Raw genomic sequence first — 56,704 nt, 5'->3', positions numbered from 1 at the left:
CCTTTTCATTCAGGCGTGCGAAACATAAGGACGCGCATAACATCGATTGCCCGTTCTGGTAGGTTCCGGCCCCCGTCCATTGTGCTGTAGGGGGCACCGAGGCGGCGTCAGCCGCCTCGGTCGACGCGGGCTTCGAGCACATCCCAACAATGCTGCCCCCGCAGTCTGCGTCGACCACCACAATGCAAGCGTCGTGCCAGCAAAATCCGACCTATTACGAGGCACACCCGGCCTCGGGCGCTTCATACGGGTGCGTTTCGTTTTGGCCGTTGTCCCACTGTGGGAAAGTGCCCGCGCGTCCTGCGCCAACCCTTCGAGGCGATGCATCATCATCCCCGCAACCGAATGCCAGGGCGGATCCTGGTTCAGGCCGCAAATGCGCTCGATGCAGTTCTAGAGGCGCGACCAGGCGCCAACCTCGTACCTGCCGACTACAACGCTTTGATTTGCAACGACTTCGGCTCGGATCCGCTCCTGCAGGCTGTCGGGGCCAAGCTCCGCAACACTGATAACGCCCGTCTGCTCCATAACAGGAGCCATAGTCACAGCGAGATCGGACACGAGGTCAATGCCGCTCAAGGTATCGGCCCCGCCTCCAGCCAAGGCACTCACCGCCATTGTTGGGGCTGGCAGTCCGGCCTTGATGAAGGCCGAATGTAGCCCCAGTCCCATATTGGGGTTTGTTCCCACTTTGTGAAAAGTCTCGGCGATGCACCTAAAGCAATTGTCGTAGGTCGGCGAGGAAGGCGACGACGCTGCACCGGTCCAATCGACTTCATGAAAGACGATAATGCCTCCAGGCCGCAGATGCCTCGCAATTCCTCTCAGCATGGCGACGGGATCTGGTGAGAACATCAGCACATAACGGCCCACGATCGCATCGAACGGACTGTCGAACGCAAATGTCGCCGGATCGCACTCATAAAAGGTAACATTGTCCAGGGCGCGCGCCTTGGCCCTTTCCCGAGCTGCTTCGACCGCTGTCGATGATCTGTCGGACCCGACTACCGTGCCGGTTGGCCCGACAATTTTCGCCGCCAGAAAGGCAACATCGCCAGCGCCGCTGCCGACATCGAGCACCCGCATTCCGGGTTGAATGCCTGCTCTGCTGAAGTACTGATGGGTCATCGGATCAACCAATGCCGCCTGCGTCGCCAAGCGTCTCAGCTCTCGATACGAATGGCCCAGTTCGTATTCGTAACGCCGTTTCCCCTGCCTCTCTTCCATTGACATAGCCGTCCCTCCCGCTGTCGGAGATGAACAATATGCTCATTGACCAGGGCCAGCCATCAATCGGCGGTTGCCGCTGCCGGGCCAACGTCGGCAACGCTACGCAAAGCGTCCGGCGGCCAACCTCTGTTCGTAGGCTTTGATATGGGTGTATGCGAGCAAGAGTGTCTGCACGTCGACACCTGTTCCCCGAGCTCTATGCAGCATGAAGCCGATGATATGGTCAACTTCGGTTCGGCCTCGCCGTTCGACATCGCGCAGCATGGAGGTCGTGTACAGCGAGTCACGCTGGGAGAACGTCCTTCGATATGTTTCCAGGAACTCACTGCTTGGGCGATAGCCATTGGCCGCAGCGATATCGCTGACAGCGTCCAGCAGCCCGAGAAATATCGTCTCGCCGTCAGGGGTTCGCACGATTTCGCCGACATTGGCTCGCATCAGGCAGGTCATGGCGGCTGCTGTCGTTAGGTGGACCAGCTTTTCCCACATCCGCTGTATGATGTCGGCGACCGCATATGCCTCGACGCCTCGCGTGCCCTCAAACAGCGCCTTCAAAGTCTCGACGCGTTTAGAGACCTCTCCCGATTGCTCGCCGAACGTGATCGCACGCCAGTCGTTGAGTTGCCGGACGACACCGTCTTCGGTCAGGGTAACCTGAATCCTGGCTGATCCGCCAAGCACGTGGTTTCGACCAAATGCCTCATTCAAAATGTCGATATGAGCGACGCCGTTGAGCAGCGGCAAAATGAAGCCCGATGGCGCAAGTGCCGGCGCGATTGCCTTGATGGCATCGTCGAGATCGTAGGCCTTGCACGTCAGGATCACCGCATCGTAGTCAGGCCCGACGTCTGATCCCAGGACGGTCCTGACATTCAACTCGACATTGCCAAATTGGCTTTCAATCCGCAGGCCGCGCTCGTCAAGGAGCTTCCGACGCCCCTCCCGCACAAGAAAGGTGACATCCGCGCCAGCCTCAGCCAGGCGACCGCCGAAATAGCCCCCAATGCCACCAGCACCAAGAACCAGGATCCTTGGACTACGCATTGCCTTTCCTATACCGCATTCGGAGTGACGAAAAGGTACCTGCGCGCCTCTTCCCACCGACTGGGAGAAGCGCCCGGAAACGACTTGCAATCGTTAGTTCAGAGAGCCCTCGAACACGAAAATTGGCTCGGCATCAGACAAAAATCACCCCAGCCGCCCCAGCACCGGGAAATTCTCCAGCAGCCAATAGGACACCGTCTGCACGCCGCCGGTGAGGAAGAACACCCCGGCGACGACCAGCAGCGCGCCGATGGCCTTTTCGACGCGGCCGAGATGGACGCGGAACTTGCCGAGGAAGCGCATGAAGGCGCCGGAGAACAGGGCGGCAATCAGGAACGGGATGCCGAGGCCGAGCGAATAGGCGGCGAGCAGCAGCGCCCCTTCACCCACCGTTTCGCGGCCGCCGGCCAGCGTCAGGATCGGCCCCAGCACCGGACCGATGCAGGGCGTCCAGCCGAAAGCGAAGGCCAGCCCCATGACATAGGCGGCAACCATGCTGGCGGGTTTGCCCTGCGACTGGAAACGCGCCTCGCGCGACAGAAGCGGAATGCGCAAGACACCGAGGAAGTTCAGCCCCATCAGGATGATGAGCACGCCGGCCGCCATCGCCAGTGGCTCCTGCCAGACGCGCAGCCAATGGCCGATGGTCGAGGCGCCAGCGCCGAGCGCGACGAACACGGTGGAGAAGCCGAGCACGAAGGCGATTGAGGAATAGATGAGCGCGCCGCGCGCGCCGGCCTTGGCCGTAACACCGGTTTCACCACCGCGAAAATCATCGACGGACACACCGGCCATGTAGCAGAGATAAGGCGGCACCAGCGGCAGCACGCAAGGCGACAGGAACGAGATTGCGCCCGCCCCGACTGCGCTGACATAGCCAATGTCCAATGCCATTCCCAACTCCAGATCTGTCGCGCCGATATAGCGACGCAAAACCATGTTCGCCAATCACCATCGTGTGGCATTTGGCTACAGGTACGATCCGGCCGGAGGAATTGTTACCGGCCAATCCCAAGTTGACCTGGCCGGGGAAGAATCGTCCCTGTCCAAGCGTTCACAGAGCGAAGCCGCGATTTCTGCGCGCTTCTTCGGATCACCCAGGGAGATTTCCATGAAAACGATCACTGTTGGCCTGGCCGCGCTTTTGCTCAGCACCGCCGCATCCTTCGCCGCCGAAGCCTGGAAGGAAGCCGAAGTCGGCGGCACCAAGATCTACACCGATGCCAACGGCATGACGCTCTATACCTATGACAAGGACGAGAAGGGCAAGACCAACTGCTACGACAAATGCGCCACCAACTGGCCGCCGCTGAAGGCCGAGGCCGGCGCCAAGGCGGATGACGAATGGAGCATCGTCGACCGCACAGACGGCACCAAGATGTGGGCCTATGACGGCAAGCCGGTCTACACCTTCATCAAGGACAAGAAGGCTGGTGACGTCACCGGAGACGGCGTCGGCGAAGTCTGGCACATCGTCAAGGCTGACTGATCTTTCGAACCTCTACCCCGCCTGATCGGCGGAACCAGCTGGCTGCCGGCTCCAAGCGACCCGGCGGCCAGTTTCGTTTTACGGCACCTCGCAAGGACGGAGCAGCGCGCAACCTCTGAGTCGTTTGCGCGAGACTTGGCACACAAACCGCGTGTCCTCGAATTCTGTGATTTTCTCCATACACTCTTAGAGTGTATTGCTGCGGACACCCCGGCAATTTGGCCGCCTCCCCTTGACCGGATGCAAAAGCGCGGCCATGTGAGCGACAAATAGAACGAGATTTCGTCGCGCGCAGCGGAATCCTTCTGCCGCACCACAGCTGATATGAGAACTCATGGACGTCGTCGTCGTCGAATCGCCGGCCAAGGCAAAGACAATCAACAAATACCTCGGCAAGAACTATAAGGTTCTGGCCTCGTTCGGCCATGTCCGCGATCTGCCGGCCAAGGATGGCTCGGTGCGTCCGGACGAGGATTTCGCCATGTCCTGGGCGGTCGACACCGCGTCGGGCAAGCGGCTCGCCGACATCGCCAAGGCGGTCAAGGACGCCGACGGCCTGATCCTCGCCACCGACCCGGACCGCGAGGGCGAGGCCATTTCCTGGCATGTGCTGGAAGTGTTGAAGCAGAAGCGCGCGCTGAAGGACAAGCCGGTCAGCCGCGTCGTCTTCAACGCCATCACCAAATCGTCGGTGCTGGAGGCGATGGCCAATCCGCGCCAGATCGACGGGCCACTGGTCGATGCCTATCTCGCCCGCCGCGCACTCGACTATCTCGTCGGCTTCACGCTGTCGCCGGTGCTGTGGCGCAAATTGCCGGGCGCCCGTTCGGCCGGCCGCGTCCAGTCGGTGGCGCTGCGTCTGGTCTGCGACCGCGAATCCGAAATCGAACGCTTCATCCGCGAGGAATACTGGCAGATCGCCGCCCTCCTCGGCACACCGCGCAACGACAGCTTCGAGGCTCGGCTGACCGCCTTCGAGCGCAAGAAGCTACAGAAGCTCGACATCGCCAACAAGGCGCAGGCCGACGACATCAAGGCGATGCTCGAAGGCGCGACCTTCAAGGCTCTGTCGGTGGAAGCCAAGCCGACCCGGCGCAATCCCGGCCCGCCCTTCACCACCTCGACGCTGCAGCAGGCGGCATCATCGGGCCTCGGCTTTTCAGCCACGCGCACCATGCAGGTGGCGCAGCGCCTCTATGAAGGCATGGAGATCGGCGGCGAGACCACCGGCCTGATCACCTATATGCGAACCGACGGCGTGCAGATGGCGCCGGAGGCGATCGACGCCGCTCGTGACGCCATCGGCAAGGAATTCGGCGCAAGATACCTGCCGGAAAAGCCGCGTCAGTACACGACCAAGGCCAAGAACGCCCAGGAAGCGCACGAAGCGATCCGCCCGACCGATTTCATGCGTACGCCGGCCTCGGTCAGGCAGTATCTCGATTCAGACCAGTTGCGGCTTTACGAGCTGATCTGGAAGCGCGCCATCGCCAGCCAGATGCAGTCGGCCGAGATCGAGCGGACCACGGTCGAGATCGAAGCGGTCAACGGCGCCCGCACGGCGGAGCTGCGCGCCGTCGGCTCGGTCATCCGCTTCGACGGCTTCATCGCCGCCTACACCGACCAGAAGGACGATGACGCGGAAGACGAGGAAAACCGCCGTCTGCCGGAAATCCGCGCCGGCGAGCAGCTCGCCCGCCAAGCCATCAACGCCACCCAGCACACCACCGAGCCGCCGCCGCGCTACTCCGAGGCGACGCTGATCAAGAAGCTGGAAGAGCTCGGCATCGGCCGCCCCTCGACCTACACCGCGATCCTGAAGACGCTGGAAGACCGCGACTACGTCACCATCGACAAGCGCCGGCTGGTGCCGCAGGCCAAGGGCCGGCTTCTGTCGGCCTTCCTCGAAAGCTTCTTCGAGCGCTATGTCGAATATGACTTCACGGCATCGCTTGAAGAAAAGCTCGACGAGATTTCCGACGGCAAGCTCGCCTGGAAGGACGTGCTGCGCGATTTCTGGAAAGACTTTTCCGGCGCCGTCGCCGACATCAAGGAATTGCGCGTCACCGACGTGCTCGATGCGCTGAACGAGGAACTCGCGCCGCTGGTGTTCCCTGCGCGGGAGGATGGCTCGAACCCCCGCATCTGCCCGAAATGCGGCACCGGCAATCTGTCGCTGAAGCTCGGCAAGTTCGGCGCCTTCGTCGGCTGCTCGAACTATCCGGAATGCTCGTTCACCCGCCAGCTCGGCGACGCCGCCAATCCGAACGGCGAGAATGGCGGCGGCGAGGACGGCACCAAGGTGCTGGGCAAGGACCCCTATACCGCAGAAGAAATCACGCTGCGCTCAGGCCGCTTCGGCCCTTACATCCAGCGCGGCGACGGCAAGGAAGCCAAGCGTTCCAGCCTACCCAAGGGCTGGACGCCTGATACAATCGACCATGAGAAGGCGCTCGCTCTTCTCTCTTTGCCGCGCGATGTCGGTAAGCATCCCGAGAGCGGCAAGATGATCTCGGCCGGGCTCGGCCGCTACGGCCCGTTCGTGCTGCATGACGGCACCTATGCCAATGTCGAGAGCATCGAGGACGTGTTCTCGATCGGCCTCAACCGCGCCGTCTCGGTGATCGCCGAGAAGCAGCTGAAGGGCAAGGGCGGCCGCAATGGCGGCACTGCCGCAGCACTCAAGGAACTCGGCGACCATCCCGATGACGGCGGCAAGATCGTCGTGCGCGATGGCAAATACGGGCCTTACGTCAACTACGGCAAGGTCAACGCGACCCTGCCCAAGGGCAAGGATCCGCAGTCGGTGACCGTCGAGGACGCGCTGGCGCTGATTGCCGAGAAGGAAGCCAAGGGCGGCAAGAAGCCGTTCCGCAAGGCGGCGGCAGCTAAGGCCCCGGCGGCCAAGAAAACCACAACCAAGAAGTCGGCGACCAAGAAGCCGGCGGCAAAGAAAAAGGGATAAAAGCGTGGCGCGCAGGATCACCGGTAGAAGCCACGGCGATCCGCGCACCGCCGACACCAGGGCCAAGGTCAAGGATGACTACCGGCCCTCGCGTGACGAAATCCTGCGCTACATCGCCGAAAATCCCGACCGCGCCGGTAAGCGCGACATCGCCAAGGCGTTTGCCTTGCGCGGCGACGACCGCATCTGGCTGAAGGACATCCTGCGCGACCTGCAGGACGAAGGTATCCTGACCAAGGAGCGCAAGCGGCTCGCCCGCGTCGGCGCCTTGCCGCATGTCGCGGTGCTGGACATTTTCGGCCGCGACGGCGATGGCATCCTGCTGGCGCATCCGGCAGAGGCCGTCGGCACCGGCGAGCCCCCCGTGGTCTCGATCCGCGTGTCGCGCGGCGGCAGTGGCCCACAGCCGGGCATTGGCGACCGTGTGCTGGCCAAGACCTTCCCGACCGATGAGCCGACCGGGCCTGCCTACACGGGCCGCGTGATGAAGATCTTCGAGAAGCGCACCGATGCCGTGCTCGGCGTCTTCCGCATCCTCAAGGACGGTAGCTTCCGCATCGAGCCGGTTGAGCGGCGCCAGCCCGAACTGATCGTCGACAAGGAATTCCAGAACGGCGCCAAAAACGGCGACCTCGTCGAAGTCGAGCCGGCGCGGGCATCCCGTTACGGCCTGCCGCGCGCGAAAGTGCTGGCAGTGCTGGGCTCGCTGACCAGTGAAAAGGCGGTCTCGATGATCGCCATCCACGCCCACGACATTCCGCACATTTTTCCGGCCGACGTCATCGCCGAGTCCGAAGCGGTCAAGCCGGCGACGATGGATCACCGCGAGGACTGGCGCGACCTGCCGCTGGTCACCATCGACCCGGCCGACGCCAAGGACCATGACGACGCTGTGTTCGCCACACCCGACCTCGACGAAAAGAACCCCGGCGGCGTCATCGCCACGGTGGCGATTGCCGATGTCGCGGCCTATGTCCGCTATGGCACCGCGCTCGACCGCGAGGCGCTGAAGCGTGGCAATTCGGTCTATTTCCCCGACCGCGTTGTGCCGATGCTGCCCGAGCGCATCTCCAACGACCTCTGTTCGCTGCGCGAGGGCCAGGACCGGCCGGCGCTTGCCGTGCGCATGACCTTCTCGGCCGATGGCCGCAAGCTGCGCCACACCTTCCACCGCGTCATGATGAAGTCGGCGGCCAAGCTCGCCTACCCGCAGGCGCAGGCGGCGATAGACGGCGTGACCGACGACAAGACCGGCCCGATCCTCGATACGGTGCTGAAGCCGCTGTGGGAGGCCTACGCCATCCTCAAGCGCGGCCGTGACGGCCGCCAGCCGCTGGAGCTCGATTTGCCGGAGCGCAAGATCATGCTCAAGCCGGATGGCACCGTCGACCGCGTCATCGTGCCGGAGCGGCTCGACGCCCATAAGCTCATCGAAGAATTCATGATCCAGGCCAATGTCGCCGCCGCGGAAACGCTTGAGGCGAAGAAGCAGGCGCTGGTCTACCGTGTCCACGATGCGCCGTCGCTGGCCAAGCAGGAATCGCTGCGCGAATTCCTGCAAACGCTCGGCCTGTCGCTGGCGCGCGGCGCGCAGATGCGACCCGCCCAGTTCAACGGCATTCTCGATCGCGTGCGCGGCGCCGACAATGAAGGGCTGGTCAACGAAGTGGTGCTGCGTTCGCAGAGCCAGGCCGAATACTCGCCCAAGAACATCGGCCATTTTGGCCTCAACCTGAAGCGCTACGCGCATTTCACCTCCCCGATCCGCCGCTACGCCGATCTGATCGTGCATCGCGGACTGATTGCCGCACTCGGGCTTGGTCCGGGCGGGCTGACGCAGGACGAGGAGGCGCGGCTTGAAGACGTCGGGGTGCTGATCTCTGGCACCGAGCGGCGTGCCATGGCCGCCGAGCGCGACACGGTCGACCGGCTGATCGCCGCCTATCTCGCCGAGCGCATCGACGACCGGTTTGACGCCCGCATTTCGGGCGTCACCAAGTCGGGACTATTTGTCCAATTGCCGCAGTTTGGCGCAGATGGTTTCATCCCGGTGTCAAGTCTGGATGGCGATTACTATATATACGACGAAACCGCGCGATCGCTGTTCGGAGAACGCACCGGCAAGGGTTATCAGCTTGCCGACCGCGTCGAGGTTCGCCTGATCGAGGTGGCGCCGATGGCTGGCGCGATGCGTTTCGAGATGCTGACCGACCCGAAGCCCCTGCCCGGCTCCAAGCGGTCGTTTCACAAGGCAAAAGGCCGCGCCCGCGCGTCGCAATCGCGCCCGGGGTCGCGCGGCGGGAGACGTTAAATGCCAAAAAATTTGGGGGTGGCAAACGAACTGGGGATCCAGGAACAGGTTTTCGGCGGTGAACATCATTCGGGCCGGGTCGCCCGTCCGCTATGGACGGCGATGAAGCGAGGCGCGCTTGGCCGCTGCCCGCATTGCGGTGAAGGCAAATTGTTTGCCGGCTTCACCAAGAGCGTCGACAAATGCAGCGTCTGTGACGAGGAGCTTTATCACCACCGCGCCGACGACCTGCCCGCCTATCTCGTCATCGTCATTGTCGGCCACATCGTGCTCGGCGCCTTCATGGCTGTCGAGGCGACCTCGACGCTCTCCATGTGGCAGCACATCGCCATCTGGGTGCCGCTGACCATCATTCTGTCTCTCGTCCTGCTGCAACCGGTCAAGGGCGCCGTCATCGGACTGCAATGGGCGTTCTATATGCACGGCTTCGGTGGCGAAAAGGATGGGGCTGAGCCACGTCCCGGAACCTGAAATGCACCAGGCAATGTTGCCTGGCGCAACATGCCGATCGTGAAAGGCCACTTTCGTTTGCCAGAAGTTTCCGCTAGGTCCTGCGCATGGAAGGTATGACCAAGGCGGAAGTCGACAGGGTGGAGCGGGGCACAATCGCCCATAGCCGCCAGCCCATGCGTCCGCGTGACGCCGCCACCCTGATCCTGCTGGAACGCAAGGGCGACGAGGTGCTAGTGCTGATGGGCCGGCGTCATGCCGGCCACGCCTTCATGCCCGGCAAATTCGTCTTTCCCGGCGGCCGCACCGATCCGGCCGATAGCCGCATTGCCGTTGCCACCCCACTTCATTCCGACGAAGAAGCCAAGCTGACCGCCGGCGTAGGCCGCATCAGCCCGTCGCGGGCCCGCGCTATCGCGCTCTCGGCCATCCGCGAGACCTATGAGGAAGCCGGCCTGCTCATCGGCCGCAAAGGCGCCTTCGCAACGGACAAACGCGACTGGCAGGGCTTTGTCGAACACGGCGTGCAGCCTTCGCTGGCGCCGCTTCGCTTCATCGCCCGCGCCATTACGCCGCCCAATCGCGTGCGCCGGTTCGACACCCGCTTCTTCAGCGCCTGGCGCGGGGACGTCGCTGTCGAGCTGCCGGGTGGTGGTCCGACCAACGAGCTGGAAGAACTGGTCTGGCTGCCGCTCGCCAAGGCCAGAGAGGCGGATATCCCCGACATCACCCGAACGATCTTGCAGGGGCTGGAAAGGCGGCTTGCCGACGATCCGCGCCTGCGACCCGGTGCGGCCGTGCCGTTCTACCGGCTTGTCCGCAACCGCTTCGTTCGCGAAATTCTTTAGCCCCCGAATTTTCCAACATCGAGTATTCAGGCATCACATGACGGTCGATACCCAGCAAGAGGGCGACGAGCGCGTACATTGGCTACCGATGATCGCCGCGATCTCGTCGATCAGCGTCGTCGGCATCGCCATCGGCCTCGGCATGCCGCTGCTTAGTGTTATTCTCGAGAGCCGCGGCCACTCGGCATCGATGATCGGCCTCAACACAGCGGTCGCCGGCCTCGCCTCGATCGCAGGTGCCCCGCTGGCGACGCCGCTGGCGATGCGCTTCGGCGTCGCCCGGACCATGGTTGCCATGATCGCCGCCGGCGCGCTCGCCTTTGTCGGCTTCCATTTTGCTCCGGATTTCTGGATGTGGTTCCCGCTGCGCATCGTGCTGCACATTGCGCTCACCGTGCTGTTCATCCTGTCGGAATTCTGGATCAGCACCTCGGCACCGCCGCGCCGGCGCGGCCTCGTGCTCGGCATCTACGCCACCGTGCTGTCGCTCGGCTTTGCCGCCGGGCCGTGGATCTTCGCTCATATCGGCAGCACCGGCTTCAGGCCATTCGGCGTCATCATCGTGCTGGTGGCGCTGGCCGCAATCCCGGTGCTGGCCGCGCGCAACGAAAGCCCCACCATCGTGGTCGACGGCGAAACCAGCAACTTCCTGCGCTACATCTGGCTGGTGCCGACGGCAACCGCCGCCGTGCTGGTGTTCGGCGCCGTCGAGACCGGTGGTTTTGCCCTGTTCCCGGTCTATGGCAACCGCATCGGCTACTCCGAGGCGGATGCTGCCCTTCTGCTCACCATGATCGGCCTCGGCAACGTGCTGTTGCAGATCCCGATCGGCATGATCAGCGATCGCGTCAGCGACCGCCGCTATTTGCTTTTGGCCTGCGCCACGGTCGGGCTCGCCGGCACCATCTTCATGCCGTTCTTCGCCGGCAATTGGCACTTGATGGCGGCGCTCCTGTTCGTCTGGGGCGGCGTGGTCGCTGCCATGTACACGATCGGCCTTGCCCATCTCGGCTCCCAGCTGTCCGGCCATGAGCTGGCCTCGGCCAACGCCGCCTTCGTGCTTTGCTACGGCGTCGGTATGGTGCTTGGCCCGCAGGCGATCGGCATCGGCATGGATGCGTTCGGCCCGTCCGGATTCGGCTGGTCGCTCGGCCTGTTCTTCGCCGCCTATATCGCCCTGGTCAGCGCCAGGCTGGTCCGCAAAATCTGGTAGCCTTATCCGCCCGCCAGCCTGCGCAATCCTTCGAAGCGACGCTGCTGCTGACAGAACCGTGTCAGGAGGCCTCAGCTAAAAGGGTGTCCCAAAACACCCGAGTTTGAGGATACGGCGATGATCGACAGCGGCTTTGAAACCACATCGTTACGCATGACGCTTCTGCTGCTTGTCAGCTTCCAGGCTCCGGCAGCCGATGTCGACCGCATCATGGACGCCGTGGTTGCGATCGCGCCGCTGGCGATGGGCAAATACGATCGCAACGCCTATCAAACGGCGCACGGCATCGAACGCTACAGGCCACTTGAAGGTGCTGCCGCAGGCGCAGAAACCGAATTGCGCCGCCGCCCCGGTACGGTCGAGGTCTCGTTCGAACTGCCCGATGACCAGTTGCTCGCCGCCCGCGTCGTCGAGGCGATTTTCCAGGCACATTCCTACCAGGAGCCGGTGATCCGCATCCAGCCCATCCTCGCCAGCCGCTCCAAGGGCCTGGACGATCGCGCCAATCCGAATCGCTGGTGGAACACCACCGGCGACTGGAAGAAAGTGGCTACGCCAGTCACGCAAACAGCGTGATTTCGGGCCGAAGAGCTGTCGCAGTGGTCACAGCCACCGCGCCGGGCTTGACTTTCCGGGCACGTTCTTTATGTGTCGCGCCAAGTTTCCCGCGTCCGGGTGTTTTCCCCCGCTCCAGCGGCCAAAACCCCACGAACATAACGGACTGATACAATGGCCAAAGCCGCAAACATCAAGATCAAGCTTCTGTCGACCGCCGACACCGGTTTCTTCTACGTGACCAGCAAGAACAGCCGTACCAAGACGGACAAGCTGTCGTTCCGCAAGTACGACCCGGTCGCCAAGAAGCACGTCGAGTTCAAGGAAACCAAGATCAAGTAATCTGGTTTTCATACGCTATGCAAAAACGCCGCCCTTTCGGGCGGCGTTTTGGTTTTCAAGCTGTGAAATACGTGAACCCTCCGCAGCTTGGCGCGGACTGTTCATGTCATTTTTGGCAAAAAGGGGGCCGGTCGGCGTATGGCAGCGGTACGAGGAGGCCACTATGTGCCAGCGCCGGCCGGCCGACCCCACGGACCCAGGAGATGCGGCGGACCTGAGCATCATGGGGTATCGGTCGGAGCGATGCGGCTGTCTACCCTCGTGCCCACATCGCCTTTGTTCTTGCGCTGCACATTTGCGCAACAACGCTGGAAAATCAATAGTTTCTTAACCAAGCCTCCCGAATCGCTTGGATTAAGGTAAATTCCTAACCCTGTCGGGTTGACTGGATAATCCGGCGTCGAGCCTACGCCGCCTTGGCGACAACGCGGTTGCGACCGCCGCTTTTGGCCTCGTAAAGCGCTACGTCGGCGCGCTTCATCAGCGCCGCGACCGTGTCCGCGCCGTTCAGCACCGACGACACGCCGACGCTGACCGTGACTTCGATCGTCTTGCCTTCTTGGCCGATGGCAAACGGCATCTGGGCGATTTCGGCGCGAATGCGCTCGGCAACCTTTTCCGCCACCGTTGCGTCCGTGTCCGGCATCACAACGACGAATTCCTCGCCGCCAAAGCGGCAGGCAAGATCGATGCCCCTGACATTTTTGCGCAGCCGCCGGGCGAATTCACGCAGCACATCGTCGCCGCCGTCATGGCCATGCGCGTCATTGACCGTCTTGAAGCGGTCGAGATCGGTGATCATCACCGACAGAGGCCGCCGCCGCGCCACGGCGCGGTCGAACAGCGTCTGCAGATGGCTGTCGAGGTAGCGGCGGTTGTGCAAGCCAGTCAGCCCGTCAGTCACCGCCATCTCGATGGTCTGGGTGACGCTGGCGCGCAACTGGTCGTTGTAGCGCTTGCGGCGCACCTGCGTGCGTAGCCTCGCCATCAGCTCGTGCTGGTCGATCGGCCGCATCAGATAGTCGTTGATGCCGAGTTCGAGGCCGCGGATGATGCGGCCCTCCTCGCCTTCTTCTGCAAGCAGGATGATCGGCAGGAAGCGGGTGCGGTCGAGCGAACGCAATTGCGAGCATAGCCGCAGCGGATCGAAGTCGGCGAAACCGGTCGAGATCAGCACGCACTCATACGGCGCCTCGGCGGCCTGGAAGAAGCCGGCATGCGGATCGGTGGCAATGTCGAGCTCGGCGCTGCCGCGCAGCATTTTCTGGATGCGCTCGAACGAGGATTTGCGCTCGTCGATCAACAGCACCCTCGGCGTCGCGTCCTCGGAGGTGAAGCTGCGGCTCAACAGCGCTTCGATGCCGATGTTGCGGGTGGTCGAGGCGCGCAGGCGCAGTTCGTCGGTCAGCGACTTCAGCCTGACCAGGCTTTTCACCCGCGTCATCAGCTGCAAATCGTTGACCGGCTTGGTCAGGAAATCGTCGGCGCCGGCCTCGAGGCCGCGCACCCGGTCCGAAACCTGGTCGAGCGCGGTGATCATGACCACCGGGATGTGCGACGTCGCCGGATCACTCTTCAACCGCTTGCAGACCTCGAACCCGTCCATGTCGGGCATCATCACGTCGAGCAGCACGACATCGACCTTGCCGTTTTCGCAGGTCTCGATCGCATCCGGCCCGTTGGAAGCCGTCAGCACCTCGAAATATTCGGCCAGCAGCCGAACTTCGAGCAGCCGGACATTGGCAGGGATGTCGTCGACGACGAGGATCCGCGCAGTCATTTCACAAGGCTCCGGCTGGAGTGGTTGCTGGCATCAGGCATCACCCAGATAGGATTTGATGGTTTCGATGAAACGCGGCACCGAGATCGGCTTGGAGATGTAGGCCTCACAGCCGCCCTGGCGAATGCGCTCCTCGTCGCCCTTCATGGCGAATGCGGTGACGGCAATCACCGGAATGGAATGGAGGTCGTCATCCTCCTTCAGCCATTTCGTCACTTCCAGGCCTGATACTTCCGGCAACTGGATATCCATCAGGATCAGGTCCGGCCGGTGCTGGCGCGCCAGATCGAGCGCCTCGAGGCCGTTGCGCGTGCGCACCGTCTCGTAACCGCTGGCTTCGATGAGGTCACGAAAGAGCTTCATATTGAGCTCATTGTCCTCGACGATCATCACCTTCTTAGGCATCGATTTCCCGTCCCGGCCGGGCTTCTACCCGAAGCCTGCCGTCATGCGCCCTTGCCCGAGCACACCAAACCCTCCTTCACTCTACGGCAATATGATTGACGAAACGGAAACCCGCAGCTGTAAAAGCCATTCGGATTCCACCTCGAAAACCACATTGGATTGGGGCGGTGGCTTGCCGCAAGCGACGCTTGCGATTACTGCGGAAAAGAGACTCATTTCCGCAAACCAGAAGGTAATGATGGCAAACGCAGCGTCAATGCGCGAGGAGGCGGAAACCATTGCCGTGAGGGCACTGGGCTTCGTCGCCGCGGACCCCGAACTCCTGCCGCGCTTCCTGGCCATAACCGGCATCGAGGCGTTCGCCATCCGGCGCGCCGCGGCCGAACCGGGGTTCCTTGCCGGCGTGCTGCAGTTCATCCTCGCCCACGAGCCGACCTTGCTGCGTTTTGCCGAGGAAACCGGCACACCGCCAGCCTCAGTCGGCAAGGCGTTGCGCGCGCTGCCGCTTGGCGGCGACGACCATGAGCACTCGATATGAGCGACGATCCCGAGACGGCACGCCAGATCGCCGAACTTGCAGCCGACGACCGGCCGCTGCTGATCCTCGACGTCGATGATGTCGTGCTCGAATTCATCCGGCCATTTCCGCATTTCCTGAAATCGCGCGGCTTTGGGCTCACACTGGCCTCCTTCCGCCTCACCGGCAACATCGCCGAAACGGCGAGCGGCCGGCTGATCGAACAGCCGGAGGTGACGGCACTGCTTGGCGATTTCTTCGACGCGCAGGCCGACTGGCAGAGCGTCACCGACGGCGCCGAACAAGCGCTTGCCAGTCTCGACGGCCGCGCCGAGATCGTGCTTTTGACCGCCATGCCGCACCGCCATCGCGCGGCGCGCCGCGCTCATCTCGACGCGCTCGGGCTGCCATATCCGCTGTTGACCACCGAAATGGCCAAGGGCCCGGCTGTGGCCAAGTTGCGCGGTAGCAAAGGCCGGCCGGTGGCCTTTGTCGACGACCAGCCGTCCAATCTCATCTCGGCGCGCAATTCGGTCGCTGACGCCCATCTCTTCCATCTGATGGCCGACAACTCGCTGCGCGCCTTCATGCCGCCGGTGCCCGACGACATCATCTCCGTCGAGGACTGGCGCGATGCCGTGCCGAAGATCGCCAGCGCGCTCGGGCTCTGACCCAAGCTCCACAAGCCTGATGATCAGGGCTGCAGCTTCGCCCCTGCCCCACCGCTATTACCCTCGCCGGGGCTAGCATCCTGATCGTCTTCGACGACCGGATCGGGGCCCTTCAGCATGGCGCCGTTGACCGTCACCGACCCATCGTGCCTGGCGTTGATCACCCATTCGATACGGCCATCTGGCAGCGTCTTGGCAAATCCCTTGATGGCCAGCGCGCCGGTAAAAGCCTGCGAGGCCTGCGGGTCGGTCTTCGCCGCCTCCTGCAGGCTTGCCACGATCTTGTCGTAGCCGGTGACGTCGATGGTCACATCAGCATCCGGCTTCTTACCGGGGAAGGTCATTTCGCCTTCCATCGCGATCACGATACTGTCGTTCCTGACCGTGCTGTGCCCGAGAACGAATTTTGGTGTCTTGGCCAGGAAATCTGCGGAGATCTCATCGCCGAAATCCGCCGGCAGGGGCGGATCCTTGCTGAAATCGAGCGTTTCGATGGCTTTCCTCGCCATGCTGTCTAGATCGATGTTGGCGCCGCCGAAGTTCAGGTCGATATTGGTCGGCAACAAGGCGACGCTCCAAACCGGCAGCATTTGATGTGGCACGGTCAGGCTGGAGGCCTTGATGGCGTAGTTGATCTTGCCGTCTTTGGCGATGCCGTCCATGCCGACTGCGGTGCTCAGTTGCGCCGCACCGAACTTGCCGACCGGGCTCTCCACCTCAAAATCCTTGAAGCCATAGGTGCCATCGATCCGCTCCCACAGCGGCAGTGCGGCTGTCAGAAGCGACTTGAACTCCACTTCATTCGCCTTGAGCTTGGCCTCGTCGTCGGTGGCCGCGATGAAAGCAAACAGGTCGAGCAACGCCTTTGTCCGCAAACCCTTGCCGGTCGCATCCACGGAAAGTTCCGGCGCTTTTACAGCCAGTGGCAAACTCAGCCCTTTTTCGGGATCGTTGACTTTGACCGTTTCGACGAAGTTCGTCAGCTTTTCCGACGCCGTGAAATCGATGCCGCCATCCGCGGATTTGGTCGAAGCTAATGTTGCGGTGCCAGAGCCGATCCTGACGTTTGCCTGTTGCTTGGTCTCCCGGATCGCCATCGTCATGCCGCCTATCGAGACGTTTGCGCTCGCGAAAGCGGCCAGATCGGGGTCATAAACTCCATTGAATTTATGGTCCGATATCGAGACATCGACGTGCTGCGGCCCTTCAGGACCAACGAAATCAAAGGATCCCTTTGGAGACACCTCCATCGAAACGTCCCACCGAGCGTCCTCGCGTGGCTTGACCAGCATGGCGTAAGGCGTGAGCTCGAACTTGAAGGCCTGCTGCGTTGCCAGCATTTCCGCCAACGGCTTGAAGTCGAACGCAAGCTTGTAGGCATCGCCTTCGACGGAGACTTTTACAAATCCAATGTCGAACGGTTTCTTGCCGAAATAGTGCGCCAGATTGTCGGTGAGCTGCTTCGCGCCCTGGCTGTCCACCGTCTGGCCAAACGCCGGTGCGCTGCAGGCAAGAAGCAAAACAAATGGCAATACGCGCTTCATATCGATCCTCCACTCTATTGCGGCCGTCAAAACCGTTTCTGCCACTGGTAGGGAAATACCATCACAGCCGCAAGACAAGACCCTGCATTACGGGCTATAGCACCAGCCGCATCAGCGGCCGGCCGGCCTTGCGTTCAACAAGCCGCTCGAAGCCGGCCTTTTCGAATACCGCAAGCGCTCAGGGTTTCAGCTTCGCCCCTGCCCCGCCTCCATCCGGAACGGTCGCTTTGCTCGGATCGAAAATGGAGATATCCTGCACGGCATCGGCCGGCTTCAACATGGCGCCGTTGACGATGATTGAGCCGTCAGCCTTGGCGTCGATCACCCACTCCAGTCGGCCATCGGGCAACGTTTTGGCAAACCCTTTGACAGCGAGTGTGGCCGGGAAAATCTCTGCAGCCTGCGGGTCAGTCTTGGCGGCGGCTTGAACAGCCTGCACGATCTTGTCGTAGCCCGCGACGTCCACCGTCACCGTCGCATCCGGTTTCATGCCCGGGAACGTCATCTCGCCTTCCATCGTCACTTCGACGCTGCCGTTCTTCACTGTACTATGCCCGAGCACGATCTTCGGGTTGTTCGCCATGAAATCGGCGGCCAAGGCATTGCCAAACTCGTCCGACAGCGGCGGATCCTTATTGAGATCAAAAGCTTCGATCGCTTTTTTCGCCATCGTATCGAGATCTATGTTGGCGCCTCCGACGTTCAATTCGAGATCGGTGGGCAGCATGGCGACGCTCCAGCCTGGTACAAGTTGCGGGGGAACGGTCAGCCCCGCCGCCTTGATGCTGTAGTCGATCTTTCCATCGTTGGAGATGCCGCCGATGCTAGTCATTACACTGAAATCTCTGAGCCCAAAATCACCCCGTGCCGTTGCAAAGGTCACGCCCTCGAAGCGATAGGACTCTTCCAGCCGCTCCCACAGGGGCAATGCACTTGTCAGCAGTGATTTGAGCTCGGCCTGATTTGCCTTCAGTGTGGCTTCGTCCTGGTTGGCGACGGCAAAACCGAGAAGATCGAGCAACGCCTTCGTGCGCACGCCATTCCCGGTAATCTTGGCCGACACCCGAGGTGACTTCATCGTGAACGGCACTTTCAGTCCCGTCTCATCTTGGTCAACCATGGCCGTTTCGACGAAATCAGCGATCGTCTGCGTCACGGCAAAATCAACGCCGCCGCCTGCGGATTTGCCAGCAGCCAAGATCGACGTTCCGGCGCCGACGCTGAGGTCCATAGGCTCCTTGGGATCTCTGGACGCCACTTGCATGCCGGCCATCGAGCCCGCCCCGCTGGTGAAAGCTGCCAATCCCGGATCGTAGATGCCGCTAAAAGCGGAGCCGGAAACGGAGAACCGCGCCCCGTGCGGCCCCTCGACGTCGACGAAGGCGTTGGGCGTTAGATCTGACGACACGCTCCAGCTTCCGTCGTTGCGCGGTTTGACCAGAATCGCAAATGGCGCGAGGTTGAATGTCAGAGGGTCCTTGCTAGGATTTGCCCTAAGCACTGCATTGAAGTCGAGGGCTATCCGATATGCATCGCCGTCGGCCGAAATCTTCAGAATGCCGCTGTCGAGCGCCTTCTTGCCAATGTAACGCGACAGATTATCCGACAGCTGCCTTGCACCTTGACTGTCGACAGCCTGCCCCCAGGCTGGCGTACCGATTGCGAGCAGCAAAACAAATGGCAAAACACGCTTCATCTTGACCCCCATTTTGAACGCAAAAACGCTTCAAGCATTGATAGTAAGGTACCATCACAACCACACTACAGCACCAGCCGCATCAGCGGCCGGCCGGCCTTGCGTTCGACAAGCCGCTCGAAGCCGGCCTTTTCAAACACACGCGACGAGCCGACGAACAGACCGATCGAACGCGAATCGCGCGATACATCGATCGGACAGGCCTCGACCAGCCGCGCTTTGTTCTGGCGGGCAAAGGCGATGCCGCCTTCGACCAGACGATGGCTTATGCCCCTGCCGCGCGCACTGGCGCGGATGAAGAAGCAGGAGATCGCCCAGACACCGGAATCGCTGGCGTCGGACGGATCGACCGGGGCCGAGCCCCTGCCCCGATTGTTCCATTCGGGCACGTCGGCGCGCGGACCGATCTGCATCCAGCCGACCGCCACGCCGTCCTCGAAAGCCAAAAGCCCCGGCGGCGGCCCAGCCTCGATACGCGCCTTGATAAGATCTTTGTTGCGCTGCTTGTCGCTGGCGCGCCGCGCCGCCGGCGCCTGCCGGAAATACGTGCACCAGCAGCCGTAACAGGCGCCCTGCTTGCCGAAAAGGTCCTCGAAATCCGCCCACAATTCGGGCGCCAGCGGCGCTATGGTCGTGCTCATGAGTTCTCTCCCGGCTAACCGCTTGTGGCGGCTTCCGTCCTGACGTACCATTGCATCTGTTCTCTTTATGTTCGCAGCGATGGCGGCCCCTGTCAACAATCCCGAGCACGGTTTTTGCCGCGACTGCCTGACCCTTCAGCGCAGCGATGTCAGACGCTGCGAGCGCTGCGGCAGCCCCCGGCTTGCCCGTCATCCCGAACTCTACCGGCTGCATCTTGCCCATATCGATTGCGACGCCTTCTATGCGGCGATCGAAAAGCGCGACAATCCGGCGCTGAAGGATAAGCCGCTAATCATCGGCGGCGGCAAGCGCGGCGTCGTCTCCACCGCCTGCTACATCGCCCGCATCAAGGGCGTGCGCTCGGCAATGCCGATGTTCAAGGCGCTTGAAGCCTGTCCGGAAGCGGTCGTCATCCCGCCCAACATGGAAAAATATGTCCGCGTCGGCCGCGAAGTGCGCGCGTTTATGCAGGCGCTGACACCGCTGGTCGAGCCCCTCTCCATCGACGAGGCGTTTCTCGATCTTGCCGGCACCGAGCGCCTGCACGGCATGCCGCCGGCAGTGGTGCTGGCGCGCTTTGCGCTGACCATCGAAAAGGAGATCGGCATCACCGTTTCGGCCGGCCTCTCCTACTGTAAGTTCCTGGCCAAGGTCGCCTCCGATTTCCGCAAGCCGCGCGGCTTTTCGGTGATCGGCGAGGCCGAGGTGCTGGGTTTCCTGGCCGAACAGCCGGTGACAATGATCTGGGGCGTTGGCAAGGCCTTTGCCGCCACGCTGGAGCGCGACGGCATCCGCACCATCGCCCAGTTGCAGCGCATGGAGCGCGCCGATCTGATGCGCCGCTATGGCGTGATGGGCACCCGGCTCTACCACCTGTCGCGCGGCCAGGACGACCGCCGTGTCGATCCTGACCAGGATGCAAAAAGCGTCTCGGCCGAAACCACTTTCGACACCGATATAGCTGAAATGGACGAACTGGTTCCGGTGCTGAGGGGGTTGTCTGAAAAGGTCTCGGCCAGGCTGAAGAAGTCAGGCATTGCCGGACGCACCGTGGTGCTGAAGCTGAAGTCCCAGGATTTCAAGCTGCGCACCCGCAACCGCCAGCTCGGCGACCCGACAAGGCTGGCCGACCGCATTTTTCAGACCGGGCTTGAGCTCCTGCGCAAGGAGGCGGACGGTACAAAGTACCGGCTGCTCGGCATCGGGGTCAGCGATCTCTCCGATGACGAGAAGGCCGATCCGCCCGATCTGGTCGACGTCGGCTCACGCAAGCGGGCCATGGCCGAAAGCGCCATCGACACGCTGCGCGACAAGTTCGGCAAGAAGGCGGTGGAAACCGGCTATACCTTCGGCAAGGGCCGCAACGCCAACCCGCCCGAGCCGATCGAGGAGTAATACGGCTTAGATGCGCTGCAGATCGATGCGGCTTGTCACCACGCTCTTGCCGGTTTTTGGATCGACGTCGGTAACGGTCAACCGCATTCCGTCGCCGCTGGTTTTCTCGACCGTCAATCGCGCCTTGCGGTCGCCATTGACCTCCGTCGCCCAGCTAATACCGAGATTGATCGCGTTACCCGAGCGGCTGCCGGCGAGTTGCGCAGGACCGGTGCGCGATCCGACATAGACGCCGGTGTATTTCGCCCCGCTGGCCTTCAGATCAGCGCTGATCGCGCGCGTCACCACGACAAGCCCTCGGCAGCGACCATCCAACGACAATGAGGTCGAGGTCGCATCGGAATTGAAGGTGCAGGACACATTCAACGTCGGTGCGTCGGTGGTGACCTTGACAGTTCCCTGTCCGGCAAAATTTCCCTGGAACGAGCGCAGGAAATCAGCCTCGTCGGCACGTGCGTCCGTCGCAGCCATCAAGCAACCGGCAAGGACAAAGCATGCAAGTGATTTCATCATACTCTCCCCCGAAACATGTTGGACATGCCGCGCGTCCAGCAGAAGCCGGCACCACGCAGACTTAGAACGCCTGCCCGCACAACGGGTTCCGCTTTCGATATGATTGTCTTTGACGCCGCCCTGCCCAAGGGCTGGCCCGTTCGAATGCGTCGGCTAGCGGTTGCGACGGAAACAAACTTAGGTGCGATTGAGATCGATGCGGCTTGTCACCACCGTCTTGCCGGTGTTGGGATCGACATCGGTCACGGTCAGGCGCATGGCGTCGGCGCCGATCTTTTCGACTATCATCTGGGCGTCGCGATCGCCATTGACGATCTTTGCCCAACGGATGTCGAGGTTGATCGCGTCGCCGGTGCGGCTGCCGCTGAGTGCCGCCGGTCCACTTCTGGAACCGACATAGGTGCCGCTGTAGGTCGCTGCGCTGATCGTCAGGTCGGCGCGGATTTCGCGCGTCATGATCATCATGGCGCGGCAGGTGCCGTCCAGCGAGAGCGAGGTATCCGTCGTATCCGATTTGAAGGTGCAGGAAATGTTCATGACTGGCGAATTCGTCCTGATCCTGACTGTTCCTTTGCCGGCAAATTCTCCTTGCAGCGAGCGCAGAAAGCTCGCTTCGTCGGCATGTGCCGCCGTCGCTGACAGCAGGCAGACGGCAATCAGCAACCCGACGACTGATTTCATCCAGAATCCCCTCTCGCGATCACAAAAGCGCGGGCCACTCCACAGGGATGGCCTAAATGTCGACTCGAAACGAGTGCCCCGCCAGCAGATTCCGCCTTCGACGTGACCGTTTTTTTACAACCGTTTTCGACATCGCCCCGCTGGCCCAGTCGAATGCTTCGACTAACGGTTGCGGCGCGGCCGCGGTCTTGCGACATAGCGCCCATGGTCCCTGCTCCCTCGATCCCCAAAGCCGCTTTCTGGATGGCGCTGTCGATCGCCTCGTTCCTGGCGATGTCGGTCGCCGGCCGCGCCACGACCGCGGAGCTCAACGTCTTCCAGGTGTTGGAACTGCGCTCGGTGATCGGCTTTTTCATCCTGTTGCCGCTGGTGATGATGAGCGGTGGTTTCGCCGCGATGCGCACGCAGCGCCCGCTTGCCCATATCGCTCGCAACGTCATCCACTATACCGGCCAGGCGGCCTGGCTCTATGCGCTGACGCTGATCCCGCTTGCGGTGCTGATCTCGATCGAATTCACCACGCCGATCTGGACCGCGATCCTGGCCGTCAGCTTCCTTGGCGAAAAACTGTCGCGGCCAAGGCTGGCGGCGATCGTGCTCGGTTTGATCGGCGTGGTGGTCATCGTGCGCCCCGGCGTCGGCTCGATGGATCCGGGCCACCTCGTCGTTCTCGGCGCCGCGGTTTGCTTCGGCATCTCGCTGGTGCTGGTCAAATCACTGACACGCACCGACAGCGTCGTGCGCATCATCTTCTGGATGCTGGTCATCCAGTCGGCGGTCGGCCTCGTGCCGGCGCTTTATGAATGGCGCAATCCCTCGCTGGCGCTCTGGCCGTGGATTTTCGTCATCGCCTTCACCGGCATGTCATCGCATTTCTGCCTGGCCCGCGCGCTGGTCTATGCCGACGCCACGATCATCTCGCCGATGGATTTCCTGCGTGTGCCGCTGTCGGCGCTGGTCGGCTGGCTGCTCTACAGCGAGCAGATCGACATCTTCACCGCCGGCGGCGCCGCGCTGATCCTGATGGGCAATCTGCTCAACCTGCAGCGCAAAGGTCCAAAACCGGCCGAAGTGGCGGCGTCGTAGCCCTGCCGCCTAGGTGTGTTGAGATTCAGGTCAGGCCGAGCCGAAAATGGTGGCTTCTGAGAACCGGAGCGGAGCGTACTTAAGTACGTGAGCACCGGAAGCGCAGGAAGCCGGCGTTTGCAGGCCGGCATCACCTGAATATCGGCACACCTAGTTTCCCTCGTCAGGTATGTTGAGCAGGTGGCCACAGGCCTTGCAATGAACGGCATCCGGCTCGTGCCGCTGCAGGCCGCAGTGCGGACAGGGAAAGAACACTTTGGCGGGGCGGAAGATCGCCGTCGCCAGCCTGACGAACAGCGATATTCCGATGATCATGGTGACGATGGCGGTCAGCTTGCCGGCGACCCCCGGCAGGACGATGTCGCCGAAACCGGTCGTCGTCACTGTGGCAACGGTGAAATAAAGCGCATCGACATAGTTTTCGAGGCCGGCGCCGGTGCGGAAGAAGAAGGTGTAGACGAAGCCTGTGATGACGAACAGGAACGTCAAAAGGTTGATAACCGCGTGGCTCGCCTCGCGCCAAGGCCTCAGTCCGCGCATCTCGAAATGCCGCCACAACGACCCGCTGCGCGACAGCGACCACAGCCGCAGGATGCGCAGGAACGCCAGGTTTGCAAGTGCGGTCGGCATCAGCAGCGTCAAAAGGATGAAGACATCGACCCAGGATGTCGGCTGTTTCATCAGCCGCAGCATGTCGTTGGAGGCCAAGAGCCGGGCCGCCATGTCCGCGGCAACCAGGGCCGCCACGGAGTAATCGAGCCAGAGAAAGGACGGCTTGTCTTGCAAGACCGGCGTAGCGATGAAGAAGGCAATGATGGCGAGGTCGATGATAACCACCGCCAGTTGAAACCGAAACGCCGCCGGCGTGCGCCCGTGATAGAGCTTGCGCAGCCTGTCACGCAGCCGCGCCATCGCTGAGCTTTGCTGTAGGCCGTCCTTGTCCGCTTTCATGACAAAGTGCCTAGCGGCCGCAGCCGGAACCGTCTAGTGGCGGCCGGCAATCCTCAGCCTTCCACCACTTTGCCGTCAGGCCCGACAAGGCGCCATGCCGAGGCGGTATCATAGACGAACCGCTCCTCGGCGATCCGGTCGCCGCGCCAGCGCTGCAGGGCGACCTCTTCCAGCCGCCGCACGGTGCCTGTCTTGTCGATACGGTCGAACGTCCAGCGGATGGCGACATGGTCGCCATCGACCAGGAATGTTTGGACCGGATGCGTGTGCATCCTCTCGATCCGGTCGAGCGCGGCCTGCTCATGCGCCATCAGCGTTTCGATGCCGCGCCTCGGGACGCCGAGATTCTCCTGCATGGTCGCATCGTCATGGTAGAAGTCGGCGATCGCCTTGACATGGCTGCCTTCGACCACCTCCTTGAGGAAGGCTTCAACGCGTTCGCGGCTGGGCATGATTGTGCGTTCCTTTGAAGTTCGTGCTCAACGCATGTGGTTCAAAGGAGCTTCACTTCAACTGCGCGGGGCACGCTGGCCCTATCGCCTACAATGTCAGGCCCAGAACAAAGTCACTTCGCGATGCGCTGGCCGACATCGATGCGATTGCCGTCGGGATCCTCGAAGACGAAGGCGCGCAAGCCATAGTCATGATCGCGCAAACCTTTGACGATGCGAAGGCCGTGCGCCTTGCAGGCGTCATGCATGGCATCGACGTCTCCGACCATCATATGGGCGACGTTGAAATGCACGGCGCGGTGATCCTTCTGCAAGGTCAGATGCAGTTCGGCGTCATCGCGTTCCAGAATCATGAAGCCGACCGGGTCGCCATTCTCGAATGTCTTGGAAAAGCCGAGCACGCCGCAATAGAAGGCGGTGGCCCTTCGCATGTCAGCGACAGGCAGCATGGCGGCAACACGGCCGAAACGGATAGGGTTGGTCATCGTAACCTCGACGTTTTTGGAACCCACGCCTGCCCCGTGGACGGTGCCACGTCAGCAATTCCGGTTCCTGATTATCGGTTCGATGAGACGGTGCCCACGCGTCGGAAGCTATAGACGATCTTCGTGTCGGTAAACGGGTTTTCCCGAAAATCAGCTAGACCAATTCCACCTCGACCACACCCGGCACGGCGCGCATGGCGGACGCGATCTGCGGCGAGATGCGGTAGCGATTGGGCAGTTCGATCTCGACCTCGCCCTGCGCCTCTTCTTTGATGACGATAATGCTTACCTGACTTTCCCCACGCTGGGTAAGCTGCGATTGAATCGCCGAAGCAGGCCCGTCATTTCGAACAAAGATGCGCAGCGCCTTCTGGATGCGACTGGCCTCGTCCTCCAGCGACTGCACGGTCTGGATGCGCAGATTGACGCCTTCGGGCCGGTCTTCGGCCGAAACGGTGATCACCACCGAACGGCCGGGCTCGAGCAGGTCGCGATATTGCGCCAGCCCCTCTGAAAACAGCACGGCTTCATACTGGCCCGACGTGTCGGAAAAGGCGATGACGCCCATCTTGTTGCCGGTGCGGGTCTTGCGCTCCTGCTTGGTGGTGACGGTGCCGGCGAGCCGCCCGGCCGCAGCACCGCGCTTGACCGCGGCCGAGAACTCGCCCCAGTTCTGCACCCGCATCTTCTGCAGCGCCGCCTTGTATTCGTCGAGCGGATGCGCCGAGAGATAGAAGCCGACGACCTGGAATTCGCGGTGCAGCCGGTCGGCGGCAAGCCACGGATCGGTCTGCGGCAAATTGAGCGCCTGCGACTGCGCGCCAAGTGAAGCGCCGAAGATGTCGTGCTGGCCAGAGATGGCATTCTGCTGCGCCAGCGAGGCCAGCCCCATCATCCGCTCGACGCCGGCCATCATCTGGGCACGGTCATGGCCGAAGCAGTCGAGCGCACCGGCCATGATCAGGCTTTCGAACACGCGTTTGCCGACAATCTTCGGGTCGACCCGCTCGCAGAAATCGGCGAGGTTCTTGAACGGCTTTTCGCCGCGCATCGCAACGATGTGCTCGACCGCCGCGTCGCCAACCCCCTTCAGCGCGGCAAGCGAATAGTAGATGCGGTTCTCGCCGACCTCGAAATTGCGGAAGCTGGTCATCACCGACGGCGCCACCACCTCGATGCCGAGGCGCAGTGCATCCTGGCGGAAATCGGCGAGCTTGTCGGTGTTGCCCATGTCGAGCGTCATCGACGCCGCCAGGAATTCGACCGGATAATGCGCCTTGAGAAAGGCGGTCTGGTAGGAAACCACGGCGTAAGCCGCGGCATGCGATTTGTTGAAGCCGTAGTCGGCGAATTTGGCCAAAAGGTCGAAGATGAAGTCGGCCTGCGGCTTGCCGACGCCGCGCTCGACGGCGCCGGAGACGAAGCGCTCGCGCTGCTTGTCCATCTCGGCGCGGATCTTCTTGCCCATGGCGCGGCGCAGAAGATCGGCTTCGCCGAGCGAATAGCCGGACAGCTCCTGCGCGATCTGCATCACCTGTTCCTGGTAGACGATGACGCCTTGCGTCTCCTTCACCAGATGGTCGATCTTGGGATGGATCGAGGCCATCTCCTCCTCGCCGTGCTTTCTGGCGTTGTAGGTCGGAATGTTCTCCATCGGGCCCGGACGATAGAGCGCCACCAGCGCGATAATGTCCTCGATGCAGTCGGGCCGCATGCCGATCAGCGCCTTGCGCATGCCGGCGCTTTCCACCTGGAACACGCCGACCACTTCGCCGCGCGACAACATGGCGTAAGTGTCGGGATCGTCGAGCGGGATCGTCGCCAGGTCGATCTCGATGCCGCGCCGGCGGATCAGCTTCACCGCCGTCTCCAGCACCGTCAGCGTCTTCAGGCCGAGGAAGTCGAACTTCACCAGCCCGGCCTGCTCGACATATTTCATGTTGAACTGGGTGACCGGCATGTCCGAGCGCGGATCGCGGTACATTGGCACCAGCTCCGACAAAGGCCTGTCACCGATGACGATGCCCGCGGCATGCGTCGAGGCGTGGCGGTAAAGCCCTTCCAGCTTCTGCGCCATATCGAGCAGCGTCTGCACGATCGGCTCCTTCTCGGCCTCTTCGGCAAAGCGCGGCTCATTGGCGATGGCGTCCGCCAGCTTTACCGGATTGGCCGGGTTCTGCGGCACCATTTTGGACAGCTTGTCGACCTGGCCGTAAGGCATCTGCAGCACGCGGCCAACGTCGCGCAGCACGGCGCGCGCCTGCAGCGTACCGAAGGTGATGATCTGCCCCACCTGGTCGCGGCCGTATTTCTGCTGGACGTAGCGGATGACCTCTTCGCGCCGGTCCTGGCAGAAATCGATGTCGAAGTCGGGCATCGACACGCGGTCGGGATTGAGGAAGCGCTCGAACAGCAGCGAGAAGCGCAACGGGTCGATGTCGGTGATGGTTGTCGAATATGCAACCAGCGATCCCGCGCCCGAACCGCGGCCCGGCCCGACCGGAATGCCTTGCGCCTTCGCCCATTTGATGAAGTCGGCGACGATCAGGAAGTAGCCGGGGAATTTCATCTTCTCGATGATGGAGAGTTCGAAATCGAGCCGCTCGCGATACTGCTCGACCGTGTAGCCGGCAGTGGGTCCATGCGCCGCCAGCCGCGCCTCCAGCCCCTCTTGGGCCTGGCGCCGCAGTTCGTCGGCCTCGGCCTTCAGCGCCACCTCATTGTCGGCGACATCGCCGCCGGTAAAGCGCGGCAGGATCGGGTTGCGGTTCTTGGGATAGTAGGAGCAGCGCAGTGCGATCTCGACGGTGTTGTCGATCGCCTCCGGCAGATCGGCGAACAACCTTGCCATATCGGCCTGGCTGCGCAGGAAATTGTCCGATGTCAGCCGGCGGCGGTTGTCGGCGGCGACAACCGAGCCTTCGGCAATGGCGATCAGCGCATCATGCGCGTCATAATCGTCGCGGGCGGAAAAGAAGGCCTCATTGGTGGCGACCAGCGGCAGGTCATGGATATAGGCGAGATCGACCGATGATTTTTCGATGGCGCGGTCATAGCCGGAAACCCGGTCCAGCTCGACATAGAGCCGGTCGCCAAACAGCGCCTTGAGCGCCAGCAGCCGTGTTTCGGCAAGATCGCGGCGGTCCTCTTTCAGCGCCCGGCCGATCGGCCCGCGCGGCCCGCCGCTGAGGCAGATCAGGCCATCGCTATGGCCTTCCAGCATTGCTGACGTCAGATGCACGGGCTCGCCCGGCGGCGTTTCCAGATAGACCTGGCTGACCAACCTGACCAGATTGCTATAGCCGGCCTCGGTGGCGGCGAGCAGCACCACGGCGTGCATCTCTGGCCCATGGCGGCGGCGGTCGCGCTGCGCATCGCTGGTCTCGCCGGAAAAGGCGAGATCGATCTGGCAGCCGATGATCGGCTGGATACCCTCCTTCACCGCTTTCTGGGCAAATTCCAGCGCGCCGAACAGATTGTTGGTGTCGGTGACGGCGATGGCCGGGCACTCGTCCTTGACGGCATGACCGACAACGGCGGCGACCTGCAAGGCGCCTTCGAGCAGCGAATACGCTGAATGCACGCGCAGGTGGATGAACGGCCGCGCCGGTGTCTCCGGGCGCGCAGCAGCGATCGCTGCTTCGCGCTTCAGGGGATCGCGTGGAAGTTTGTCATCCGCCATAATTTCTCGCGCTGCCTAGGGCTTTGAGTCGATGGAGATGTATTGTCCGGGACCGGGCGATACCAGTCCAGCACAAACGGTCCCCGACCACAGCATTCCATACCTGCCGACTCGGCTCAGAGATTGTTTCGAAATTCGCTCTGGCGAGTCATATGGTGGTGGTTTCGAGAACCGGAGCGCAGCGGACATTTGGGTCCGTGAGCACCGGAAGCGCAGAAAACGCCTTCAGATGGCCGCCAGAGTAGAATTTCCAAACAATCTCAGGCGAATTCCATGATCACCGCATCCACGGCCAGGCTGTCGCCCGGCTTGGCGTTGAGCTTCGACACAACAAGATCACGGTCGGCGCGCAGCACGTTTTCCATCTTCATCGCCTCGACCACGGCCAGCGTCTCGCCGGCCTTGACCTCCTGCCCCTCGGCAACCGCTATCGACACAACCAGCCCCGGCATCGGGCAAAGCAGCATCTTGGACGTGTCGGGCGCCACTTTCTCCGGCATCAGCCGTTCGAGCTCCGCCGTGCGTGGCAGCATGGCGCGCGCCGTCACCGACATGCCTTTCCAGGCGATGCGCAAGCCATTCGGCAGCGGCCTGATCTGCGCTGTGACCTTGCGGGCACCAACCGTGCCGCGCCAGATCAGATCGCCCGGCCGCCAGTCGGAAGTCACCGTCAGCGCCTTGCCGCCGTCGACCGACAGGTCGATTTCCATCGGGATGGAGATCATGCCTTCGAGGATCGCAGCCTCGAGATAGTCCTCGCCGATCTTCACCACCCAGTCGCGCTTGAGCGCGCCTGAATGCGGCGCCAGCCGCCCGCCCAGCCGATCGAGCCGGTCGCGGCGCAAAAGCTCCACGGCCGTGGCGATCGCCGCCAGCACCGCCTTTTCGTCATCGTCCGGAACGATCGGCGCGAAACCGTCAGGATATTCCTCCGCGATAAAGCCTGTCGATATCCGCCCTTCGCGCCAGCGCGGGTGCTGCATCAGAGCCGCCAGGAAGGGGATGTTGTGCTCGATGCCGTCGACGATGAAACTGTCCAATGCCTCCGACATCGCATCGATGGCCGCGAGACGCGTCGGCGCCCAGGTACAAAGCTTTGCCACCATCGGGTCATAGAACATCGAAATCTCGGAGCCTTCGGTGACGCCGGTGTCGTTGCGGATGACGACGTCGCCGAACGTGCCCTCCTCCGGCGGCCGGTAACGCGTCAGCCGGCCGATCGACGGCAGGAAGTTGCGGTAGGGATCCTCGGCGTAGAGCCGGCTTTCCACCGCCCAGCCGTTCAGCTTCACGTCGCTCTGCTTGATACCAAGCTTCTCGCCCGCGGCGACGCGGATCATCTGCTCAACCAGATCGATGCCGGTAATGAGCTCCGTCACCGGATGCTCGACCTGCAATCTCGTATTCATTTCAAGGAAGTAGAAGTTCTTTTCAGCATCGACGATGAACTCGACGGTGCCGGCGCTCTGATAGTCGACCGCCTTGGCCAGCGCCACGGCCTGCTCGCCCATCGCCTTCCTGGTTTTGGCATCGAGGAAGGGCGACGGAGCCTCTTCGGCGACCTTCTGGTTGCGGCGCTGGATCGAGCATTCGCGCTCACCGAGATAGAGCGCGGTGCCATGCGCGTCGGCCAGCACCTGGATTTCGATGTGGCGCGGATCGACCACGAATTTTTCGATGAACACGCGGTCGTCGCCGAACGAGCTTTTCGCCTCCGAGCGCGCTCGATCGAAGCCGTCGCGCACCTCGGACTGGCTCCAGGCGATGCGCATGCCCTTGCCGCCGCCACCGGCCGAAGCCTTGATCATCACGGGATAGCCGATCTCGCCGGCGATCTTCTCCGCATGGTCGGCATTCTCGATGACGCCGAGCCAGCCGGGCACCGTCGAAACCTTGGCCGCGTTGGCGAACTTCTTCGATTCGATCTTGTCACCCATCGCCTTGATCGCCTTGGGCTTTGGGCCGATGAAGACAATGCCTTCCGCCTCCAGCGCTTCGCAGAAGGCGGCCCGCTCCGACAGAAAGCCGTAGCCGGGATGCACGGCCTGAGCCCCCGTCTCCTTGCAGGCGGCGATGATCTTCTCAGGCAGCAGATAGCTCTGTGCGGCAGGCGACGGCCCGATATGCACGGCTTCGTCGGCCATTTCGACATGCACGGCGTCGCGATCGGCGTCGGAATAAACCGCTACAGTGGCGATGCCCATCTTGCGCGCCGTCTTGATGACGCGGCAAGCGATCTCGCCGCGATTGGCGATCAGGATTTTCGTGAACATCGAAGGCGTTTCCTCGGGTCTTTCGTCCTTCTTATGGGCTTCGGCAGCCGGGCTCAAGCACCGCCCGGCCGCGCACCCATCAAGACACTTCCGGCACGCCAGGCCCGTGCCGCGAGACAAAGGTCGGGATCGCCGACGACTGGGCCAAGATTTGCGCCATATTTGGTCGCCAAATCGGGTTGAAACAGTATAAAAATCCTGAAAGCCTGAAGACCAATCGCCTTGGGAGGAACTGCCTGATGAAAACGCGCGCCGCTGTCGCTGTTGCTGCCGGAAAGCCGCTGGAGATCATGGAGGTCGACCTCGACGGACCGCGCGAGGGCGAGGTGCTGGTCGAGATCATGGCGACCGGCATCTGCCACACCGACGAATTCACTTTGTCGGGCGCCGATCCCGAAGGCCTGTTCCCGGCGATCCTCGGCCATGAGGGCGCCGGCGTCGTCGTCGATGTCGGCAAGGGCGTCACCTCGGTCAAGAAGGGTGACCACGTCATCCCGCTCTATACGCCGGAATGCCGGCAGTGCCCGTCCTGCCTGTCCAGGAAAACCAACCTGTGCACCGCTATCCGCGCCACGCAGGGCCAAGGCCTGATGCCGGACGGCTCGTCGCGCTTCTCGATCGGCAAGGACAAGATCTTCCACTATATGGGCTGCTCGACCTTCTCCAATTTTACGGTCTTGCCTGAGATCGCCGTCGCAAAAGTCAATCCCGACGCGCCGTTCGACAAGATCTGCTACATCGGCTGCGGCGTCACCACCGGCATCGGTGCCGTCATCAACACCGCCAAGGTCGAGCAAGGCGCGACCGCTGTCGTCTTCGGTCTCGGCGGCATCGGCCTCAACGTCATCCAGGGCCTGAAGCTTGCCGGCGCCGACATGATCATCGGCGTCGATTTGAACAACGACAAGAAGGAATGGGGCGAGCGCTTCGGCATGACGCATTTCGTCAATCCGAAGGAGATCGACGGCGATATCGTTCCGCACCTGGTCAACATGACCAAGCGCGGCGCCGACCAGATCGGTGGCGCCGACTACACATTCGACTGCACCGGCAATACCAAGGTGATGCGCCAGGCGCTGGAAGCCTCGCATCGCGGCTGGGGCAAGTCGGTGGTCATCGGCGTCGCCGGTGCTGGCCAGGAGATCTCAACGCGGCCGTTCCAGCTGGTCACCGGCCGCAGCTGGATGGGCACCGCCTTCGGCGGCGCGCGCGGCCGCACCGATGTGCCAAAAATCGTCGACTGGTACATGGACGGCAAGATCCAGATCGACCCGATGATCACCCATTTGCTGAAGCTGGAGGACATCAACAAGGGTTTTGATCTCATGCATGAGGGCAAGTCGATCCGAAGCGTGGTCGTTTACTAGGAGAAGAAAGCCGCCGACCGAAGGGCCAGCGACTGAAGTTGCACGGGTTCAACAAGGGAGGAAGACAATGCCTGAGAAACTACATCCGAAAATCGACAATGGCTTGCCCAGGGAGAGCGCCAGCTTTGCCGGCGGCACGTTGGTCTGCGCCTGCACCAGCAAGCCGGTCAAGGTGAAGGTCAAGGGTCAGATCGCCCACAACCATGCCTGCGGCTGCACCAAATGCTGGAAGCCTGACGGCGCGGTGTTCTCGGTCGTGGCGGTCGCCGGCACCGGCGATGTCACCGTCACCGAAAACGGCGACAAGCTGAAGGTGGTCGATCCCTCGGCGACGATCCTGCGCCATGCCTGCACCGGCTGCGGCGTCCACATGCACGGACCGGTCGAGCGCGACCATCCGTTCAAGGGTCTGTCCTTCATCCATCCCGAGCGTTTCGAGGAAGACGGCTGGTCGCCGCCGGGCTTCACCGCCTTCGTCTCGTCGATCATCGAATCCGGTGTCGACCCCAAGCGGATGGACGGTATTCGCGCGCAGTTGAAATCGATCGGGCTCGAACCCTATGACTGCCTGAACCCCGGTCTGATGGACTATATGGCCACCTGGACGGCGAAGAAGTCGGGCGCCCTGCCAGCCTGACAGGCCAAGATTTCTGGCATGGGGCCGGGTAACATGCCGGCCCCATGTTCGTTTTGGAGAGACAATGCCCGCACCCGCCATCTACGTCGACGCCGACGCCTGCCCGGTGAAGGCCGAGGTTGAAAAGGTCGCCGAGCGCCATGGCGTCGCCGTTACTTACGTCTCCAATGGCGGCCTGCGTCCCTCACGTGATCCGATGATCCGCAACGTCGTCGTCTCCAAAGGTGCCGACGCCGCCGACGACTGGATTGTCGACAACGCAAAATCCAACGACATCGTGATCACCGCCGACATCCCGCTTGCCGCCCGCGCCGTGGCGCTCGGCGCCTATGTGCTCGGCCCCACCGGGCGGCCGTTCACGCCCGAAACCATCGGCATGGCTGTGGCAATGCGCGATTTGAAGCAGCATTTGCGGGAGACCGGCGAGAGCAAGGGTTACAATGCCAGCTTTGCGCCGCAGGACCGTTCGCGCTTCCTGAACGAGCTCGACCGCATCTTGCGGCGAGCGCTGAAATCCGTCACACCGGGCTAGAAACGGCACCAGGGGCCGGACTATGGCGACAGATATCCCCGTCACGAACCCGCTGCACCGGCACAAGCAATTTCTGGTGTCGGCCTGCGTCGGTCTGCCGGCGTTGATTATCGCGCTGATCGCGGGCTTGCCGCTTGCCTATTCCGTCTCGGTCGCTGCCGACGCCTTCTTCTTCGTCTTCATCGCACTCGTCCTCGCCAAGATGCCGCTGCTGTCCGGCCGCTATCTCAGCAAGAATGCGCGCGAGGTCGACCTGCCAGTGCTGGGCATCTTTGCCATCACGCTCGGTGTCGTCAGCATCGCCATCGTCCTTTTGTTCCTGCTGATCAACCATAGGGATCGCGACCCGATCGAACTCGGTATCGCCATGCTGTCGATCCCGCTGGGCTGGTTCACCATCCACTGCCTGGCGGCACTTCACTATGCTCATGTCTACTGGATGGACGGCGACGCGATCGATGCCGAGACCAAGAAGAAGATGCCGATCGGCGGCCTCGATTTCCCCGGCAGCAAACGGCCGGAGGGCTGGGATTTCCTCTACTTCGCGACGGTGATCGGCATGACCGCGCAGACCGCCGACACGGCGATCACAACGTCACATATGCGCCGCGTCGTGCTTGTCCATTCGATCCTGTCGTTCTTCTTCAACACGGTCATCGTCGCTGCCGTCGTCAATCTCGCGGTCAGCCTCGGCAATCCGTCCCCGTGACAAAACCGTGCCCGTAATAAAAACGTGATCGTATGAAACATCGCTTTCGATAGCGACGTATTGGGAGGACAAGGACGAGCGCGGCCACGCCAGGATCGCGCGAGCCGGAAGGCGAGGAAAAGATGGAAACCATTGCCATGAGCCAGGCCATCGCCGAAGCGGATACCACCGCGCCGAAGGATACGACGCTGATCTACCGGCAATCGCGCTGGACGCGTCTGACGCACTGGCTGTGGGCCATCTCGCTGTTCTTCATGTTGTTGTCCGGCCTGCAGATCTTCAACGCCCGCCCGCAGCTTTACATCGGCAAGCAATCCGGCTTCGGCTACAACAACACCGTCTTTGCCATCGGCGCCGAAAACACCGCCACCGGCCCACGCGGCTATACCGAAATCTTCGGCCATCGCTTCGACACCACCGGTGTGCTCGGCTGGTCCGGCCCCGCCGGCCAGGAAACCTCGCGCGGCTTTCCGTCCTGGGCGACCATCCCGTCTTACTACGATCTCGGCACCGCCCGCGTCGTGCATTTCTTCTTCGCCTGGATACTGACCACCACACTGGTGGTCTGGCTTGTCGCCAGTCTCATCAACGGCCATCTGCGCCGCGATCTGGCGCCGCGCCTGGACGATCTCAAGCGCCTGCCGCAGGACATCGTCGACCACGCCAAGCTCAGGTTTCACCACACCCGTGAATACAACACGCTGCAGAAAATGGCTTACGGCGGCGTGCTGTTCGTGCTGTTGCCGCTGATGATCATCACCGGCCTTGCCATGTCGCCGAGCATGAACTCGGTGCTGCCCTGGCTCAATGAACTGCTCGGCGGAAGGCAGACAGCGCGCACCATCCATTTCACGGTGATGGTGCTGCTGGTCGGCTTCTTCATCATCCATATCGTGATGATCCTCGCTGCCGGCCCCATCAACGAACTGCGCTCGATCATCACGGGCTGGTACCGCACCGACCCTCCCGCACATGACGACAAGCCCGCCGAGAGGAGCATCTGACATGGCCAAATTCCAGATCAGCCGCAGAAAATTCCTGACTTCGGCCAGCCTCGGCGTTTCCGGCATCATGCTGTCGGGCTGCGATGCGTTCGACAGCCAGCTTGGCATGGGCGATGGCCTGCGCAGTTTCCTCGAAAATGCCAATGGCCTGACCTATCGGGCTCAGCGGCTGCTGGCCGGCCGCGATGCGCTGGCGCCGGAATTTTCCGAGGCCGACATCCGCCAGCCGCAGCGGCCGAACGGCGTCACCGCGCCAGACGACGATACCTACAAGGGCCTGCTCGCCAACAATTTCGCCGACTGGCGGCTGGAGGTGACGGGTCTGGTCGAAAAGCCGCTGTCGCTCAGCCGCGAGCAGCTGCAGAACATGCCGAGCCGCACCCAGATCACCCGGCACGATTGCGTCGAGGGCTGGAGCTGCATCGCCAAATGGACCGGCACACCGCTGTCGCTGGTGCTCGACCAGGCGGTGGTCAAGCCTGAGGCTCGCTACGTCATGTTCCATTGCCTGGATACGATCGACCGCAGCCTCTCAGGCGAGGTCAAATACTACGGCACCATCGACCTGATCGATGCCCGCCACCCGCAGACGATCCTCGCCTATGGCCTGAACGGCAAGCCGCTACCGGTTGAAAACGGCGCGCCGCTGCGCGTGCGTGTCGAGCGCCAGCTCGGCTACAAGATGCCGAAATATCTCTACAAGATCGAGCTCGTCGACAGCTTTGCCAATGTCGGCGGCGGCCGAGGCGGCTACTGGGAAGACAATGGCTATGACTGGTATGGCGGGATTTGATGGCAGCTCGCCTGCAGCCCGCCCACGACCTGTCGCCCACCGAACTGGATACTCTCGAGGAACGTCTGCACGAAGACAATCGTCGCCTCACAAACCGCGACGATGACCGGCAGCTGGCCTTTGTCCTCCGCAACGAGGCGGGAAACGCAATCGGCGTTGCCGCCGGCTATTCCTGGGCAGGCACGTCCGAACTCACATTGATGTGGATTGAAGAGACCCATCGAGGTCGCGGCTACGCAAGGCAGTTGCTCGACGCGTTTGTTGCCGAGGCCGCCAGCCGCGGTGTACGCAAGATCTGGGTCTCCAGCCATGACTTCCAGGCGCCAAGCCTATATGAAAAGGCCGGCTTCGAACGCATGGCCGAACTCGCGGACTGGCCCGAAGGCCACTCCAACATCATCCTCTGCAAAACGATAGCAGGTACGACTTAGGCAACCTTGTCGAGCAGCGGCTTCAGCGCCGGATGGATCTCCGGCGAGGCGTGCTTGATCAGCGTCAGCAGCGCACGCTCATTGTCGTGCAATGGCCGGCCGGCGCCGATGCGTTCGGCCAGCCATTTCGCCTCGCCGGCGTCTATCGTTTCGGCGCGGCGGCCGAGCGCTTCGGCGGCGCGGTTCTTCGATTCCCACTCGGCCTCGATATCACCGGGTGAACGGTAGGCTTCCATGATGCCGGCGAGCCCGCCCGACACCATGCGCCCGAAGAAGCCGCCGATCTCGGGTTCTGACTGTTCGAAAAAGGCATCCCGGCGCAGCGCCACATCGCGCGTTGGCGCTTCGTAGCCGGCCGAACACATGACGAAATTGGCGATCGCCTTGACAAACAGCTCGTTCCAGGACGGATCATTGTCTGCCGCGGAAGTCTGCTCGTTGATCCTGAACAGCACCTCGGCCTCGGCGCGGGTGATGGCGATGTTACCGTCGCCGCCATAGGCATAAAGGATGCAGCGCAACAGCTCGACCTCGGCCTTGGCGACCAGCCCAGGAACCAGCGCGCCGCCGAGCATCAGCGGCCCCTTGCCGTCGACCACCGCGTGGGCGACCTGCTCCAGCGCATAGGCGGAGAGCCGGCCGGGCGACGATTTCGCCCGCTCCAGCACATGCACCAGCAGCTCCAGCTCGGTCAGGCTGTCGACCATGCCGTCGCGCGAGATGGTGCTGATCAACCAGTCTGCATTGTCTTCAGAGATATAGCCCGCCGGCTTTTCCTGGTGGACGATATAGTCGGTGACGGCCTCGACGAAGAATTCCGGCCATTCCGGGCATTTGTCCTTGGCCGTGGCATCGAGCGCGAACAGCGCTTCGGCCTCACCGCGCGTCACCACGCCGTCGGCGAACACTTCTCGACGCAGCATGACGACGTCTTCCACCATGATGCGGTCTTTTGAGGCCAGCCCCGCCACCGGCGCGCTCCCGATCCGTTCGCCCATCTGTCAGTCCCCGTCCGCCGTGCCCAACGCAATTGCCGGCCAAGCTATCAGCATTGTCTTGAAAAACCGGCAAACGGCGTGGTTAGCGAAGACTTGTCAGGAAGATGTCGCGGGCAGGTGACAAGGTGTCGCCGACAAGCTATGGATGGCGCGTCGAGGGCTCGGGGTTCTGAGTCCTACCTGTTTGCGGGAGAGAGCAGCGCGAGCTGCCGCCGAAGGGGAAATCGCCCGAAATCTCTCAGGCAAAAGAACCGTAGACGGGAAAGACACTCTGGAAAGTCGGGGCTTGCCCCCGCGCCGAAGGTGTAAGCGCCGCTGACAGAGTTCCGGCTGCGCGAGTCTCTCAGGCTTCAGACAGAGGGGCACGGACTGGTCGCCATTCGCGGCCGATTGCGTGCGACTCTGGAGATGACATGACGGGCGACACCAAACACCTTCCCCTCGAAGATCTGCACACCGCCGCCGGCGCGCGCTTTGGCGCCTTTGCCGGCTGGTCGATGCCGCTGACCTATCCGGCCGGCGTCATGAAGGAGCACCTTCACACCCGCGAACATGCCGGCCTGTTCGACATTTCGCATATGAAGCTGTTCGAGGTCAGCGGACCGGACGCCGTGGCCCTGCTGAACCGCGCCTGCCCGCTCGATGCCGGCGCGCTGGACATCTCGCAGTCCAAGCTGTCGTTCTTCCTCAACGAACATGCCGGCATTCTCGACGATCTGATCGTCACCCGGCTTGGCGATACGCGCTTCATGGTGGTCGCCAATGCCGGCAACGCGGTGGCCGACGAAAAGCATCTGCGCGCGCTGGCCGCGGATTTCGATGTGAAGGTCGATGCGCTCGACCGCGTCTTCCTGGCGATCCAGGGGCCGGAAGCCTGGGCTGCCCTGTCCCGCGCCGGCATCGAGACCGGCTCGCTGCTGTTCATGCACGGCATCGAGCCCAGGAAAAACTGGTTCATGAGCCGCTCCGGTTATACCGGCGAGGACGGTTTCGAGATCGGCCTGCCGGAAGCTGACGCACGGGCTCTGGTCGCGAAACTGCTCGAGGATGAACGTGTGCTGTGGATCGGCCTTGCCGCCCGCGATTCGCTTCGGCTTGAAGCCGGGCTCTGCCTGCATGGCCAGGACATCACGCCGGAGACCGACCCGGCAAGTGCGGCCCTGATGTGGGCAATCCCCAAGGAGATCCGTGCCACTGGATCCTTCATCGGCGCTGATGTCTTACGCAAGACCGCACAAGGCCCGTGGTGGAAACGGGTCGGCTTGAAGCCTGAAGGCCGCCAGCCCGTGCGTGCCGGTTCTGCCCTGTTCGATGCCGACGGCAATGCCGCTGGCCATGTCACCTCCGGCGGATTTGGTCCGTCAGTTGGCCATCCCGTCGCCATGGGCTACGTCCCGACAGCTCTGGCCAAGCCGGGCACAAAGCTGTTCGCCGACGTTCGCGGGACGAAAATCCCGATTAATATCAATTCCTTGCCCTTCAATCCTCATCGCTATCGCAAAGGATAAATCCCGATGGCAAAAACCTATTTCACCCAAGATCATGAATGGCTCCGTGTCGAAGGCGGCGTCGCCACCGTCGGGATTACCGACTACGCGCAGGAACAGCTCGGCGATCTCGTCTTCGTCGAACTGCCTCAAATCGGCACGAAGCTAAGCAAGGGTGACACCGCCGTGGTCGTCGAGTCCGTCAAGGCGGCATCCGACGTCTATGCGCCGGTCGACGGCGAAATCATCGACGCCAACGGCGCGCTGTCCTCGGACCCGTCGCTGGTCAACTCCTCGGCGACCGGCAACGGCTGGCTGTGGAAGATGAAGCTGGCTGACGAAGGCCAGCTCGCCGGCCTCATGGATGAAGCCGCCTACAAAGCCCATATCGGTTGATATCAGGATTTATTGCCATGACTGCAGCACTCACCCCCTTCTCGGCCCGCCATATCGGTCCCGATGTCAACGATGTCAGAGCCATGCTTGCGGTGATCGGCGTTCCGTCCGTCGAGACGCTGATCAGCCAGGCCGTGCCGCAGTCGATTCGCCTCGACCTGCCGCTGACCCTGCCCGCACCGGCGAGCGAAGCCGAAGCCTTGGCCGAACTGTCGGCGACCATGGCCAAAAACACAGTGCTGAAGAGCTTCATCGGCGCCGGTTATCACGGTGTCCACGTGCCGCCGGTCATCCAGCGCAACCTGTTCGAAAACCCGGCCTGGTACACCGCCTATACGCCCTATCAGGCCGAGATCAGCCAGGGTCGGCTGGAAATGCTGTTCAACTTCCAGACCCTGGTCACTGAACTGACCGGCCTGCCGGTGGCATCGGCCTCGCTGCTCGATGAAGCGACGGCGGTGGCCGAAGCGGTCGGCATTGCACTGCGCCATCACCGCGACAAGCGCACCAAGGTGGCGCTGGCCGGCACGCCGCACCCGCAGACGCTGGACGTCGTGCGCACCCGCGCCGAGCCGCTCGGCATCGAGATCGACGGCGAGACCATCGACGACAACACCGCTGCCCTGCTGGTCTCCTGGCCGGACACGTTTGGCGTCTATGGCGACCACAAGGCGGCGATCGACAAGGCCCGCGCCACCGGCGCAGTGGTCGTCTTCATCGCCGATCCGCTTGCGCTCACGCTGACCGAGGCGCCGGCCAAGCTTGGCGCCGACATCGCCGTCGGCCCGATGCAGCGCTTCGGCGTGCCGATGGGCTTTGGCGGCCCGCATGCCGCCTATTGCGCCGTTTCCGACAAGCTTACGCGGCTGATGCCAGGCCGCCTCGTCGGCCAGTCCACCGACAGCAAGAGCCGTCCCGGCTATCGCCTCGCCCTGCAGACGCGCGAACAGCATATCCGCCGCGACAAGGCGACCTCCAACATCTGCACCGCACAGGCGCTGCTTGCCAACATGGCGACCGCATACGCGATCTGGCACGGCCCCGCCGGACTGCAGGCGATCGCAGGGCGCATTCATGAGCTAGCCGGCCGCCTTGCGGCAGGCCTGAAAACCGCTGGTGTTTCGGTGCTCGGCTCGAGCCGCTTCGATACGGTGACCGCCGAGGTCAAGGGCAAGGCAGCTTCGATCGCCGCTACCGCTGAAAAGGGTGGCCGGTTGCTGCGCGTCATCGATACCGACCGCATCAGCATCGCCTTCGACGAAACCTCGACGGAGGCCGACCTCGGAGCGATCGCTGAGCTGTTCGGCGCCAAGCCAGCTGCTGCCGAAGCCGGCATGATGCCCGGCAAGCCGCGCGGCAAGGAATTTTTGACCCAGCCGGTCTTCCGCGACAACCACTCCGAGACCGACATGATGCGCTTGCTGCGCCGGCTGGCCGACAAGGATCTGGCGCTCGACCGCACCATGATCCCGTTGGGATCCTGCACCATGAAGCTCAACGCCGCGGCTGAAATGATGCCGGTGAGCTGGCCGAGCGTCGCCAATCTGCATCCCTTCGCGCCGGCCAGCCATTCGGTCGGCTATCGCGACATGGTCGGCGAGCTCGAAGGCTGGCTGGCGGAGATCACCGGCTTCGACGCCGTCAGCCTGCAGCCCAATGCCGGCAGCCAGGGCGAATATGCCGGCCTGCTCGCCATCCGCGCCTATCACCGCGCGCGCGGCGAAGGCCATCGCACCATCTGCCTGATCCCGCAGTCCGCGCACGGCACCAATCCCGCAAGTGCTGCCATGGCCGGCATGAGCGTCGTCGTCGTGCGTTGCCTCGAGGACGGCAACATCGACATGGACGATATGCGGGCCAAGGCCAACGAGCATTCGAAGAACCTCGCGGCGCTGATGTTCACCTATCCCTCGACACATGGCGTCTACGAAGAAGGCGCGCGGCACCTCTGCGCTCTCATCCATGAGCATGGCGGCCAGGTCTATTTCGACGGCGCCAACCTCAATGCGCTGGTCGCGCTGGCGCGGCCCGCCGACATCGGCGCCGACGTCTGCCACATGAACCTGCACAAGACCTTCTGCATCCCGCATGGCGGTGGCGGCCCGGGCGTCGGCCCGATCGGCGTCAGGGCGCATCTAAAACCCTATTTGCCGGGTCATGTCACCGAGGGGTCGGCGCATGCCGTGTCGGCCGCACCTTTCGGCAGCGCTTCCATCCTGCCGATTACCTGGATGTATATCCGCATGATGGGCGCCGCCGGCCTGAAGCAGGCGACGGAGACGGCCATCATCTCGGCCAACTATGTGGCGACGCGGCTCGCGCCGCACTTCCCGCTTCTCTACAAGGGCAGGCACGATCGCATCGCGCATGAATGCATCCTCGACACCCGCGTGCTCAAGGAGAGCGCCGGCATCAGCGTCGACGATATCGCCAAGCGGCTGATCGACTACGGCTTCCACGCGCCGACCATGTCGTTCCCGGTCGCCGGCACGCTGATGGTCGAGCCCACCGAATCCGAGCCCAAGCGCGAGCTGGACCGGTTCTGCGAGGCGATGATCGCCATCGCCGGCGAGGCGGCGAAAGTGGCGAAGGGCGAATGGCCGCTCGAGGACAACCCGCTGGTCAATGCCCCGCACACGGCCGCCGAAACGCTGGCCGGCCACTGGACCCACCCCTACTCGCGGCTGGAAGCGGCCTACCCCGCCGGCGACGTGGATACGGCGGCCAAATACTGGCCGCCGGTATCGCGCATCGACAATGTCGCCGGCGATCGCAACCTGGTCTGCTCCTGCCCGCCGCTGTCGGAATATCTCGGCGCCGCCGAGTAACACTCTGGCCGGTCAGGCTGAACGCAAGGCCGGCCCATCGGCCTTGTTCATACGATCGTGGACAAGCACGCGGTTTCGCCCGGCGTGCTTGGCCGCGTAGAGCGCCTTGTCGGCCTCGGCCAGCACGTCGTCGAGGCTGCTGCCACCCTCCTTGCCGAAGCCGATGCCGCCGCTGACGGTGCTGCGCAGCGGACCGCGCGGCGTAGGCACCACTTCCGCCCCGAAGGCGACGCCGATCCTGCTGGCGAGGTCGTAGGCCTTGTCTTCATTCATCCGCGACATGACCAGCGCGAACTCCTCGCCGCCCAGCCGGAAGGCGTCGACGCCGGCCCTGTCATACTTCTTGATGATTGCGGCAAAGCGGCAGAGCACCCGGTCGCCGACCGGATGGCCATAGACATCGTTCGTCCGCTTGAAGTGATCGAGGTCGAACATGGCGACCGACATGAACGGACCGAAGACGCGCTCGCCGTAGAGCGAGTTCAAAGCCCGCCGGTTCATCAGTCCGGTCAGCGGGTCGGTCAAGGTCTCGGCCTTCAGTTCGATCTGCGCCTGCAAATGATGCAGCGACAGCGTCAGCGCGCCGAGCGCCGTCATGCAGGCGACCGCCACGACCGAATTCAGCCGCTCGGCCCAATTGTCGGGTGCGACGCCGAGCACCCACTGACCCTTGACCAGAAGCACAGCGCCGCAGAGGCCGAAGGACAGACCACAGACGCCGCTCAGGGCCGAAACGACCAGCAGAATGCCGCGATCATGACCGCCCTTGATCCAGAACATCACGCCGATCGAAGCGAGCAGCACTGTTACCGTCACATAGGTGAGGATGAAGCCGACACCGTCGAAGCCGAGATAGGTCACCCCGGCGCAGACCACAATCGCAAGCAGGGTCGGCAGGACGGCGCGACTGTAATTTCGCACGTCGAGGTATTGCATGGCTGAAAGCGAAAGGGCCAGGAAACCGAGGCTGAGTAGCGCCAGCGCTGCCTGGCAAAGCCAGGGGTTGGGCTCCCTCGTGTAGCGCCAGAAGACGACGACATGGGCAACGAGCACCAGGATACCGCACGCCACCGTCAACACGAAGCGTGCGCGCGGCGCCGTGAACCAGATCGCAAACATGGTAATGCTCAGGCATGTGCCTGACAGCGCGGCGGCCAGCAGGAGCGAACTGAAATCAAGCATGGGTGAACGACAGCCTTCAGGGATCGTCGGTTGCGCTGCATCATAGGCGAGCGGTCGCTTCGAGATACCGTTTTTGGCCGGGCTTCCAGTGCAACTTTCCGACAGGGTTTACAAACCGTCGATAGATAACGGCAGATGCTGCAAACGACGGTTGCGAAGCCTTACCCCTTGTTGAGCAGCGCCAGATTGGCGTTGACGACTGTCGGGTCGGCCATGCCGGCCCTTGCTTCCATCAGCAGGGCTCTTGCCTTCTTCTTGTTGCCGCGCAGCAGCTGCGAATAGCCCATATTGTTGACGATCTGCGGCTTGCGCCCGGCAACCTTCAAAAGCTGGTCGTAGGCACGGTCGGCGAAGTCGAAGCGGCCGAGCTCGTCATAGGAGGCGGCCAACCCCATCCATCCCTCGGCGCTGTCGGCCTTCAGCTCCACGGCCTTGCGGAAATGCTGTTCAGCCAAGCCGTAATTGGCATCGCGGAATTGCGCCTTGCCTTGCGCCAGGTCGGACGTGCTGACGTCCTTTGCCGCCGGTTGGATCGATGTGGTCTTGGTCTTGTCGACGTTTTCGGTCGTACAGCCGCTGACCATCAAGACGGCCGTTAGCGCGGCCATTGCCGTGAAACTTCTGTGACGCATGCCCCTGGCCCCAATCGCCCGATTTACCGGGTCATTCTCTGGGAATCATTTGTACAGGAGAGCGATTAAGCTTCGGTGCTGAAATGCGCTGAAAATTTGGTTTCCGGCATACCAGCCATTAACCACCAGGCGCAGCCTTCGATCAGCACCGACGCGGGCGGCCTCAAGGTTCCAAGACGTTGAGCGCCGCCGGAACCGGATAGCGGCTGCCGTCATAACGCAGCCGATGGGTATGGCCTGTGGACTTGCCGGGATGGGACTGGCACTCCCCGTTCGCATCAGGAAATGGATTATCGGTATCCGATCGCTCGACCACGGTAATGTCGTGATAGCCGTGATGTATCGCCCGGCCCATGGTCAGCGTCACCTGAGTGGAATGAAACGACCCTGCGCAGTTGGTATCGCCCTCGCCGCCACTGCCTGCCACGATCATGCCAGCGAGCACCACCCGCAGGCCGTTGCCGTCAACCGCATAGAGCCGCAGATCGGTCTCGCTAAAGGGATTCGGCTGCGAATGGTTTGCCATCTCGATGCGCAGGCCGAAGGCGGTGACATTCGGGGCCAGCCCATAGCGGCCAGTGTCGAACTCGATCTCGCGGATTGCGATGGCGTCATCCGTCATCAGCCCGGGTTGGAGGAGGCGCTGGCGTACCTGTTGGCTATTCCTGTCGATAACCAGTAGCTCGATATCGCCGACATGTCGGTCGTCGCTGGATTGGGCGCTGTCGAGCAGCGGCACTGCGACCAGCAACAGTTCGTCATGGGCGGGCCAGATCTTGCAGACGAGACCGAATGGCGTATCGCCGTCCCGGAGGGTCCGAGCGATGCTGGTATGGGGCTCAAGTGTGAACGAGGCGCCGTCAGCACTCTTTCGAGCCTTGGGATAAGCCTGCTGCACGAGAGCGGCGGCGTCGCCGCAGTCGCCGGCCGCAGCCTGGGCGAGCGACAAGCCGGCCGTGGCAAGGCTGAGGAAGACGGTGCACAGGACTATTCGCATTCGCTGATCACTCATTTGCTGATTTTGCCGAAGCGGCCACGCTGGCCGGGTTCCGCGAAATCCAGGGAGGGCTAATTGAAGTGAGTAACCGCAGGAAGTCGCCGGGCGGCTCCGACGTATCTACTGCGCGGCAGTCATTTTTACGATGATGGGAATGACGGCGATCATCAGCACCACCGGCAGGATGCACACCACCACCGGCACTGACATCTTGGCCGGCAAGGCATGTGCCTTTTCCTCGGCCAGCGACATGCGCTTGTGGCGCATTTCGTCGGAGAACACGCGCAGCGCCCCGGCGAGGCTGGTGCCGAGTTCCTTCGACTGCTGCAAGAGCGTGGCGAAGGAGCGCACCTCGTCCAGGCTGAGGCGATCGGCGAGCGCCTTCAAGGCATCGTCGAGGCTGCGACCGGCCCTCAGTTCCAGCGACACCAACTGCAGGTTCTGGCTGAGCGACGGATAGGTCTTGGCCAGTTCCTTCGAGACCCGCTCGATGCCGGCTTCCATGCTCATGCCGGCGTCGGAGCAGACGATCATCAAATCCATGAAGTCGGGAAAGCCGTTGCGGTATTCGCGCATCTTTTCCCGCACCTTCTGGCTGAGCACCAGGCCGGGCACGAAATAGCCGGCGGCTCCCGACAGGATGATGAAGGTCCAGCGGCTGGTCGCGGTGGAATCGGCGCTTGCCATCCAGTGGTTGACCAGGAACGCGCCGATCGCCGTGCCCACGAGGCAGGCAAAGCGGATCAGGAAGAACGTGCCGACGGCGCGCGGCTCCATGTAGCCCGCCTGGATCAGCTTCATGCGCAGCCGGGCGACATTTTCGGGATCGCTCTTGGCGTAGAATTCCTGCGCCCGCTTCACCGCCTTCTCGCGCACGACGCTTTGGCTCTTCTTCGGCGGCGCCGCCTCGACCTGTTCGGGAGCCTTCTTGTCGTCGACCTTGAGCCGGCGCTTAAGATCGTTACGGTCGCCCTTGGCCATCACCAGCGGCCATGCCACCGCGCCACCGCCCAAGGCCAGGAGCATCGCGGCCACCGGCATCAGCGACGTCGGCGCCAGCGAGGCGAGAAACTGGATCACCTGTTCCATCTCAGAACCGGAAATTCGACATCTTGAACATGATGATGTTGCCCAGCATCAGCCATGTCACCGAACCGCCCAGCAGATACCAGGTCTTCGGCACATCCCAGACGCTTTGATAGAATTGCGGCATCATCACCATGATGGCGGCGAACAGCAGCGCCGGCACCGCCGTCAGGATATAGGCCGACATACGGCCTTCGGTCGAAATGGCGCGCACCTTGCGGCGCAGCTTGCCGCGTTCGCGAATGGTCGTCGACAAGCCGTCGAGGATCTCGCGCAGATTGCCGCCCGAACTCGTCTGGATCGACACCGCGGTGACGAACAGCGGCAGATCCTCTTGGCCGACCCGGTCGAACAGCGAATTCAGCGCCGAGACCAGGTCGGAGCCATAGGTCACTTCGTCGGAGATAACGCCGAACTCGCTGCCGATCGGATCGGGCATCTCGCGCGACACCATGGAGATCGCAACCGGCACCGGATGCCCGGCCTTGAGGCCGCGCGTGATCAGCTCCAGCGCCTCCGGCAACTGCACGCCGAACCGCTTGACCCGCCGGCTGCGCTTGGTACGCAGCACCAGCACCGGCAGCAGTGGCGCGAGCATCACAAACAGCAAGATGGCGAGCAGCAGCGGCAGGCCGTACCAGAGCGTGGTGAGCATCAGCGCCAGTGCCACGCCCGTCGTGATGGTCAGGAATTTCGGCAATGGCATCACCATGCCCGACTGCGTGCGCAGCGCGCGGAAGCGGTCGGGCGAGAACAACGACGTGCCGGCATCCAGGCCGCGCTCCTTGCGCAGCTGGATCAGCACCTGCTCCTGGCTGATCTTGTTTTCCTGCAGCTTCATGCGCCGGTTGATCGCCACGCGCTTGTCGCTGCGGCCGGCATAAAGCAGATAGCAGCCTTCGGCGATCATGATGCCGGTCAGCGCTGCCGCGGCATAAACGACATAGATTGGGCTGAAACTCTCGAACACGCAGCTACTCCTGCGGCCGGCCAGGTTCGAAATATTTGCCGGGGAATTCGATGCCCATATTGCGCAGATCCTCAAGAAAGCGCGGGCGAATGCCGGTCGCCTCGTAGTGACCGAGGATGGTGCCATCGGCTTCCATGCCGGTGCGCACGAAGCGGAATATCTCCTGCATCTGGATGACGTCGCCTTCCATGCCGGTCACCTCGGCGACGCTGGTCACCTTGCGCTTGCCGTCGGACAGACGCGTCAACTGGACGATAAGGTCGAGCGCGCTGGCGATCTGGCTGCGGATCGACTGCACCGTCATTGGCATGCCGGTCATGCCCAGCATCTGCTCGAGGCGTGAAATGGCATCGCGCGGCGTGTTGGCGTGGATGGTCGCCATCGAACCTTCATGGCCCGTGTTCATCGCCTGCAGCATGTCGAAGGCTTCCTCGCCGCGGCACTCGCCGAGGATGACGCGGTCGGGGCGCATGCGCAGCGCGTTCTTGACCAGGTCGCGCTGTTTCAGCTCGCCATGACCTTCGATGTTGGCGGGGCGCGTTTCCATGCGCGCGACATGCGGCTGCTGCAGCTGCAGTTCGGCCGCGTCCTCGATGGTGATCAGCCGCTCGTCTTCCGGAATGAAGGCCGACAATGCGTTGAGCATCGTCGTCTTGCCGGTGCCGGTACCACCGGAGATGATGGTGGTCTTGCGGGCGTGCACGGCGGCGGCCAGCACCTCGGCCATGTTCTGGGTGATGGCGCCGAATTCGACCAGCTTGTGCAGGCCGAGCTTGTTCTTGGAAAACTTGCGGATCGACACCAGCGGCCCGTCGACGCCCACCGGCCGGATGGCGGCGTTGAAGCGTGAGCCGTCGAGCATGCGGGCATCGACCATCGGCTGCGATTCATCGACGCGGCGGCCAACGGCGGCGACGATCTTGTTGATGATGCGCAACAGATGCGCCTCATCCTTGAAAGGAATATGGACCTGCTGCAGCTTGCCGCGTTTTTCGACGAAGCAGTTCTGGTGGCCGTTGATCAGGATGTCGTTGATGTCAGGGTCCTTGAGCAGCGGCTCCAGCGGGCCGAGGCCGACCATCTCATCGACGATGTCGTCGACCAGCGCCTCGAGCTCGACGGTGTTGATCGCCATCCGCTCCTGGCGGGTCTTTTCCGACACGAATTCCTGCACCTGCCGGCGCATTTCGTCCTTGGGCAGGCGCTCCAGCGCGACCAGGTTGATCTCTTCGAGCAGCATACGGTGGATGCGCACGCGGGCGTCGAGCACCTTGTTGGCGCTTTTTCCCGGTGTTGTATCCGGCTTCGGCGGCAAGGCCTTGCGGATCGTCGGAATGACCACGGCGTGGTGCGCAACCGGCGCCGCCTCGGAAGGCTTCAGCGGACGGACGTCACGGTTCTGCAGGGTCGAGAAGCGGCTGGTCATCCGGCTTTCCTCTTCAGGAGGCCCCTGCCGATGCCGAACAGCGAGCGTGATTTCTCCGGCGTCGCGACGGCTTCTTCCGGCAGGATGATCTTCTTCAGATCGTTGACGACATTGGCGTTCGGATCGATCTCGTGCAGCGGCACGCCGCGGTCGACCGCCTCACGCACAAGCCGGTAATTGTTGGAAATGCCGCCGACGAAATGCTCGCCGAGAATTTCCTGGACATCCGCCTGTTTGATGCCGTTGTCGAACATCTTCTGCTCGAACCGGTTGACGATGACATTCGGCTTCACTTCCTTGCCGGCCGTCTCGTAGACCGCCTGGATCAGCCGCTGTGTGTGACGCAGACACGGCACCGTCATTTCGGCGACGATGTAGAGTTTGTTGGAGCCAAGCAGCACGGTCTCCGTCCACGGAAACCAGGTGCGCGGCATGTCGATGACGACATTGTCGAAATAGGCAGAGACGAGATCGAGCATGCGCACCACGACATCGGTCTTGAACGAGCGCATTTCCGATGGATGCGTGGGGGCGGCCAGCACGCAGAGCCCGCTCGCATGCTTGGACAGCATCACGTCGAGCAGCTGCCGATCGAGGCGCTCGGGCTGGTTCTCGATTTCGGTGATGTCGAAGCGCGGTTCGAGGTCGAGATATTCGGCGCAGGCGCCCTGCTGGAAATTGAGGTCGACGACACAGGTCGAGGCGCCGCGCGTCACCGAATGATGCAGCTGGAAGGCGGTTTGCAGCGCCAGCGTCGTGGTGCCGACACCGCCGGCGGCCGGCATGAAGGTGTAGATCTGCGACTCGGTGTTTTCCTCGCGTCCCGGCCCTTGCAGGGCGCGGATGGCCGAACGCACCAGATCGGCAGTGGTGATCGGCTTGACCAGGAAATCGGCGACCTGGAGCTGCACCAGGATGCGCACCGCTGCCGCGTTGAACTCCTGGGTGACGACGACGACGGGAACGCGGCCTTCGAGCCGGCGCATGATGCGCTGCAGCGACTCGATCTCTTCCAGCTTTGCCGCATCCATGTCGACGATGAGCGCGCCGAAATCGGCTTCCTGGACCTCGCCGCGCAGTTCGGAGATGTTCTTCTCGACGGTCGAAAGCTGGATCACCTCCGAGGCCGCGAAAGCGGTGCGCGTATCCTGCACAAAGGTCCGGTCGCTGGACACCAGCAGGATTTTCTTGGTCTTGATGCCGCTTGCCATTTTGTCAGCCTGTCAGGTCATTCCCGGTCAAATCGCCAGGCAAATCAATCGGTTGTCGCTGTTGGTTGCACGGCCTTGGCGGCAGCCGCCTGATCGGCGGCGTTCACCGCGGCGTCACTGCGCTGCGCCGGCACCAGCAGCCTGGTGTTCTGGACGCCGTACTTCCAGGGATCGACCATCTGCATGGCCGTATTGGCAGCTTGCGCGTTGCCGGCGGCCGTCGTCGGCCCTTCGCTGCGGATATAGTCGTCGCTGGTGCAGGCGCTGGCGAGGCCGGCGAGCAGCAGGGCGATGCATGGTCCCACGCGCATGGCTTCAATCCTTCGGCAGGTCGAGGAAATGCCCGACCGTGGTGACCGGGGCCGACTGCGCCGTGCTGCCGCTGGCCATTGCCATTGCACGGTTGGCGTCGGACGTTTTCACTTCCTCGGTGTTGTTGAGGAAATAGTCGACATTGCTGGCCGGCTGCGTGCCGTCGGTCGGTTCGAGCAGCTTCTTCGATGGATCGACCGGCTTGACCAGATAAGGGGTGACGATGATCACCAGGTCGGTCTCGCGCCGCTGATAGGATTTCGAGGAAAACAACGAACCGAGCACCGGCAGTTTGCCGAGGCCGGGAAGGCGCGAGGTGGTGATGTCGTTCTGCGACTGCAGCAGACCGGCGATCATGAAGCTCTGGCCGTTCTTCAGGTCGACCGATGTCCTGGCGCGACGCACGATAAAGCCCGGCACCGAGATCGTACCGATATTGTACGAGGCCGAGGCATCGATCGAGGACACTTCCGGCGCGATGTCGAGGCTGACCAGCCCGTCTTTCAGTACGGTCGGCGTGAAATCCAGGCTGACGCCGTATTTCTTGTAGCTGACGGAGATCTTGCCATTGTCCTCGGAAACCGGGATCGGGAACTCGCCGCCGGCGAGGAAGCTTGCCGTCTGGCCCGAACGGGCGATCAGGTTCGGCTCGGCCAGCCGCCTGGCAAGGCCACGCTCCTCCAGCGCCTTGATGGCGACGTCGATCGACAGGCCGTTCGACAGCAGCCGGCCGATGATCTCGCCATTGCCGGCCGCTGGCAGCGAGCCAGGCTCGATGGTGACGTCGCGCCCGCCAAGGCCGTACGCGAAATTGGCGCTGTATTTGGCGCCGAGATCCTGTCCGGCCTGACGGTTGATCTCGACGAAGCGAACGTTGAGCTGAACCTGCTGCGACGACGAGATGTTGACCGAATTGATCACTTCCTCATTTCCGGAGAAGCGGCTGGCGATCTTGCTCGCCTTCTCGGCGGCGACGGCGTCATCGGCCTCGCCCGACAGCACGACGCGGCCGTTGGCCGAGCCAACCTTGATGTTGGCGTCCGGCACGCTGGCGCGAATGGTGCTGGCCAGCTGGTCGGTGTCCAGCGTCACTTCGATGTCGACGGTGCCGACCAGCTGCTTGTTCTCGTCGAACAGCGCGATGCCGGTGGTGCCGAGATTGTTGCCCAGCACATAGAAGGACTTGTCGGTCAGCGGATTGACGTTGGCGATCTCCGGATCGCCGATGACGATCTGATAGAACGCGGCATTGGTCATGATCGTCTTCGGCTTGCCCTTGGCAACCTTGATCGACGCATTCTTGGTCGACGACACATAGACGATGTCGTTGTCGGCCCTGGCCGGCGCGCTGAGGCCGAGCATGGCGGCCGCGGCGAGACAAGCCGTTACCGCAAGCGCCCGCATTGGGCGCAGCCTTTTCGTCATCCGATATGCATGAAGTCCCGACATCTGTCCCGTCCCTCGTCCGGTCCCCACCGGCAGTTATGGCTGGTCCCGCGCAGGAACCTGGTATTCTTCGACCTGCGTGCCGCGCGTCACGATGATCGTCTTGAATTTCGGCCTCTCAGGCTCCTTCGTCGCGGCAGTGAACAGCGCGCCGGCCGCAGCCTGGACGCCGGAGGCGACCGAACCGCCGAAGGATGAGATGGTGGTGACGCCGTCCTTGGCCGTGCCACCATCGGCGGCCGAGCGGAGCGACAGCGACAAGGTGCCGACGGTGCGGGCGAGCGCCACTTTCTGGGCGCCGTCCGTTGTCACCTCGATTGTCACGGAATTGGCGATCTGCGGCGTGGTCTGGCGCTGGTCGGCGCCCTGCCCGACGGTCAGCACCTTGGCGTCGGAGACGACGATCTCGGAGGTGACCGTGGAGCCGGCCGCGCCTTGCGCGTTCTTGGCCACTTCCTGGATTTCGCCGGCATCGCGCGTCAGCACCACGTCGACCCGGTCGCCCGGCATCACGAAGCCGCCAACACCGGCGATCTCATCGGTGCGGATGGTCACCGCCCGCATGCCGGGCGTCATCATGTTGGACAGCGTCGCGCGGCCATTCGGCCCCGACAGCTTGCTGATCAGCACCGGCTCGTTGATCTCGATCGGCGACAGCACCACGCGGCTGCCTTCGGCAAGCAATGCATTGATGGTGGTGAAGGCGCCCTGCGGCACCGAGCCTTCCGACCACGGGATTTCGGTGAGTTGCGCGCGGTCCAGTTCCATGCCGTAACGCAGCGGCGCATTGGCCACGACGATGGTCTTGAACTCGACCTTGGGGGTCACGGGCGCCGGGATCGATGCCGTCTTTTCCTCGGCATCGGCCTTGGCCTGGCTTTTAACCCAGAAATCCGCGGCAAAGATCGAGATCGCGCCGAAAACGGCGGCGATGCCGATCATGGTTATGGCCTTGCCCCTCACAACTAACCCCTGACACCTGATGGTCTTTTATTTGTTGAGGCCACGCTAGGCCGCATAGTTAAAGATTCAGGAATCCCGGGCGCTCCGCACGGACCTATTTTCGCCGGCTTGGTTATCGAAAGGTTTTAGGATAAGAAGGGGTTAAATCCCCGAACGTAACAGGAACTTCCGTCGCTTGGCGCTGAAAAGCGTGGCAGTATCGGCGGGTGATTCGCGGCACCGGATTCTATGGCAGGCATGGACGACAACAACGATCTTTTCGGCAATCTGGAAAAGCAGCCGCAACCTGCCCGCGCGACCGCGCGCCCGGCTGATCCGCTGGTGCAGGCCGCGAAACGCCCTGTTGCCACCAAGGATGGCAGCGAAGGCTACAGCGCTGCCGACATCGAGGTGCTGGAAGGGCTGGAGCCGGTGCGGCGCCGTCCCGGCATGTATATTGGCGGCACCGACGACAAGGCGATGCACCATCTGTTCGCCGAGGTCATCGACAATTCGATGGACGAGGCGGTCGCCGGCCATGCCACCTTCATCGATGTCGAGCTTTCGGCCGACGGATTTCTGACCGTTACCGACAATGGCCGTGGCATTCCGGTCGATCCGCATCCGAAATTCAAGAAGCCGGCGCTCGAAGTCATCATGACGACGCTGCATTCGGGCGGCAAATTCGACTCCAAGGTCTATGAAACCTCCGGCGGCCTGCACGGCGTCGGCGTCTCCGTCGTCAATGCGCTGTCGGACCATCTCGAAGTCGAGGTCGCACGCGGACGTCAGCTTTACCGCCAGAGATTCTCGCGCGGCGTTCCGGTGAGCGGGCTGGAGCACCTCGGCGAGGTGCACAACCGCCGCGGCACAAAAATCCGCTTCCATCCCGACGAGCAGATTTTTGGCAAGGGCGCTGCCTTCGAGCCGGCGCGGCTCTACCGCATGACGCGCTCGAAAGCGTATCTGTTCGGCGGCGTCGAAATCCGCTGGAGCTGCGATCCGTCGCTGATCAAGGAAAAGGACCAGACGCCGGCCAAGGCGGAATTCCATTTCCCCGGCGGCCTGAAGGACTATCTCAAGGCGTCGCTCGGTGACGACTTCCAGGTGACGCGCGAAATCTTCGCCGGCAAGAGCGAGAAACAGGGCGGCCACGGCTCGCTGGAATGGGCAGTGACCTGGTTCGGCGGCGACGGCTTCATCAATTCCTACTGCAACACCATCCCGACCGGCGAAGGCGGCACACATGAGGCCGGCTTTCGCAATGTGCTGACGCGCGGGCTTCGCGCCTATGCCGACCTCGTCGGCAACAGGCGCGCTTCGATCGTCACCTCCGAGGACGTCATGATCTCGGCGGCGGGCATGCTGTCTGTATTCATCCGCGAGCCGGAATTTGTCGGCCAGACCAAGGACCGGCTGGCGACGATCGAAGCCATTCGCATCGTTGAGACCGCCATCCGCGATCCCTTCGACCATTGGCTGGCCGACAATCCGCAGGAAGCCTCGAAGCTGCTGGAATGGGTGATCGCGCGCGCCGACGAACGGGTGCGCCGGCGCCAGGAAAAGGAAGTGTCGCGCAAGAGCGCGGTGCGCAAGCTCAGGCTGCCCGGCAAGCTCGCCGACTGCACCCAGAATGCCGCCGCGGGTGCCGAACTGTTCATCGTCGAAGGCGATTCGGCCGGCGGCTCGGCCAAGCAGGCGCGCGATCGCGCCAGCCAGGCCGTCCTTCCGCTGCGCGGCAAGATCCTCAACGTCGCCAGCGCCGGTACCGACAAGCTGGCGGCCAACCAGCAGATTTCGGACCTGATCCAGGCGCTCGGCTGCGGCACACGCTCAAAATACCGCGACGAGGATTTGCGCTACGACCGCGTGATCATCATGACCGACGCCGACGTCGACGGCGCCCACATCGCCTCGCTGCTGATCACCTTCTTCTACCAGGAGATGCCGAACCTGGTGAACGGCGGCCATCTCTATTTGGCGGTGCCGCCGCTCTATTCGATCCGGCAAGGCGGCAAGGTTGCCTACGCTCGCGACGATGCACACAAGGACGAGCTCTTGCGCACCGAGTTTACCGGCCGCGCCAAGGTCGAGATCGGCCGCTTCAAGGGCCTCGGCGAAATGATGGCCGCGCAGCTCAAGGAAACCACCATGGACCCGAGGAAGCGCACGTTGCTCAGGGTCGACGTGATCGATGCCGTGGCGGCGACCAAGGATGCGATCGATGCGCTGATGGGCACCAAGCCCGAGGCGCGCTTCCGCTTCATCCAGGAACGCGCTGAATTCGCCGCGACGGAAGTGCTGGATATCTGAGCGTCGGCCGGTCTAGCCTGCGCTTCTGATACGGAGACCAGCTTGTGATCTGGGCGCGGCTGAAAAGCTACTTCGAAACCAGTTTGGCGGGACTGACGCAGCCGACCCGCTCAGACTGGATTTTCGCTCTGCGCACCGTTTCGGCCGGCCTGATCGCGCTTCTCGTTGCCTACGCGCTGAAACTTGACCACCCGCAATGGGCGATGATGACGGTCTTCATTGTCGCCCAGCCGGTCGCCGGCATGGTGTTGGCGAAAGGTTTTTACCGGCTGCTCGGCACATTGGCCGGCGGGCTTGCGGCGATCGGCATCACCTCGATTTTCGGCACCAATCCCTGGCTGCTGGTCACGGCGTTGTCCGTCTGGATCGGCATGTGCACCCTGGTCTCGTCGCTGCTGCGCAACCCGGAAGCCTATGGCGCCGCCCTTGCTGGCTATACCGCGATGATCATCGGGCTGCCGGCTTTCGGCCAACCGCATGTGATCGTCGATCTCGCTGTCGCGCGCTGCGCCGAGATAGTGCTCGGCATCGTCTGCGCCGGGCTGACCAGCCGGCTGATCCTGCCCAAGCTGGCGGCCGACGCCATCATCTCCAGGCTGAAGCGCAGCATCCTCGACCTTGCCACTTATGCAGGCGGCGCTTTTTCCGGCGGCGACCCGGCGACGCTGGCCGGCCTGCATCGCAAGCTGATCGCCGATGCCCAGACGCTGGCCGAGATGCGCACCTATGCCCGGCTCGAAGCGCCGAGCTTCGCCACCCGCGCACATCCGGTCCGCCGCACCATCGGCCAGCTCCTGTCGGCGCTGTCGGCGGCACGCGCGCTGCATTCGCACGCCGCGCCGAAAAACGCCGCGCTCATTCCGGTGCGCTCTGAACTGCGGGCGCTGGTCAGCGAACTTGCAGCCACGCCCGAGGCGCTGGACGACACCTCGCCCTGGGTGACGCGGCTCGACGCGATCGCCGGCAAGGCCCGGCAAATGCCCGACGCCTCGACCGATCAGGGCGACGACAGGGTCGGAACCATAACGCGCCTCACCATCGCCGCCGATTTCGCCGAAGCCTTCAAGCAGGTGCTGCGCGGCCTCGACGCTTTGCGCGCACCAGTGACGCGCACGGGCCAGGGCAACAGGCAGCCGCCTGCGCTGGTGCACCGCGACTACCCCGGCGCGTCGCGCAATGCCATACGCGCCGCCATTGCCACGCTGGCGGTCGCCGCCTTCTGGCTGACGACGAAATGGTCCGACGCGGCCGGCACCGTCATTCTCGTGGCCGTCGTCTCCAGTCTTTTCGCTGCCCGGCCTGACCCGGTGCAGGTATCCTGGGGCTTCTTCAAGGGAACGCTGCTGGCTTTGCCCTTTGCCTTCCTTGTCGGCCAGGTCGCCCTGCCTGCCCTGCCCGGCTTCGGCTGGTTCGCGTTGTTTGTGGTGCCGATACTGATACCGACGGCGCTGGGCATGGCCAGTCCGCGCACCGTCGGCGTGGCGACCGCCTTTGCCATCAACTTCCTCGCCTTCCTCAGCCCGCACCAGGCGATGACCTATGCTCCAGGCCCGTTCTTCGCCGGCTCGGCGTCGGTGCTGGTCGGTATCCTGCTGGCGATCGGCGTCTTCATCGTCGTGCTGCCCGCCGATCCATGGCTCGCGGCCAACCGCATCGTGCGCGCCATGCGCGAGGATCTGGCGCGGCTGTGCCTGCATGATCGGGTGCCTCGGCGTTCAGCCTTCGAGAGCCTTGCCTATGACCGGATCAACCAGCTGATGCCACTTTTGCAAAACGCTGGCAGGA

At 62.8% G+C, this 56,704-nt stretch carries 50 protein-coding genes, 1 pseudogene and 1 riboswitch (1 of these 52 running past the window's edge); of the genes and pseudogenes, 24 read left to right on the top strand and 27 right to left on the bottom strand.

What is annotated here, in order from left to right; all coding sequences use genetic code 11:
- Positions 1-393 precede the first annotated feature (393 nt).
- The 3 genes from AC1D1B_RS23115 to AC1D1B_RS23105 form a co-directional block, all read right to left on the bottom strand.
- Complete coding sequence (locus AC1D1B_RS23115) at positions 394-1,233, bottom strand: class I SAM-dependent methyltransferase (RefSeq protein ID WP_477334687.1); 840 nt, start codon at positions 1,231-1,233, stop codon at positions 394-396.
- A gap of 96 nt (positions 1,234-1,329) precedes the next feature.
- Positions 1,330-2,274, bottom strand: coding sequence for a ketopantoate reductase family protein (locus AC1D1B_RS23110; RefSeq protein ID WP_477334686.1), 945 nt, complete (start codon positions 2,272-2,274; stop codon positions 1,330-1,332).
- A gap of 144 nt (positions 2,275-2,418) precedes the next feature.
- Positions 2,419-3,168: a cytochrome c biogenesis CcdA family protein gene (locus AC1D1B_RS23105; protein ID WP_477334685.1), complete on the bottom strand. Its 750-nt coding sequence runs from the start codon at positions 3,166-3,168 to the stop codon at positions 2,419-2,421.
- Between the two features lie 217 nt (positions 3,169-3,385).
- Here AC1D1B_RS23105 and AC1D1B_RS23100 point away from each other — a divergent pair, with 217 nt between their 5' ends.
- From AC1D1B_RS23100 to rpmG, 8 genes are all read left to right on the top strand, one after another.
- Positions 3,386-3,763, top strand: a complete 378-nt coding sequence (locus AC1D1B_RS23100) for a COG4315 family predicted lipoprotein (RefSeq protein ID WP_477334684.1) — start codon at positions 3,386-3,388, stop codon at positions 3,761-3,763.
- Between the two features lie 334 nt (positions 3,764-4,097).
- Complete coding sequence (gene topA / locus AC1D1B_RS23095; RefSeq protein ID WP_477334683.1) at positions 4,098-6,728, top strand: type I DNA topoisomerase; 2,631 nt, start codon at positions 4,098-4,100, stop codon at positions 6,726-6,728.
- 4 nt (positions 6,729-6,732) lie between these two features.
- Positions 6,733-9,039 carry a ribonuclease R gene (gene rnr / locus AC1D1B_RS23090; protein WP_477334682.1) on the top strand — a complete coding sequence of 769 codons (2,307 nt, stop codon included), beginning with the start codon at positions 6,733-6,735 and terminating at the stop codon, positions 9,037-9,039.
- Between the two features lie 18 nt (positions 9,040-9,057).
- Entirely contained in the window at positions 9,058-9,510 is a 453-nt protein-coding gene (locus tag AC1D1B_RS23085) for a DUF983 domain-containing protein (RefSeq protein WP_477334896.1), read from the top strand.
- Between the two features lie 86 nt (positions 9,511-9,596).
- Complete coding sequence (locus tag AC1D1B_RS23080; RefSeq protein WP_477334681.1) at positions 9,597-10,337, top strand: NUDIX hydrolase; 741 nt, start codon at positions 9,597-9,599, stop codon at positions 10,335-10,337.
- A 37-nt stretch (positions 10,338-10,374) separates the two neighbouring features.
- The gene (locus tag AC1D1B_RS23075) at positions 10,375-11,550 is read left to right on the top strand and encodes an MFS transporter (protein ID WP_477334680.1); all 1,176 of its coding nucleotides are present in this window, start codon (positions 10,375-10,377) and stop codon (positions 11,548-11,550) included.
- A gap of 117 nt (positions 11,551-11,667) precedes the next feature.
- Positions 11,668-12,126 carry a YqfO family protein gene (locus tag AC1D1B_RS23070; protein WP_477334679.1) on the top strand — a complete coding sequence of 153 codons (459 nt, stop codon included), beginning with the start codon at positions 11,668-11,670 and terminating at the stop codon, positions 12,124-12,126.
- A gap of 153 nt (positions 12,127-12,279) precedes the next feature.
- Positions 12,280-12,447: a 50S ribosomal protein L33 gene (gene rpmG / locus AC1D1B_RS23065; protein ID WP_006201775.1), complete on the top strand. Its 168-nt coding sequence runs from the start codon at positions 12,280-12,282 to the stop codon at positions 12,445-12,447.
- Between the two features lie 406 nt (positions 12,448-12,853).
- Here rpmG and AC1D1B_RS23060 read toward each other — a convergent pair whose 3' ends face one another.
- Complete coding sequence (locus AC1D1B_RS23060) at positions 12,854-14,227, bottom strand: PleD family two-component system response regulator (RefSeq protein ID WP_477334678.1); 1,374 nt, start codon at positions 14,225-14,227, stop codon at positions 12,854-12,856.
- Positions 14,228-14,260: 33 nt separating this feature from the next.
- A complete protein-coding gene (locus AC1D1B_RS23055) occupies positions 14,261-14,632 on the bottom strand; it encodes a response regulator (protein WP_023667574.1) in 372 nt (123 codons plus the stop codon).
- Between the two features lie 238 nt (positions 14,633-14,870).
- Here AC1D1B_RS23055 and AC1D1B_RS23050 point away from each other — a divergent pair, with 238 nt between their 5' ends.
- Positions 14,871-15,170 carry a DUF3572 domain-containing protein gene (locus AC1D1B_RS23050; RefSeq protein ID WP_477334677.1) on the top strand — a complete coding sequence of 100 codons (300 nt, stop codon included), beginning with the start codon at positions 14,871-14,873 and terminating at the stop codon, positions 15,168-15,170.
- A complete protein-coding gene (locus tag AC1D1B_RS23045) occupies positions 15,167-15,820 on the top strand; it encodes a hypothetical protein (protein WP_477334676.1) in 654 nt (217 codons plus the stop codon). The genes AC1D1B_RS23050 and AC1D1B_RS23045 overlap by 4 nt, the downstream gene beginning before the upstream one ends.
- Before the next feature lie 23 nt (positions 15,821-15,843).
- Here the strand turns inward: AC1D1B_RS23045 and AC1D1B_RS23040 are convergent, their stop codons facing one another.
- From AC1D1B_RS23040 to AC1D1B_RS23025, 4 genes and pseudogenes are all read right to left on the bottom strand, one after another.
- On the bottom strand, positions 15,844-17,364 hold the full coding sequence (locus tag AC1D1B_RS23040; RefSeq protein ID WP_477334675.1) for a hypothetical protein: 1,521 nt from the start codon (positions 17,362-17,364) through the stop codon (positions 15,844-15,846).
- A 94-nt stretch (positions 17,365-17,458) separates the two neighbouring features.
- Positions 17,459-17,533 (bottom strand): annotated as a pseudogene (locus AC1D1B_RS23035) (GNAT family N-acetyltransferase); the annotation flags it as partial.
- Positions 17,534-17,542: 9 nt separating this feature from the next.
- Entirely contained in the window at positions 17,543-19,060 is a 1,518-nt protein-coding gene (locus tag AC1D1B_RS23030; RefSeq protein WP_477334674.1) for a hypothetical protein, read from the bottom strand.
- A 65-nt stretch (positions 19,061-19,125) separates the two neighbouring features.
- Positions 19,126-19,701, bottom strand: a complete 576-nt coding sequence (locus AC1D1B_RS23025) for an N-acetyltransferase family protein (RefSeq protein WP_477334673.1) — start codon at positions 19,699-19,701, stop codon at positions 19,126-19,128.
- Positions 19,702-19,768: 67 nt separating this feature from the next.
- Here AC1D1B_RS23025 and AC1D1B_RS23020 point away from each other — a divergent pair, with 67 nt between their 5' ends.
- Positions 19,769-21,097 carry a DNA polymerase IV gene (locus AC1D1B_RS23020; RefSeq protein WP_477334672.1) on the top strand — a complete coding sequence of 443 codons (1,329 nt, stop codon included), beginning with the start codon at positions 19,769-19,771 and terminating at the stop codon, positions 21,095-21,097.
- 6 nt (positions 21,098-21,103) lie between these two features.
- Here AC1D1B_RS23020 and AC1D1B_RS23015 read toward each other — a convergent pair whose 3' ends face one another.
- Positions 21,104-21,607: a hypothetical protein gene (locus AC1D1B_RS23015; RefSeq protein ID WP_477334671.1), complete on the bottom strand. Its 504-nt coding sequence runs from the start codon at positions 21,605-21,607 to the stop codon at positions 21,104-21,106.
- A 180-nt stretch (positions 21,608-21,787) separates the two neighbouring features.
- Positions 21,788-22,291 (bottom strand): hypothetical protein, encoded by a 504-nt coding sequence (locus AC1D1B_RS23010; RefSeq protein ID WP_477334670.1) that lies wholly within the window; start codon positions 22,289-22,291, stop codon positions 21,788-21,790.
- A 204-nt stretch (positions 22,292-22,495) separates the two neighbouring features.
- On the opposite strand from AC1D1B_RS23010, the gene AC1D1B_RS23005 reads away from it, so the two are divergent.
- Positions 22,496-23,377, top strand: coding sequence for a DMT family transporter (locus tag AC1D1B_RS23005; protein WP_477334669.1), 882 nt, complete (start codon positions 22,496-22,498; stop codon positions 23,375-23,377).
- A gap of 150 nt (positions 23,378-23,527) precedes the next feature.
- Here AC1D1B_RS23005 and AC1D1B_RS23000 read toward each other — a convergent pair whose 3' ends face one another.
- From AC1D1B_RS23000 to AC1D1B_RS22980, 5 genes are all read right to left on the bottom strand, one after another.
- Entirely contained in the window at positions 23,528-24,328 is an 801-nt protein-coding gene (locus tag AC1D1B_RS23000; protein WP_477334668.1) for a potassium channel family protein, read from the bottom strand.
- 53 nt (positions 24,329-24,381) lie between these two features.
- Complete coding sequence (locus AC1D1B_RS22995) at positions 24,382-24,780, bottom strand: nuclear transport factor 2 family protein (RefSeq protein ID WP_477334667.1); 399 nt, start codon at positions 24,778-24,780, stop codon at positions 24,382-24,384.
- Between the two features lie 113 nt (positions 24,781-24,893).
- Complete coding sequence (locus tag AC1D1B_RS22990) at positions 24,894-25,265, bottom strand: glyoxalase superfamily protein (RefSeq protein WP_477334666.1); 372 nt, start codon at positions 25,263-25,265, stop codon at positions 24,894-24,896.
- A gap of 154 nt (positions 25,266-25,419) precedes the next feature.
- On the bottom strand, positions 25,420-28,947 hold the full coding sequence (gene dnaE / locus AC1D1B_RS22985) for a DNA polymerase III subunit alpha (protein ID WP_477334665.1): 3,528 nt from the start codon (positions 28,945-28,947) through the stop codon (positions 25,420-25,422).
- A gap of 260 nt (positions 28,948-29,207) precedes the next feature.
- Positions 29,208-31,220: an acetyl-CoA carboxylase biotin carboxylase subunit gene (locus AC1D1B_RS22980; protein ID WP_477334664.1), complete on the bottom strand. Its 2,013-nt coding sequence runs from the start codon at positions 31,218-31,220 to the stop codon at positions 29,208-29,210.
- A gap of 239 nt (positions 31,221-31,459) precedes the next feature.
- Between AC1D1B_RS22980 and AC1D1B_RS22975 the strand changes: the two genes are divergently transcribed.
- The 7 genes from AC1D1B_RS22975 to AC1D1B_RS22945 all read left to right on the top strand — a co-directional run bounded on the left by AC1D1B_RS22975 (position 31,460) and on the right by AC1D1B_RS22945 (position 36,693).
- On the top strand, positions 31,460-32,587 hold the full coding sequence (locus AC1D1B_RS22975; protein ID WP_477334663.1) for an S-(hydroxymethyl)glutathione dehydrogenase/class III alcohol dehydrogenase: 1,128 nt from the start codon (positions 31,460-31,462) through the stop codon (positions 32,585-32,587).
- A 67-nt stretch (positions 32,588-32,654) separates the two neighbouring features.
- The gene (gene gfa, locus AC1D1B_RS22970; protein WP_181061194.1) at positions 32,655-33,224 is read left to right on the top strand and encodes an S-(hydroxymethyl)glutathione synthase; all 570 of its coding nucleotides are present in this window, start codon (positions 32,655-32,657) and stop codon (positions 33,222-33,224) included.
- Between the two features lie 64 nt (positions 33,225-33,288).
- Entirely contained in the window at positions 33,289-33,756 is a 468-nt protein-coding gene (locus AC1D1B_RS22965; protein WP_477334662.1) for a YaiI/YqxD family protein, read from the top strand.
- A gap of 22 nt (positions 33,757-33,778) precedes the next feature.
- On the top strand, positions 33,779-34,465 hold the full coding sequence (locus AC1D1B_RS22960; RefSeq protein ID WP_477334661.1) for a DUF1345 domain-containing protein: 687 nt from the start codon (positions 33,779-33,781) through the stop codon (positions 34,463-34,465).
- 137 nt (positions 34,466-34,602) lie between these two features.
- Complete coding sequence (locus AC1D1B_RS22955; protein ID WP_477334660.1) at positions 34,603-35,469, top strand: cytochrome b/b6 domain-containing protein; 867 nt, start codon at positions 34,603-34,605, stop codon at positions 35,467-35,469.
- A gap of 1 nt (position 35,470) precedes the next feature.
- The gene (locus tag AC1D1B_RS22950; RefSeq protein ID WP_477334659.1) at positions 35,471-36,262 is read left to right on the top strand and encodes a molybdopterin-binding protein; all 792 of its coding nucleotides are present in this window, start codon (positions 35,471-35,473) and stop codon (positions 36,260-36,262) included.
- Positions 36,262-36,693, top strand: coding sequence for a GNAT family N-acetyltransferase (locus AC1D1B_RS22945; protein ID WP_477334658.1), 432 nt, complete (start codon positions 36,262-36,264; stop codon positions 36,691-36,693). Before AC1D1B_RS22950 ends, AC1D1B_RS22945 begins: the two co-directional genes overlap by 1 nt.
- On the opposite strand, the gene AC1D1B_RS22940 is transcribed toward AC1D1B_RS22945, so the two are convergent.
- Positions 36,690-37,691, bottom strand: a complete 1,002-nt coding sequence (locus tag AC1D1B_RS22940; protein WP_477334657.1) for a hypothetical protein — start codon at positions 37,689-37,691, stop codon at positions 36,690-36,692. The two genes, AC1D1B_RS22945 and AC1D1B_RS22940, sit on opposite strands and share 4 nt — an antisense overlap.
- A 177-nt stretch (positions 37,692-37,868) precedes the next feature.
- Positions 37,869-37,955: riboswitch (glycine riboswitch) on the top strand.
- Positions 37,956-38,104: 149 nt separating this feature from the next.
- Between AC1D1B_RS22940 and gcvT the strand changes: the two genes are divergently transcribed.
- The 3 genes from gcvT to gcvP are packed head-to-tail and all read left to right on the top strand — an operon-like array spanning position 38,105 to position 42,402.
- Positions 38,105-39,199 carry a glycine cleavage system aminomethyltransferase GcvT gene (gene gcvT, locus AC1D1B_RS22935; RefSeq protein ID WP_477334656.1) on the top strand — a complete coding sequence of 365 codons (1,095 nt, stop codon included), beginning with the start codon at positions 38,105-38,107 and terminating at the stop codon, positions 39,197-39,199.
- A gap of 6 nt (positions 39,200-39,205) precedes the next feature.
- Positions 39,206-39,574, top strand: a complete 369-nt coding sequence (gene gcvH, locus AC1D1B_RS22930) for a glycine cleavage system protein GcvH (RefSeq protein WP_477334655.1) — start codon at positions 39,206-39,208, stop codon at positions 39,572-39,574.
- Between the two features lie 17 nt (positions 39,575-39,591).
- Positions 39,592-42,402 carry an aminomethyl-transferring glycine dehydrogenase gene (gene gcvP / locus AC1D1B_RS22925; protein ID WP_477334654.1) on the top strand — a complete coding sequence of 937 codons (2,811 nt, stop codon included), beginning with the start codon at positions 39,592-39,594 and terminating at the stop codon, positions 42,400-42,402.
- Positions 42,403-42,414: 12 nt separating this feature from the next.
- Here the strand turns inward: gcvP and AC1D1B_RS22920 are convergent, their stop codons facing one another.
- From AC1D1B_RS22920 to cpaB, 10 genes are all read right to left on the bottom strand, one after another.
- The gene (locus AC1D1B_RS22920) at positions 42,415-43,584 is read right to left on the bottom strand and encodes a GGDEF domain-containing protein (protein WP_477334653.1); all 1,170 of its coding nucleotides are present in this window, start codon (positions 43,582-43,584) and stop codon (positions 42,415-42,417) included.
- Between the two features lie 161 nt (positions 43,585-43,745).
- On the bottom strand, positions 43,746-44,216 hold the full coding sequence (locus tag AC1D1B_RS22915) for a hypothetical protein (RefSeq protein ID WP_477265286.1): 471 nt from the start codon (positions 44,214-44,216) through the stop codon (positions 43,746-43,748).
- A 163-nt stretch (positions 44,217-44,379) separates the two neighbouring features.
- The gene (locus tag AC1D1B_RS22910; protein WP_477334652.1) at positions 44,380-45,213 is read right to left on the bottom strand and encodes a PA3715 family protein; all 834 of its coding nucleotides are present in this window, start codon (positions 45,211-45,213) and stop codon (positions 44,380-44,382) included.
- Between the two features lie 120 nt (positions 45,214-45,333).
- Entirely contained in the window at positions 45,334-46,302 is a 969-nt protein-coding gene (locus AC1D1B_RS22905; protein WP_477334651.1) for a type II secretion system F family protein, read from the bottom strand.
- 1 nt (position 46,303) lies between these two features.
- Positions 46,304-47,269: a type II secretion system F family protein gene (locus AC1D1B_RS22900; protein ID WP_477334650.1), complete on the bottom strand. Its 966-nt coding sequence runs from the start codon at positions 47,267-47,269 to the stop codon at positions 46,304-46,306.
- Positions 47,270-47,273: 4 nt separating this feature from the next.
- Positions 47,274-48,695: a CpaF family protein gene (locus AC1D1B_RS22895; protein ID WP_477334649.1), complete on the bottom strand. Its 1,422-nt coding sequence runs from the start codon at positions 48,693-48,695 to the stop codon at positions 47,274-47,276.
- A complete protein-coding gene (locus tag AC1D1B_RS22890; RefSeq protein WP_352588834.1) occupies positions 48,692-49,906 on the bottom strand; it encodes a CpaE/TadZ family protein in 1,215 nt (404 codons plus the stop codon). The genes AC1D1B_RS22895 and AC1D1B_RS22890 overlap by 4 nt, the downstream gene beginning before the upstream one ends.
- Positions 49,907-49,950: 44 nt before the next feature.
- Entirely contained in the window at positions 49,951-50,217 is a 267-nt protein-coding gene (locus AC1D1B_RS22885; RefSeq protein ID WP_477334648.1) for a hypothetical protein, read from the bottom strand.
- A 4-nt stretch (positions 50,218-50,221) separates the two neighbouring features.
- Positions 50,222-51,622 carry a type II and III secretion system protein family protein gene (locus AC1D1B_RS22880; RefSeq protein ID WP_477334647.1) on the bottom strand — a complete coding sequence of 467 codons (1,401 nt, stop codon included), beginning with the start codon at positions 51,620-51,622 and terminating at the stop codon, positions 50,222-50,224.
- Between the two features lie 78 nt (positions 51,623-51,700).
- Positions 51,701-52,606 carry a Flp pilus assembly protein CpaB gene (gene cpaB / locus AC1D1B_RS22875; RefSeq protein ID WP_477334646.1) on the bottom strand — a complete coding sequence of 302 codons (906 nt, stop codon included), beginning with the start codon at positions 52,604-52,606 and terminating at the stop codon, positions 51,701-51,703.
- A 258-nt stretch (positions 52,607-52,864) separates the two neighbouring features.
- Between cpaB and parE the strand changes: the two genes are divergently transcribed.
- Complete coding sequence (gene parE / locus AC1D1B_RS22870; protein ID WP_477334645.1) at positions 52,865-54,919, top strand: DNA topoisomerase IV subunit B; 2,055 nt, start codon at positions 52,865-52,867, stop codon at positions 54,917-54,919.
- A gap of 44 nt (positions 54,920-54,963) precedes the next feature.
- Positions 54,964-56,704, top strand: the 5' portion of a protein-coding gene (locus AC1D1B_RS22865) for an FUSC family protein (RefSeq protein WP_477334644.1). It continues 326 nt past the right edge of the window; the window shows 1,741 of its 2,067 coding nt (coding positions 1-1,741); it begins with the start codon at positions 54,964-54,966; its stop codon lies beyond the right edge, outside the window.

This window comes from Mesorhizobium sp. P2_C5_2, assembly GCF_056404535.1.
The sequence above is the reverse complement of the archived record's forward strand: the minus strand, read 5'-3'. Positions and strand labels throughout refer to the sequence as shown.

What these genes read in the sequence shown, in the direction of transcription:
- AC1D1B_RS22880 (WP_477334647.1), bottom strand. Translation starts at nt 51,622, where the DNA reads ATGCGGGCGCTTGCGGTAACGGCTTGTCTCGCCGCGGCCGCCATGCTC.
- AC1D1B_RS22885 (WP_477334648.1), bottom strand. Translation starts at nt 50,217, where the DNA reads ATGCGCGTGGGACCATGCATCGCCCTGCTGCTCGCCGGCCTCGCCAGC.
- AC1D1B_RS22955 (WP_477334660.1), top strand. Translation starts at nt 34,603, where the DNA reads ATGAGCCAGGCCATCGCCGAAGCGGATACCACCGCGCCGAAGGATACG.
- AC1D1B_RS23070 (WP_477334679.1), top strand. Translation starts at nt 11,668, where the DNA reads ATGATCGACAGCGGCTTTGAAACCACATCGTTACGCATGACGCTTCTG.
- AC1D1B_RS23060 (WP_477334678.1), bottom strand. Translation starts at nt 14,227, where the DNA reads ATGACTGCGCGGATCCTCGTCGTCGACGACATCCCTGCCAATGTCCGG.
- AC1D1B_RS22920 (WP_477334653.1), bottom strand. Translation starts at nt 43,584, where the DNA reads ATGCTTGATTTCAGTTCGCTCCTGCTGGCCGCCGCGCTGTCAGGCACA.
- gcvH (WP_477334655.1), top strand. Translation starts at nt 39,206, where the DNA reads ATGGCAAAAACCTATTTCACCCAAGATCATGAATGGCTCCGTGTCGAA.
- dnaE (WP_477334665.1), bottom strand. Translation starts at nt 28,947, where the DNA reads ATGGCGGATGACAAACTTCCACGCGATCCCCTGAAGCGCGAAGCAGCG.
- AC1D1B_RS23080 (WP_477334681.1), top strand. Translation starts at nt 9,597, where the DNA reads ATGGAAGGTATGACCAAGGCGGAAGTCGACAGGGTGGAGCGGGGCACA.
- AC1D1B_RS23075 (WP_477334680.1), top strand. Translation starts at nt 10,375, where the DNA reads ATGACGGTCGATACCCAGCAAGAGGGCGACGAGCGCGTACATTGGCTA.
- AC1D1B_RS23045 (WP_477334676.1), top strand. Translation starts at nt 15,167, where the DNA reads ATGAGCGACGATCCCGAGACGGCACGCCAGATCGCCGAACTTGCAGCC.
- AC1D1B_RS22890 (WP_352588834.1), bottom strand. Translation starts at nt 49,906, where the DNA reads ATGGCAAGCGGCATCAAGACCAAGAAAATCCTGCTGGTGTCCAGCGAC.
- AC1D1B_RS23025 (WP_477334673.1), bottom strand. Translation starts at nt 19,701, where the DNA reads ATGAGCACGACCATAGCGCCGCTGGCGCCCGAATTGTGGGCGGATTTC.
- AC1D1B_RS22940 (WP_477334657.1), bottom strand. Translation starts at nt 37,691, where the DNA reads ATGGGCGAACGGATCGGGAGCGCGCCGGTGGCGGGGCTGGCCTCAAAA.
- AC1D1B_RS23105 (WP_477334685.1), bottom strand. Translation starts at nt 3,168, where the DNA reads ATGGCATTGGACATTGGCTATGTCAGCGCAGTCGGGGCGGGCGCAATC.
- topA (WP_477334683.1), top strand. Translation starts at nt 4,098, where the DNA reads ATGGACGTCGTCGTCGTCGAATCGCCGGCCAAGGCAAAGACAATCAAC.
- AC1D1B_RS22960 (WP_477334661.1), top strand. Translation starts at nt 33,779, where the DNA reads ATGGCGACAGATATCCCCGTCACGAACCCGCTGCACCGGCACAAGCAA.
- gcvP (WP_477334654.1), top strand. Translation starts at nt 39,592, where the DNA reads ATGACTGCAGCACTCACCCCCTTCTCGGCCCGCCATATCGGTCCCGAT.
- AC1D1B_RS23000 (WP_477334668.1), bottom strand. Translation starts at nt 24,328, where the DNA reads ATGAAAGCGGACAAGGACGGCCTACAGCAAAGCTCAGCGATGGCGCGG.
- AC1D1B_RS23055 (WP_023667574.1), bottom strand. Translation starts at nt 14,632, where the DNA reads ATGCCTAAGAAGGTGATGATCGTCGAGGACAATGAGCTCAATATGAAG.
- gfa (WP_181061194.1), top strand. Translation starts at nt 32,655, where the DNA reads ATGCCTGAGAAACTACATCCGAAAATCGACAATGGCTTGCCCAGGGAG.
- AC1D1B_RS23015 (WP_477334671.1), bottom strand. Translation starts at nt 21,607, where the DNA reads ATGAAATCACTTGCATGCTTTGTCCTTGCCGGTTGCTTGATGGCTGCG.
- parE (WP_477334645.1), top strand. Translation starts at nt 52,865, where the DNA reads ATGGACGACAACAACGATCTTTTCGGCAATCTGGAAAAGCAGCCGCAA.
- AC1D1B_RS23115 (WP_477334687.1), bottom strand. Translation starts at nt 1,233, where the DNA reads ATGTCAATGGAAGAGAGGCAGGGGAAACGGCGTTACGAATACGAACTG.
- AC1D1B_RS22980 (WP_477334664.1), bottom strand. Translation starts at nt 31,220, where the DNA reads ATGTTCACGAAAATCCTGATCGCCAATCGCGGCGAGATCGCTTGCCGC.
- AC1D1B_RS23030 (WP_477334674.1), bottom strand. Translation starts at nt 19,060, where the DNA reads ATGAAGCGTGTTTTGCCATTTGTTTTGCTGCTCGCAATCGGTACGCCA.
- AC1D1B_RS22975 (WP_477334663.1), top strand. Translation starts at nt 31,460, where the DNA reads ATGAAAACGCGCGCCGCTGTCGCTGTTGCTGCCGGAAAGCCGCTGGAG.
- AC1D1B_RS22965 (WP_477334662.1), top strand. Translation starts at nt 33,289, where the DNA reads ATGCCCGCACCCGCCATCTACGTCGACGCCGACGCCTGCCCGGTGAAG.
- cpaB (WP_477334646.1), bottom strand. Translation starts at nt 52,606, where the DNA reads ATGATCGGCATCGCCGCCGTTTTCGGCGCGATCTCGATCTTTGCCGCG.
- gcvT (WP_477334656.1), top strand. Translation starts at nt 38,105, where the DNA reads ATGACGGGCGACACCAAACACCTTCCCCTCGAAGATCTGCACACCGCC.
- AC1D1B_RS22950 (WP_477334659.1), top strand. Translation starts at nt 35,471, where the DNA reads ATGGCCAAATTCCAGATCAGCCGCAGAAAATTCCTGACTTCGGCCAGC.
- AC1D1B_RS23050 (WP_477334677.1), top strand. Translation starts at nt 14,871, where the DNA reads ATGGCAAACGCAGCGTCAATGCGCGAGGAGGCGGAAACCATTGCCGTG.
- AC1D1B_RS22995 (WP_477334667.1), bottom strand. Translation starts at nt 24,780, where the DNA reads ATGCCCAGCCGCGAACGCGTTGAAGCCTTCCTCAAGGAGGTGGTCGAA.
- AC1D1B_RS22990 (WP_477334666.1), bottom strand. Translation starts at nt 25,265, where the DNA reads ATGACCAACCCTATCCGTTTCGGCCGTGTTGCCGCCATGCTGCCTGTC.
- AC1D1B_RS22895 (WP_477334649.1), bottom strand. Translation starts at nt 48,695, where the DNA reads ATGACCAGCCGCTTCTCGACCCTGCAGAACCGTGACGTCCGTCCGCTG.
- AC1D1B_RS22945 (WP_477334658.1), top strand. Translation starts at nt 36,262, where the DNA reads ATGGCAGCTCGCCTGCAGCCCGCCCACGACCTGTCGCCCACCGAACTG.
- AC1D1B_RS23005 (WP_477334669.1), top strand. Translation starts at nt 22,496, where the DNA reads ATGGTCCCTGCTCCCTCGATCCCCAAAGCCGCTTTCTGGATGGCGCTG.
- AC1D1B_RS22910 (WP_477334652.1), bottom strand. Translation starts at nt 45,213, where the DNA reads ATGCGAATAGTCCTGTGCACCGTCTTCCTCAGCCTTGCCACGGCCGGC.
- AC1D1B_RS23020 (WP_477334672.1), top strand. Translation starts at nt 19,769, where the DNA reads ATGTTCGCAGCGATGGCGGCCCCTGTCAACAATCCCGAGCACGGTTTT.
- AC1D1B_RS23100 (WP_477334684.1), top strand. Translation starts at nt 3,386, where the DNA reads ATGAAAACGATCACTGTTGGCCTGGCCGCGCTTTTGCTCAGCACCGCC.
- AC1D1B_RS22905 (WP_477334651.1), bottom strand. Translation starts at nt 46,302, where the DNA reads ATGGAACAGGTGATCCAGTTTCTCGCCTCGCTGGCGCCGACGTCGCTG.
- AC1D1B_RS23010 (WP_477334670.1), bottom strand. Translation starts at nt 22,291, where the DNA reads ATGAAATCAGTCGTCGGGTTGCTGATTGCCGTCTGCCTGCTGTCAGCG.
- rpmG (WP_006201775.1), top strand. Translation starts at nt 12,280, where the DNA reads ATGGCCAAAGCCGCAAACATCAAGATCAAGCTTCTGTCGACCGCCGAC.
- AC1D1B_RS23110 (WP_477334686.1), bottom strand. Translation starts at nt 2,274, where the DNA reads ATGCGTAGTCCAAGGATCCTGGTTCTTGGTGCTGGTGGCATTGGGGGC.
- AC1D1B_RS23040 (WP_477334675.1), bottom strand. Translation starts at nt 17,364, where the DNA reads ATGAAGCGCGTATTGCCATTTGTTTTGCTTCTTGCCTGCAGCGCACCG.
- AC1D1B_RS22915 (WP_477265286.1), bottom strand. Translation starts at nt 44,216, where the DNA reads ATGCGTCACAGAAGTTTCACGGCAATGGCCGCGCTAACGGCCGTCTTG.